The following is a 41,696-nucleotide window of genomic DNA, read 5'->3' on the forward strand; positions in this document are numbered from 1 at the left end:
TCCGGGCTCTGGCGCTGATACCGCTGCCCACCGAGCGCCGGGACGAAGGCCAGCGCGATGTGGCGGTGCTGATCCAGGGAGTGTGTGTGCGGCCGGGTGACTGGCTTTATGCCGATGCCGACGGCATCGTGGTCAGCGCGCAGGCACTCACGGCTTGAAAAAAGGGCCTGATGGCCCGGTCACTGCCAAATCCGGCCCCCGCCGGGGCGGTTCAGCGGGGGCGGTCACCCTGTCCCACACGCAGTGAAACGCGTGAGGGCAGAGTGGCCATCAGCACACTGGCCAGCGCGATCGCAAACGCGAGCAGTTGCATGTCTGTGAGCGACTCGCCCAGCACCAGCACGCCCACCAGCGCAGCACTGACCGGCAACAGCACCGAGAACACACCACCCTGTGCGGCGGGAACGACCTTGAGTCCTGTCATCCATAGCCACACGGTCCACATGCAGGCTGCCATGGCATAAAACAGCAGCAAGGCCCAGGTGCCCCAGCCGACGGCGCCGAAGTCGAAGCCCAGTGCCAAGTACAGCCCGAACGGCGTGGTCAGCACAAAGCCCCACAGGTTGATCAGGGCGGTGATGCGTTTGGGCCCCAGGCTACCCGTGAGCTTCTTTCCGATCACTGTGTAGGCCGCCTCGCAGACCACGGCCCCCACCAGCAGCAATTGCCCCAGCCAAGCCAGATTTTGAGTATTTTTGGCTGCCACCGCCTGACCAACATGGGTTGAGTGCTCTGATTTTGATAGTGAAAAAAGCGCAATGCCTGCTACGGCGCAGACGACAGCCAACCAGGTGCGTGGCGCTACCCGCTCGCGCAGGAAAGCCCAGCCCATCAGCGCGACTGCAGCCGGAATGGCAGCCAAGGTCACCCCGGCCGACACCGCATCGGTCAGGCTCACGCCGTAGATCATGCAGATAGTGAACAGGAAGTTGCCCAGGAACGACTCCAGGAACAGTAACCGTTTGGTCTGCGCGGTCAGTGGGGGCTCATCCGCCGGTTTCTTGAGCCAGTGCAGCATGGCCATGCCGCCGATGCCAAAACGCATCCAGGCCAGCAGGAACACCGGCAACACGGCCGCCAGTGGCTTGGACAGGGCTACGTAGCTGCCCACCAGCGCCATGCTGAGGGCCAGGCACAGATAGGCGAAGGGGCGGTTGGGCGTGTTCACTAGACTGGGGCGCTGTTCAAAAAAAGAGTGCGCATCATGCCCGACGAATCCGTGCCCGCCCGGCCACCCCGCTGCGTTTTTGTCTACGGCACGCTGCGTCGTACCGGCAGCAATGACATCACGCGGCTCACGCCCGCGCCCCGTTATGTAGGGCCCGCGCAAGTGGCCGGGTTGCTTTACCACCTGGGGGCCTACCCGGGCATGTTGCTGGGAGGTGACCGGTGCGTGGTGGGCGAGGTCTATGCCATCACGCCCGCGCTGGAGGCGGTGCTTGACGGTATCGAGGGCGTGCGGGGCGAACCTGGCGACGAGTACGTCCGGCGGGAGGTGGTCGTGCAGGTGGCGGGGCGATCGCTGGAGTGTCTGGTGTACGAGATCAACCCGCAGCATGTGCTGGCAGCCCCGGAGATCCCGCACGGCGACTGGCTCCGCGCAGTGGCTGGTGAAAGCGATTGAAATTCCCGTAATGTGAAAGCAATTTTTCTTGATGCGGAATGCGATAGATGTTGCATTGCCGCAATTTTTCTCGATATGAGAAATCAATTTCTGTATTGAGAAATACCATGGTTAAGTTGTTGTTTTAAAAGGAGAAAATTTATCTCTTCTATAAGACATAAGAGCTTGCGCAAGTCTTATAGAAGACTTAAAGTTGTCTTCAAGGGCGGCACACAGCAGCCCGGCGTTTTCAACCAACCCCTGGAGTGATCTCATGCCCCAATCCCTCAACGAACAACTGAGCCGCGAACAGCAAATTGCCGCCCTGGAAAAAGACTGGGCGACCAACCCCCGCTGGAAGGGTGTGAAGCGCGGTTACTCCGCTGCCGACGTGGTGCGTCTGCGTGGCTCGCTGCCCATTGAGCACACTCTGGCCAAGCGCGGTGCTGAAAAGCTGTGGGACAAGATCAACGGCGGTGCCAAGAAGGGCTACGTGAATGCCTTCGGCGCCATCTCTGCTGGTCAAGCCATGCAGCAAGCCAAGGCAGGCCTCGAAGCCGTGTACCTGTCGGGCTGGCAAGTGGCTGCTGACGGCAACACGTCGGAAACCATGTACCCCGACCAGTCGCTGTACGCGTATGACTCGGTGCCCACCATGGTCCGCCGCATCAACAACACCTTCAAGCGCGCCGACGAAATCCAGTGGGGCCGTGGCATCAACCCTGGCGACAAGGAGTTCATCGACTACTTCCTGCCCATCGTGGCTGACGCTGAAGCTGGTTTCGGCGGCGTGCTGAACGCCTTCGAACTGATGAAGAACATGATTCAAAGCGGCGCCGCTGGCGTTCACTTCGAAGACCAGCTGGCTGCCGTGAAGAAGTGCGGTCACATGGGCGGCAAGGTGCTGGTGCCTACGCAAGAAGCCTGCGAAAAGCTGATCTCTGCACGTTTTGCTGCTGACGTGATGGGCGTGTCCACCATCGTGCTGGCCCGCACCGACGCAGAAGCCGCCAACCTGATCACGTCCGACCACGATGCCAACGACAAGCCTTTCCTGACCGGCGAGCGTACGCAAGAAGGCTTCTACCGCGTCAAGAACGGCCTGGAGCAAGCCATCAGCCGTGGCGTGGCCTACGCCCCCTACGCCGACCTGGTGTGGTGCGAAACCGGCGTGCCAGACATCGGCTTCGCCCGTGAATTTGCACAAGCCGTGCATGCCGCTTGCCCCGGCAAGCTGCTGTCGTACAACTGCTCGCCTTCGTTCAACTGGAAGAAGAACCTCAACGACAAGCAGATCGCTTCCTTCCAGGACGACCTGTCGGCTCTGGGTTACAAGTACCAGTTCATCACGCTGGCCGGCATCCACATCAACTGGTTCAACACTTTCCAGTTCGCCCATGCATACGCTCGCGGCGAAGGCATGAAGCACTACACCGAAATGGTTCAAGAGCCAGAATTCGCAGCACGCGAAAAGGGCTACACCTTCGTGTCGCACCAGCAGGAAGTGGGCGCAGGCTACTTCGACGACGTGACCACGGTGATCCAGGGCGGCTCGTCCAGCGTGAAGGCCCTGACGGGTTCGACCGAAGAAGAGCAGTTCCACTGATCTGAGGGGTTGATGCGCCGCTTGGGTGTGGCGCAAAATGCACCGGATGAAGGCCCGAAGCACCTGCTTCGGGCTTTTTTGTTGGCGGCAAGGTTAAAATGCCAGCAAATTCACTGCACAAGAGCGAGAAAGGCAATCTGGTTATGACACCGCGAACTACATCGGAGACGTTGACCGGCCGTTAAGGTTGGCTGTTCGCGCCTGCACGAGATTGCACACACCTCCAAAAAGCGCGGACCTGTTCCGCGCTTTTTTGTTTTCTGGGCCTGGCGCGTGCCCGCACCCATTGCACTGATTGAAAAGAAAGAGTTACTCCCATGATTCACATCACGCTTCCTGATGGCTCGCAGCGCGAATTCCCGGGCCCTGTCACGGTGGCCGAAGTGGCGGCCTCTATCGGCACCGGTCTGGCCAAGGCGGCCCTGGCCGGCAAGATTGACGGCAAAGTGGTGGACACCAGCTACCAGATCACGGCCGACAGCCCGCTGTCCATCATCACAGCGAAGGACGCCGATGGCCTGGAGGTCATTCGCCATTCCACAGCCCACTTGCTGGCCTATGCTGTCAAGGAACTGTTTCCTGAAGCCCAGGTGACCATCGGCCCGGTGATCGAAAACGGCTTCTTCTACGACTTCTCGTACAAGCGCCCCTTCACGCCCGAGGACTTGGTTGCCATCGAAAAGCGCATGACCGAGCTGGCCGCCAAGGACGAGCCTGTAGTGCGCCGCGTGTTGCCGCGCGACGAGGCTGTGGCCTATTTCAATGGCCTGGGCGAGCACTACAAGGCCGAGATCATCGCCAGCATCCCCAGCAATGAGGATGTGAGTCTGTACCGCGAAGGCAACTTCGAGGATCTGTGCCGTGGCCCGCATGTGCCCAGCACGGGCAAGCTCAAGTTCTTCAAGCTCATGAAGGTGGCGGGCGCCTATTGGCGCGGCGATCACCGCAACGAAATGTTGCAGCGCATCTATGGGACGGCGTGGTCCACGAAAGATGAGCTTCAGCAGTACCTCACGATGCTGGAGGAGGCTGAAAAGCGCGACCACCGCAAGCTCGGCCGTGAACTCGACCTGTTTCATATGGACGAGCACTCGCCCGGCACCGTTTTCTGGCACCCCAAGGGCTGGGCGTTGTGGCAAGAGGTGGAGCAGTACATGCGCCGCGTGTACCGCAACAACGGCTACCAGGAAGTCAAGGGTCCGCAGATCCTGGACAAGAGCCTGTGGGAGAAAACGGGCCACTGGGACAAGTACCGCGACAACATGTTCACGACCGAATCGGAAAAGCGCGAGTACGCGCTCAAGCCGATGAACTGCCCTGGCCACATCCTCATCTACAAGCAGGGGATCAAGAGCTACCGCGACCTGCCATTGCGGTACGGCGAGTTCGGTGCCTGCCACCGCAATGAGCCCACGGGCGGCCTGCACGGCATCATGCGCGTGCGCGGCTTCACGCAGGATGACGGCCACATCTTCTGCACCGAAGAGCAAGTGCAGGAGGAGTGCGCCAACTACACGGCATTGGTGCAGAAGGTCTACAAGGACTTCGGATTCACGGACATCATCTACAAGGTGGCCACGCGCCCTGAGGCGCGCATTGGCACTGAAGAGGCTTGGGATCGTGCCGAAAAGGCGCTGATGGATGGCCTGCGCTATTCGGGCTGTGAATTCGAGATCGCTGAAGGCGAGGGGGCCTTCTATGGTCCCAAGATCGAATACACGCTGAAAGACGCGCTGGGTCGCCAGTGGCAGTGCGGCACGATGCAGATCGACCCCAATCTGCCTGAGCGGCTGGATGCCGAGTACGTAGCTGAAGATGGCAGTCGAAAGCGCCCGCTAATGCTGCACCGTGCAACCGTTGGCAGCATGGAGCGGTTCATCGGCATGCTGATTGAGCACTACGCCGGCGCGTTCCCTGTCTGGCTCGCTCCCGTGCAGGTTGCGGTGCTCAACATTACGGATGCCCAAGCTGATTACTGTCGCGAAATTGCCGAAAAATTGCAAAAAGCGCTGCCGAATCAAGACCTTAGGGTTGCGGTCGATCTGCGCAACGAGAAGATTACGTATAAAATACGTGAGCATTCGTTGCAAAAGCTGCCGTACATCCTTGTCGCGGGCGACAAGGAGAAGGCTGCAGGAGCCGTCGCAGTGCGCGGCCGGGGCAATCGTGACCTCGGCGTGATGTCCGTTGAAGCGTTCGCTGAGCTGATCGCCCAAGACATCGCCACCAAAGCCTGATTCTTGCATGAAAAAGTGCTTTGGCGCCTGCCAGTTGTGCGGTTGTTGCTACAAAAATTGTAGTGTTTTGATTCAAGGAAGATAGCCATCGCTACTGAATTTCGTGATCGTCGCCACCGTGAAGAGCGCAAGCACCGCCTGAACCGTGAAATCATGGCCCCGGAAGTGCGTCTCTCCGGCCCTGATAACGAGCCTTTGGGTGTTGTCAGCCTGATGGAAGCCCTGCGCATGGCTGGCGAGCTGGATGTGGATTTGGTGGAAATTGCTGCCACTGCAAATCCACCGGTGTGCCGCCTCATGGACTACGGCAAGTTCAAGTACCAAGAGCAAAAGCGTGCGGCGGAAGCCAAAGCCAAGCAGACGGTCATTGAGATCAAGGAAGTCAAGTTCCGCCCCGGGACGGACGATGGCGACTACAACATCAAGATGCGCAACATCCGCCGTTTTCTGGCGGATGGCGACAAGTGCAAGATCACGCTGCGCTTCCGTGGCCGCGAGATCACGCACCAGGAATTGGGCCTTGCACTGCTCAACCGCATTCGCGACGAGCTGGCAGACACCATCATCATCGAGCAGTTTCCGAAGCTGGAAGGCCGCCAGATGATCATGATGATTGCACCAGGCCGCAAGAAGCCTGCTGCCAAGCCTGCTGCAGAAGCTGCTCCGGCGCCGGGTGCGGCTGCCTGAATGGTGGTGGGTTGACTGTCAAGATTTGAGCGCTGCGCTTGAATGGGCGTGGTGCTTGAAGGTGGTGCGCAAGCACTGCCAAACGAGAGGCGAAAGTCTTTCGAAAAAGTGGCTCGGGGCCAACAAGTTTGCAGATCGGTTTGCAAACGCCTCACGAGCACAATGAAAAAGGAGCATTCACATGCCCAAAATGAAGACCAAGAGCAGCGCGAAAAAACGTTTCCGCGTTCGTCCCGGTGGCACCGTCAAGCGCGGTCAAGCCTTCAAGCGTCACATCTTGACCAAGAAGACCACCAAGAACAAGCGCCATCTGCGTGGTGCAGTTGCTGTGCATGAGACCAACATGGGCTCGATCGCACAAATGCTGCCAAGCGCTGGCCTTTAATAACTGACGAACAAGGAGTACATACATGCCTCGCGTCAAACGTGGTGTAACGGCCCGTGCCCGTCACAAGAAAGTTCTCGCCCTTGCCAAGGGCTTCCGTGGTCGCCGCGGTAACGTTTTCCGTATCGCCAAACAGGCGGTAATGAAGGCTGGGCAATATGCCTACCGTGACCGCCGCACCAAGAAGCGCGTGTTCCGCCAGTTGTGGATCGCCCGTATCAACGCCGCTGCCCGTGAGCTGGGTCTGACCTACAGCCAGTTCGCCAACGGCCTGAAGAAGGCATCCATCGAGATCGACCGCAAGATGCTGGCCGACCTCGCAGTGCACGACAAGGCTGCCTTTGGCAGCATCGTGGAGCAAGTCAAGGCCAAGCTGGCTGCTTGAGTTCACGATGAGCGGCTATCGTTCTGATAGCTGCTTGCGCAATAACAGCAAGGGCTAGGGCTTGAAAAGGCACTAGCCCTTGTTCATTTTCAAGAGTCGATATGAACGAGTTGGATTCCCTGGTTGAAAGCGCGACGCAACTGTTTGCCCAAAGCGCCACTCCCGCAGATCTGGAAAACGCCAAGGCGCAGTTTCTTGGCAAGTCGGGCCGTGTGACGGAGCTCATGAAGGGCATGGCGCAGCTTTCCGTCGAGGAAAAAAAATCTCGTGGTGCCGCCATCAACGTGGCCAAGCAGGCCATTGAAGCCGCGCTGACGGCACGCCGCCAGGCGCTGGCCGACGCAGAGCTGCAGGTCCAGCTCAAGGCCGAAGCGTTGGATGTGAGCCTGCCGGGCCGCCAGTGCGGGCAGGGCGGCTTGCACCCGGTGTCGCTTACGCTTGAGCGCATCGAGGGTATCTTTGGCTCCATGGGTTTTGATGTGGCCCAAGGCCCCGAGATCGAAACCGACTGGTTCAACTTCACCGCACTGAACACGCCGGAAGACCACCCCGCGCGTTCCATGCACGACACCTTCTACGTGGAAGGTGGCACCCCCGAGGCGCCCAACCTGCTGCGCACCCACACCAGCCCCATGCAGATCCGCCACGCGGTGCAGCATGTGAAGAAGCACCGCGCGCTGCTCGACGCCGGCCAGCCCATGCCCGAGATCCGCGTGATCGCGCCGGGCCGCACCTACCGCGTGGACAGCGACGCCACGCACTCGCCCATGTTCCACCAGTGCGAAGGCCTGTGGATCGGCGAGAACGTGAGCTTCAAGGACTTGAAGGTCATATTCACGGCGTTTTGCCGCACCTTCTTCGAGAGCGACGACCTGGTGCTGCGGTTCCGCCCGAGCTTTTTCCCCTTCACGGAGCCCAGCGCCGAGATTGACATCCAGTTCCAGACCGGTCCGCTGGCGGGGCGCTGGCTGGAGGTGGCTGGCTCCGGTCAGGTGCACCCCAACGTGGTGCGCAACATGGGGTTGGACCCTGAAAAATACATCGGCTTTGCCTTTGGCATGGGCCCCGACCGCCTGACGATGCTGCGCTATGGCGTGAACGACCTGCGTCTGTTCTTTGACGGCGACATCCGTTTCCTCTCGCAGTTTCAGTAACACCAGCCGATTTCGTTCGCTGCGTGGCGGGCCTGCTGGCCTCACGCGGCACCTTCCGAACAAGAGTGTCCGACTATGCAATTTCCTGAATCCTGGTTGCGCGAGTTCTGCAACCCCCCTTTGACGACGGCTGAGTTGGCCGAAACGCTGACCATGGCTGGCCTGGAGGTGGAAGAGCTGCGCCCGGTGGCGCCCCCTTTCACCAAGATCGTGGTGGGCGAGATCAAGGAGGCCGTCCAGCACCCTGACGCCGACCGCTTGCGCGTGTGCCAGGTGGATGTGGGGCAGGGCGCCCTGCTCAACATCGTCTGCGGTGCGCCCAATGCGCGCGTGGGTATCAAGGTGCCTTGCGCCCTGGTGGGTGCCGAGTTGCCAACCGGTGATGATGGCAAGCCCTTTCTCATCAAGGTCGGCAAGCTGCGTGGCGTGGAAAGCCAGGGCATGCTGTGCTCGGCGCGCGAACTCAAACTGTCGGAAGACCATGGCGGTCTGCTGGAGCTGGATGCCTCCGCGACCGTGGGCCAGGACATCCGCGAGCACCTGAACCTGGACGACACGCTGTTCACCCTCAAGCTCACGCCCAATCTGGCGCATTGCTTGAGCGTTTACGGTATTGCGCGCGAAGTGTCGGCACTCACCGGTGTGCCGCTGCAGCAGCCGTCGTTCCCCGCAGTGGCTGCAAAGCTGTCCGACAAGCTGGCCGTGAGGGTGAGCGCCCCTGACCTGTGCGGCCGCTTCTCCGGTCGCATCGTGCGCAACGTGAACACGCGGGCTGCCACGCCCCAGTGGATGCTCGACCGCTTGGCGCGTTGTGGCCAGCGCGGCGTGTCGCCCCTGGTGGATATCTCCAACTATGTGATGTTCGAGCTGGGTCGTCCCTCGCATATTTTTGACCTGGACAAGATCCACGGTGGTCTGGATGTGCGTTGGGGTAAGGCTGGCGAGCAGCTCAAGCTGCTCAATGGAAACACGATCACGGTGGACGACAAAGTGGGTGTCATCGCAGATGACCACCAGGTGGAATCGCTGGCTGGCATCATGGGTGGCGATGCCACGGCGGTGTCTGACGACACGAAGCACATCTACATCGAGGCCGCTTTCTGGTGGCCCAAGGCGGTGGCAGGCCGTTCCCGTCGTTTCAACTTCTCGACCGATGCAGGCCATCGCTTTGAGCGCGGTGTGGACCCGAGTCTGACGGTGGAGCACATCGAGCGCATTACCCAGCTGGTCATCGACATCTGTGGCACGCCCGAAACAGTGTGCGGCCCCATGGACGACCAGTCGCTGAACCTGCCGGTGCCGCAGCCCGTCACGTTGCGGGTGGCGCGCGCAGCCAAGGTCATCGGCATGCCCTTGACCCAGGCGCAATGCGCTGACGTTTTGGTGCGCCTGGGCCTGTCGGTGGTGCAGGGCGACGGCACGCTCACCGTCACGCCGCCTGCGTATCGCTTTGACATCACCATCGAAGAAGACCTGATCGAAGAAGTGGCGCGCATGGTGGGCTACAACAACCTGCCCACAACGCCGCCGCTGGCGCCTATCACGCCCAAGTTGCCAGCTGAGGCCACGCGTAGCCCGTTTGCGGTGCGTCGGTCGCTGGCTGGACTGGGCTACCAGGAGACCATCAATTTCAGCTTTGTGGAAGAGCGTTGGGAGCACGAGCTGGCCGCGAACGCGCAGCCCATCAAGCTGCTCAACCCGATCGCCAGCCAAATGAGCGTGATGCGCTCGACCCTGCTGGGTTCGCTGTTGCAGGTGTTGAAATTCAACCTGGACCGCAAGGCGCAGCGGGTGCGCGTGTTCGAACTGGGCCGCGTGTTCCTGCGTGATGCCGCTGTGCGCAACACCGACACCACCGTGGAAGGGTTCGACCAGCCCATGCGGGTGTCGGGATTGGCATATGGCCAGAACGATGCCCTGCAGTGGGGGCGTGAAAAGCAGGCCATCGATTTCTTCGATGTGAAGGGGGATGTGGAGGCTTTGCTGGCCCCCTTGCAGGCGAGCTTCGAGCCTGCGACCCATCCTGCCATGCACCCCGGGCGCTGCGCTCGGGTGCTGGTTGATGGTCGCGCCATCGGTTTCGTGGGCGAGCTGCATCCGCAGTGGCGCCAGTCCTGGGACTTGCCCTTGGCGCCTGTGATGTTCGAGCTAGAGCTCGACGCGGTGCTGCAGCGTGTGGTGCCGCAGTTCAAGTCGGTAGCCAAGCATCAGGCTGTTGAGCGTGACATCGCTGTGGTCGTCGCTGAGCGCGTGACGCACGCCGAGATCGTGTCGGTCATTCAGCAGGCGGCGCCTGGTGGTTTGCTGCGCTCTGCAGTTCTGTTCGACGTGTACCGTCCCAAGTCGCTGCGTGCTGGCGAAGAGGCTCCGGCCGGCGCTCTGGCGCAAGGCGAGAAGAGCCTGGCCGTCCGTCTGACCCTGGCCCGCGACGAGGCCACGCTGACCGAAGCCGAGATCGAGGGCGCTGTGCAGGCCATCGTCGATCAACTGGTGCAGCGCACCGGTGCGCGACTGCGTGTTTGATGACAATGATGACATTGACCGAGAGAGGGAGTGACACCATGATCGAGTTCGCCGTCGAAAGCCTGGAGACCCCGGCATTGACCAAGGCACAGCTGGCCGATCTCCTGTTCGATCAGATTGGTTTGAACAAGCGTGAGTCCAAAGACATGATCGATGCGTTCTTCGACCTGATTGCGCAGAGCCTGGTCGAGGGCAAGGACGTCAAGCTTTCGGGCTTTGGCAACTTTCAGATCCGCACCAAGGCACCTCGCCCGGGGCGCAATCCGCGTACCGGAGAGGCTATTCCCATCAAGGCACGCCGGGTGGTGACTTTCCATGCCAGCAGCAAGCTCAAGGAGCAGATTCAGACCGCGGCTGCAGTGTGAGCTTGTACCGTTTTTGTTCTCAAGAAGAGATTGGTAGCTGGCAGTCTTGGCGCGTCTGCAGTACGCTTATCAGCTTTCCGGTTTGAACCCGCATTCCATGGGCACCACCCTTCCTTCCATTCCTGCCAAGCGATACTTCACGATTGGTGAGGTTGCGGAGTTGTGCGGCGTCAAGCCCCATGTGCTGCGGTACTGGGAGCAGGAGTTCACACAGCTGCGCCCCATGAAGCGGCGTGGCAATCGGCGCTACTACCAGCACCACGAGGTGCTCATGATCCGCCGTATCCGGGATCTGCTGTATGACCAGGGCTTCACCATCAGCGGGGCCCGCAATCGCCTTCAGGAGCTGACCCACCCGGCGCGTGAAGAGACTGCGGTGGGCGGTGCGATGGAGCCGCTGGATAGCGAGTCGCCGAGCATGCTGATTGACAGCGCTGCCGATCTGTCGATCCCTTCGGGAGGCTTTGCATTGGACTCCAATGCCGTGCGCAAAGAGTTATTTGAGATTCGTGCGCTACTTTCTCTGAGCTGATGTTTTTTGTGTATATAATCTAAGTCTTGTCGGCGTGTAGCGCAGCCTGGTAGCGCACTTGCATGGGGTGCAAGGGGTCGCGAGTTCGAATCCCGCCACGCCGACCATTGATAGCAAAAGCCCAGAACCAAAAGGTTCTGGGCTTTTTTGCTTTTGCGCCTCAGCACCGACTTTGCGCAGGCTATTGGATCGCAGTCCTTTTCATTGGCGCTGTGGCTAAAGCAGCGGCAGCGGAACAAAGAAACGCCCGCAGAGGGCTAAGGATCCTCATGATCGATGGACTGGTGGCCGGAAGGCTGTATGGCGAGACCGAGCAGCGCACGGACAAGGCGGGCAAGACCTTCATCTTGGCCAAGGTGCGTGCCAGCACTGCCGATGGGGAACTGCTGTTTGTCAATGTGATCGCGTTTGATGCAGCGGTCTGTACCGCAATGCACGCAATGCAAGACGGCGACTCCGTGGCGCTGTCGGGCAGCCTTTCTCCGCGTTTGTGGACCGACAAGCAGGGCAACGCTCGGCCCGCGCTGGATATGGTGGCGCACCGCGTGATCACGCTGCCTGGGATCGGCGGCTGAGTGGCCTGTGCGGGCAAAGGTGTCAACGCCCGCGTGACGAGGGCGCCACACGGTGCTTTCTGATGCCCACTTTGCCCTGGCTGGCGGATGGCCGCTCACCCGGATTCAGGTGGCGTGGCGTCGTGTGTTGATCGTGCTGCGGTGACGCTCGCGCAGCCGCCATCGCAGAGGTGGCATCTGAATTACGATTTTTGAGGGGCGGATTTCCTTGGCGCAAACCCTAGTGCTTCAAGTTCATCGTCGCTTAGGTGCAACTCTGTCAGTTCGGGTTGTCGTGCTTCGACATTGCGCCGCTGTTCAAAGTTGGTCGGGGGGCCTGCTTCCGTCTCTCTTCGGTCCTTGCCGTTGCGCCGGTCTGTGACAGCTCTGCGTTCAGCGTTCATGGTCGTGATCTGTTGTTGGAGGTGGGTATAGGGTGCTTTGCACTAACGCGGGCCTGCGAGGAAGGGTGAAGTGCTTTGTTTGAGCGCAGTCTGCCCGAGTTGATGCTATTTGCAAATCAGAAAGAGACCATCTGCAATGCGCTGCACCGGATACCGAACTTCAGCAGGTTTCCCATGTTTGAGGTGCCTGGCGCGTTGAATCGATGCATCTCCACTCCGAAAGATGAGAAAACGCCCAGGTGGGTGGCGCCAGTTTGTGGTCTGGAAGGGCGTGCGGATTTTTTTGCCCAAGGGTGAGGCACCGACATGAGTATGGCCGAAGCCCCATTTTGGGAGAACCACAGCCTTCTGCTGACGCGGTGGTCGGAAGTACGGCGTCGGCTAGGGCTCGGGAATGTGAGCCATGCTGGTGGGCGCTTGTCTGCTTGGTCGTGGCGGCTGCGATCAGGTCATGCTTTCGCGATAAGAATCGTCAGGACATCTGGCGCTTATGACTTGGGCGGGTCGGAAAAATGGATCAAGGAGTCTGTAAACAGTCTGTAAAACGCCCTAAAAAACAAAAAGCCCCTGACTCTAGCGAATCAGGGGCTTTCATTTGGTGCCGGAGAGATGAATCGAACACCCGACCTTCTCATTACGAATGAGCTGCTCTACCGACTGAGCTACACCGGCTTAGCCTCAGATTATAGCGTGGAATGGTAGCTGGTCACCCGTTCGACCTCATTTTTTGAGCCGAGTATCACGCTGACGCGCTCATGGAGCTGGTTGGGCTGGATGTCCAGGATGCGTTGCTTGCCATTGGTGGCTGCGCCTCCGGCCTGTTCGACCAGCCAGCCCATGGGGTTGGCTTCGTACATCAGGCGCAGCTTGCCAGGCTTGTTGGGCTCGCGTTTGTCCCAGGGGTACATGAAGACGCCGCCCCGGGTCAGGATGCGGTGCACGTCGGCCACCATGCTGGCAATCCAGCGCATGTTGAAGTCCTTGCCGCGCGGACCTTCCTTGCCTTGCAGGCATTCGTCGATGTAGCGCTTCACGGGTTCGTCCCAGTGACGCATGTTGCTCATGTTGATCGCGAATTCCTTGGTGTCCTCTGGAATGCGGATGTTTTCTTCGGTCAGCACGAAGGAGCCCTGTTCGCGGTCCAGCGTGAACATGGCCACGCCGTCACCCACGGTGAGCACCAGGGTGGTTTGTGGGCCGTAGATGCAGTAGCCGGCGGCCACTTGCTGCGTGCCAGGCTGCAGGAAGTCGCCTTCCTCCACGCCCCGGTCGCCATCGGGCTTTTTCAACACGCTGAAGATGGTGCCGATGCTCACGTTCACATCGATGTTGCTGGAGCCATCGAGGGGGTCGAACAGCAGCAGGTATTCGCCTTGCGGATAGCGGTTGGGCACCAGGTAGATGCCGTCCATTTCTTCGGACGCCATGGCGGCCAGGTGGCCGCCCCATTCGTTGGCTTCGATCAGCACCTCGTTGGCGATGATGTCGAGCTTTTTCTGGATTTCTCCCTGCACGTTTTCGCTGCTGGCCGTGCCCAGCACGCCGCCCAGCGCACCTTTGTTCACGGCGTGGCTGATGCTTTTGCAGGCGCGAGCCACCACTTCGAGCAGCAGGCGCAGTTGCGAGGGGATGAGGCCGTCCACCCGTTGCTGTTCAACGAGGTAGCGGGTCAGGCTGATGCTTTTTGCCATGGGTCTCTGCTTTCAGAAGGATTAGTCGGCCAGTGCGCGGGTGACGACCTCGCGCACGTCGTTGGACAGTTCAGGCTTGGCGGCAACGCGGGCAATGGCTTCGCGGGCGGCGCTGCGCCAGGGGTCTGCCAGCTTCTTCCAGCGGTCGAGTGCACGTGCCAGGCGGGCTGCGACCTGCGGGTTGATGGCATCCAGCTCGATCACGCGGTCGCTCCAGAACACGTAGCCCGCTGCATCTGCACGGTGGAAAGCGCCTGGGTTGGCGCTGCAATAGCTGAAGATCACGCTGCGTGCGCGGTTGGGGTTCTTCAAGCTGAAGTCCGGGTGTTGCATGAGTTGGCGCACGGCGGGCAGCACGTTTCCGCCACGGTCTGGGCTACCAGCCTGCAGCGCAAACCACTTGTCGATGACCAGGGGCTCGTCCTTGAACAGGGCGTGAAAGCGCGCGAGGGCGGGTGCCGCGAGTTCGCTGCCGCTGGCAACCAGGGCGGTGAGTGCGTTGAACCGGTCCGTCATGTTGCCCGCCACCTTGAAGCGCTGATAGGCCTTGCCCGGCCAGATGGCATCACCGGTGCGCTGGGCGGCAATGCACAGCATGTGCAGCGCCAGGCCGCTGAGTGCACGGCGGCCACAGGAGACGGGGTCGGGGCGGTAGCCGCCGGTGTCCTGGTTCTGTTCCCAGGCCCATTCCCAGTCGGCCTGCAGCGAGACGGCCAGTTGCTCGCGCATGGCTTCGCGCACGGCGTGGATGCGCTGGGGGTCCACCACGTCCTGCTGCTCGGCGATGTAGGTTTCAGACGGCAGGGTGAGCACCAGTTCCTTGAACGCCGCATCCAGCGAGGGGTTGCGCAGCACGGCACGCATGGCTTCTACAAACTCTGCGGGCAAGATTTGATGCTCAAATCGGCCGTTTCCGCCTGTCTGTAAAGCGCTGTTTGCTATCGAATTGGTAGCGATTCGCAGCGCCAGGCGCTGGCCCGCTTCCCAGCGATTGAAGGCGTCGGTGTCGTGTGCGAGCAGGGCCAGCAATTGCGCGTCGGTGTAGTCGATGTCCAGCACCACCGGGGCACTGAAACCGCGCAGCAGCGAAGGGACGGGCTCTGCATCCACGTTGGTGAAGGTCAGTGTCTGCGATGCCTCGGTGAGCACGACCACGCGTGATGTGTTGCCCGACGACTCTTCGCCCGACACATGAAGGGGCAGAGCAGCGCCTGTGCGGGCGTCGATCAGGCCCAGGTCCACCGGGATGACAAAGGGCAGCTTCTCGCTCTGGCCGGGCGTGGGGGCGCAGCTTTGCGACAGCGTGAGGGCGTAGCAGCGCGTGGCGGCGTCGTAGCGGCCCGTGGCGCGCACGCGGGGCGTGCCCGCTTGGCTGTACCAGCGCTTGAACTGGGCCAGGTGCTGCGTGAGCGGGCTTGCAGGATTGGCATCTGCGATGGCCTGCACGAAATCGTCGCAGGTCACGGCCTGGCCGTCGTGGCGTTCGAAGTACAGCTTCATGCCTTTGGCGAAGCCGTCCCGGCCCACCAGGTTGTGCTGCATGCGCACGACCTCTGCACCCTTTTCGTAGATGGTGACGGTGTAGAAGTTGTTGATCTCGACGTAGCTGTCGGGCCGCACCGGGTGGGCCATGGGCCCCGCATCTTCAGGGAATTGGGCGGTGCGCAGCACACGCACGTCTTCGATGCGCTTGACGGCGCGGGCCGAGGGGCTGCTGGCCAGGTCCATGCTGAACTCTTGGTCGCGGAAGACGGTGAGGCCTTCCTTCAGGCTCAGTTGGAACCAGTCGCGGCAGGTCACACGGTTGCCTGTCCAGTTGTGGAAGTACTCGTGGCCCACCACGCTCTCGATGTTGGCGAAGTCGGTGTCGGTGGCTGTGGATTCGCTCGCCAGAACGTACTTCGTGTTGAAGATGTTCAGGCCCTTGTTCTCCATCGCGCCCATGTTGAAGTCGCTGGTCGCGACGATCATGAAGCGCTCCAGGTCCAGCGGCAGGCCGAAGCGGGCTTCGTCCCAGGCCACGCTGTACATCAGCGAGTTCATCGCGTGTTCGGTCTTGCCCAGGTCGCCAGGGCGCACATACACCTGCAGCAGGTGATTGGTGCCCGAGCGACTCTTGATGTGCTGCTCTCGCGCCACCAGCTTGCCCGCCACCAGTGCGAACAGGTAGCAGGGCTTCTTGTGCGGGTCCACCCACTTGGCGAAATGCCGGGCGCCATGGGGGCCGTCTTCCAGGTCGCCGCTGTCCATCAGGTTGCCGTTGGAGAGTAGCACCGGGTACTGGGCCTTGTCGGCGCGCAGCGTGACGGTGTAGCTGGCCATCACATCAGGGCGGTCCAGGAAGTAGGTGATGCGGCGAAAGCCCTCGGCCTCGCACTGCGTGAAGAATGTGCCCTGGCTCACATACAGGCCCATGAGCTGCGTGTTCTTGGCCGGGCAGCAGGTGGTGAATATCTCCAGCGCGAAGGGCTCGCTGCCCTCGGGCAGGTTCTCCAGCACCAGCCGGGCGCCTTCCATCTTGAACGAGGTGCCCTGGCCGTTGACCAGCACGCGAGCCAGGTTCAGCTCATCGCCGTCCAACTTGAGCGGCTCCGCTGCCACGTCGGGGTTGCGGCGCAAGGTCATGCGGTTGAGCACGCGGGTCTTGTTCGGGTCCAGGTCGAAGGTGAGTTCGACGCTATCGATCCAGTAGGCGGGGGCGGTGTAGTCCTCGCGGCGGATGGCGATGGTCTGGCCTGCTCCGTCTCCACTTCCGTCTGCGCTATGCAGTTGCAACATGGATGCTCTCCAGAAAGTCGGTGTTCATGAGTTCGGTGTAGTCGCGCACGGCCGCCAGCACATGCGGCCCGGCCAGTTGCTCGGGCGTATGGGTGCTGCAGATGGCCACGGCGCGCATGCCGGCGCGGCGGGCGGCCTCGATGCCAAAAGGCGCGTCTTCAAAGACGATGCAGTGTTCGGGCGCTGCCGCGATGCGGCGTGCGGCCTCCAGAAAGATGGCGGGCTGCGGCTTGCCGGGCAGGCCTTCGTCGCCGCGCACGATGGCTTGCGGAGCAGGTGTGAGCCCCAAGTGGCCCAGGGCGAACTCCACGTTGCCTCTGTCGCCTGCCGTGCCCACCGCCACCTTCAGCCCGCGCCCGCGCACCTGGGCTGCAAACTGGCGAAAGCCCGCCACCTCAGTGAAGCGGGGGGCAAATAGCTCGCGGTAGATGGTTTCCTTCTCGTGGGTTAGTGCGTCGGCCTCGTCCTGCGACACGGGGCGGCCCAGCAGCTCCACGATGCATTCGGTGCCGTTCTTGCCCGTGGTGCGGGCCATGAGGTCGGGCACGTCAATGTCCATGCCCCGGCGGCGTGCAAACTCGACCCACGCCTGGGCGTGCCAGGGCATGGAGTCGATCATGGTGCCATCCATGTCGAAGATGACGGCGTCGGTGCGCATCCGCATCGCTCAGACGCCTTGCTTCAACGAAGCTTCGATGAAGGCATCGAGGTCGCCATCCAGCACCTTCTGTGTGGCAGAGATTTCAACGTTGGTGCGCAGGTCCTTGATGCGGCTGTTGTCCAGCACGTAGCTGCGGATCTGGTGGCCCCAGCCCACGTCGGTCTTGGTGTCTTCCAGCTTCTGCTGCTCTTCCATGCGCTTGCGCATTTCGAAGTCGTACAGGCGGCTGCGCAGGCGCTGCCAGGCCACGTCGCGGTTGCTGTGCTGGCTGCGGCCGTCCTGGCACTGCACCACGATGCCCGTGGGGATGTGCGTGAGGCGCACGGCCGAGTCGGTCTTGTTGATGTGCTGGCCGCCCGCGCCCGATGCGCGGAAGGTGTCGGTGCGCACGTCGGCGGGGTTGATGTTGATCTCGATGGAGTCGTCGATTTCAGGGTAGACGAACAGCGACGCGAACGAGGTGTGGCGGCCGCCCGAGCTGTCGAACGGGCTCTTGCGCACCAGGCGGTGCACGCCGGTTTCTGTGCGCAGCAGGCCGAAGGCGTATTCGCCCTCGATCTTGATCGTGGCGCTCTTGATGCCCGCCACGTCGCCCGGAGTTTCGTCTTCGACCGTGGCCTTGAAGCCCTTGCGTTCGGCGTATTTGAGGTACTGGCGCAGCAGCATGCTGGCCCAGTCGCAGGCCTCGGTGCCACCTGCGCCTGCCTGGATGTCCACAAAGCAGTTCAGCGGGTCGGCCTCGTTGCGGAACATGCGGCGGAACTCCAGCTCTTCCACCGCCGCGCGCATCGTGGCGGCTTCCGATTCGATGGTCAAAAGGCCGGCTTCGTCGTCTTCCTCTTTGCTCATCTCATACAGCTCGGCGTTGTCGGCCAGATCGCGGGTGAGTTTGTCCAGCGTGACCACCACGCTGGAGAGCGATTTTTGTTCCTTGCCCAGCTCCTGGGCCTTCTTCGGATCGTTCCAGACCGAAGGGTCTTCCAGCGATGCGTTTACGGTGCGCAGGCGTTCGAATTTGGCATCGAAGTCAAAGATACCTCCGTAACTCTGCCGTGCGCAGAGCCAGGTCGCTGAGGGTGGTGCCGATGAGGTTGATGCGTTCTGCGTCCATGGTTCTTGTCCTGCGTGTTCTGTTGAATAACCCGCGATTTTCTCATGGGACAAGCAAAGTGCTCCGCCAAAGCCCTGCGATGGGCGTTGCTGCGCAAAGGCCCGGGCCCGCCGGGCCGATTTGAATGCGTTGATAAATCAAAAATGATAGCTAAAAAAGCTTATCCATCGCGCGGTGGGGCCTGTTTTTGTTTGAATTTTTGCTAGGCCTGCTCCAGAAACTCCTCGATCAGGCGGGCCACCTGCGCAGGCTGGTCGTGGTGCAGCATGTGCGCGGCGTCGTGCACCACGGCCGTGCGGCAGTTGCGCACATGGGTCAGGCGCTGGTGGTATTCGTCCAGCGTGTAGCGGCCCTTCCACCACTGGCCCAGGCTGTCGTCGCTGGCCTCCACGGACAGCACGGGGGCGGTGATGCTCTTGTACAGCTCCATCGCTTCGTCCAGCCGGTAGAGCTGGGCGCTGGTGATCTTGTGGGCCGGGTCGCCCAGAATTTCCCACTGGCCTTGTGCGTTGGGTCGTGCCCAGTGTCCCGCCAGCCATTGGGCCTTGTCCTCGGACAGGCGCGGGTTGGTCTTCATCAGCCTGTGTGCCACGCCGTCCTGGCTGTCGTAGCTCTTGAGGGCCATGTCGCCGGTGTGCAGTTGTTTGATTTCGTCGATCCACTGCCTGTAGCGTTTGGGCGCCTGGTCGGGCCGCGTGGCGGGCATGCCAAAACCTTCCAGGTTCACCAGGCGGCGGATGCGCTCGGGCCGCACACCCGCATACATCATGGCGACGTTGCCGCCCATGCTGTGGCCTACCAGGTCGATGGTTTCGCCGGGGGCGTAGTGGTCCAGCAGCAGGTCCAGGTCGGCCAGGTAGTCGGCAAACACATAGTGGTCCACCGGTGCGCCGGTGGTCAGGCCAAAGCCGCGCCAGTCGGGGGCGATGATGCGGCGCTCATGCTGCAGCGCATCCACCGTGAACTGGTACGAGGCGCCTACATCCATCCAGCCGTGCAGCAGCACCAGCGTGGGCAGCGGGCTGGTGTCGGGGCCCCAGTGGCGGACGTGGTAGCTCAGGTGGCGCATGGGCAGCGTGCTGCTGCGCGAGGGTTTGAGAACTTGGTACATGTTCTGCAAATGGTAAGGCGATGGTATGCCCCCGCCTGTGCCGCGCTGTCACCAAGGAGTCCGGCGCCCGGCACGCTTTGGCGTTCGCTTGTACCATCGCCAGCCACGGCCGCCGCAGGCCCTGTTTATCCCGATCATCTGGAGCTTTCACCGCATGAACACAGTCCGCTTGGGTCAGAGTGACCTGCTTGTCACCCCCATTTGCCTGGGCACCATGACCTTTGGCGAGCAGGTCAATGAAGCCGAGTCCCACGCCATCCTGAGCCAGTCGCTCGCGCGCGGCGTGAACTTCATCGACACGGCCGAGATGTACTCGGTGCCCGCCAAGGCCGAAACCTTTGGCGCCACCGAAACCATCATCGGCAACTGGTTTGCCAAGAACCCCGGCGCGCGCCAGAAGCTGGTGGTGGCGACCAAGGTGGCAGGCCCATCGCGCGGCATGCCCTGGGTGCGCGAGGGCAAGGGCATGACCCCGACCGACATCGTCGCGTCGTGCGAGGCCAGCCTGCGCCGCCTGCAGACCGATGTGATCGACCTCTACCAGATCCACTGGCCCGAGCGCCATGTGCCCGCCTTCGGCAACCTGTATTACGACCCTGCCAAGGAAACGTCGCAAACCCCCATCCGCGAGCAGTTGGAAGCGCTGGCCGGGCTGGTGAAGGCGGGCAAGGTGCGCGCCATCGGCCTGTCGAACGAAACCCCTTACGGCGTGCACGAATTTGTACGCCTGGCCGAGCAGCATGGCCTGCCGCGCGTGGCCACGGTGCAGAACCCGTATTGCCTGATCAACCGCACCTGGGAAAACGGCATGGACGAAACCTGCCACCGCCTCAACGTGTCGCTGCTGGCCTATTCGCCCCTGGGCTTTGGCCTGCTGACGGGCAAGTACGACGAGAGCGGCACCACCGGCCCGAGCGCCCCCCAAGGCGCGCGCATTGCCACCTATGAGTCGGTGCGCAAGCAGCGCTGGGGTCGCCCCGAGGCGCTGGCTGCCTCGCGCCGTTACAACGCGCTGGCCCGCGCCAACGGCATGACCCCCACGCAGATGGCGCTGGCGTTCTGCTACACCAAGTGGCAGGTGGCCAGCACCATCATCGGCGTGACGTCGGTGGCGCAGCTGGAGGAAGATCTGAATGCCTGGGGCACCACGCTGTCGCCCGAAGTGCTGAAGGACATTGATGCGATCCGCTGGGAGCTGCGCGACCCCGCTCTTTGAGCGGCGGCGGCAAAAACAAAAGGGGCTGAAAAGCCCCTTTTTGCTGGGTACAACCAAGGGTTTTTCAAGCCGCAACGGCGACGCGGCCTTCTCGCCACGGCGTGCCTTGCGGTTCCCCTAGATCCCAGAACAGACCGGCCATCACCGCCAGCCCTTCGCGCGCCACGGGCGCCAGCAAATGCTCGTTGGGCGCATGCTGGGCACAGGCGGGGTATGAGTGCGGCACCCACAGCGTGGGCAGGCCCAACTGGTCGGCAAAAATGTCGTTGGGCAGCGAGCCAGCCAGGTTGGGCAGCAGCGTGGCAGGTTGGCCCGCGCTGGCCTCTAGCGAGGCCATCGCCCAGTCCACCCAGGGGTTGTGCAGATCGAGCCGTGTGGCACCGCAGTGCATGCCCATGGTGATCTCGACCTGGCCGAAGCCATGTGCGTCCAGGTGCTCGCGCAGCGTGGCTTGCACGTTTTGCCAATCGGTGCCCACCACAAAGCGCAGCTGGCAATGCGCCACAGCCTGAGAGGGGATTGCGTTGATGGGCCGTTGCGCGTTGCCCGCGCCCAGCGCCAGCACCTCCAGCGTGTTCCAGCCCACCAGCTGTTCGGCTGGTGTCAGGCCAGGCTCGCCCCAGCCGGGCGTGAGCGCCGGGGCATCGGAATCGGCGCCGATCACCACGTCTTTGAGCGCCGTGCGCAGCTTGTCGGGCACCGCAGGCGGCAGCAGGCCTTTGACCAGGATGCGGCCCTTAGCGTCCACCAGCGTGGCCAATGCGTGTGTGAGTACCGTGGCTGGGTTGGCCAGCACGCCGCCCCAATTGCCGGAGTGGTAGGCCTTGTCGCGGCTGTGCACGGTGAGCGCAAAGTTGATAGCCCCGCGTGAACCCAGGAAGAGGGTGGGGTGGCCTGCGTTCACGCGGGGGCCGTCGCTGGCGACGAACAGGTCGGCCTTGAGCGCACCGCGGTGCTGCTCGCAGAATGCGCCCAGGCCCGGCGAACCCGCCTCTTCACCCATCTCCATGAGCAGCGTCACGTTGTAGCCCAGGCGACCACCCCGGGCCTCGATGGTGTGGGCGAGTGCGGCCAGGCTTACGGTGTGCTGGCCCTTGTTGTCGGCGGTGCCCCGGCCGTACCAGCGCTCGCCTTCGATGGTCAGCGCCCAGGGCGAGAGGCCCTCGCGCCATTGCGCGTCCTGCCCGTTGACCACATCGCCATGGCCGTAGGTGAGCACGGTGGGCAGGGCAGAGTCTTCCACGCGGCGTGCCACCAAAAAGGGGCCGCCTTGTGGCGAGGGATTGTCGAGCACCTGGCACTCGAAACCCAGGGGCTTGAGCCAGGGCACCATTTCGTCGGTGAGGTAGGCGCGCAGTTCGGGCGGCACCTTGCCGGTGTCGCTTTCGGTGCGCCAAGCCACGCGGCGGCGCAGGTCGGTGGCAAATTGGCCGTTGTCGAAGTAGCGTTGGACGTCTTGAATCAATTGTTGTCGGTTCATCTGCGGGTCCTTGTCGTGTATTCGTCAATCCACCACGATCTTGGCGCGGTGGGCCAGCGCGCGGTAGCGGCCAATCTCGTTGTCCATGGCCGCGTGCATGGCTTTGGGGCCCACAAACACGGGCTCCATGCCCTGGGCGCGGATCTGCTCCTGCAACTGGGGGTCGCGCATCGCGGCTTCCACTTCCTTGATCAGCTTGTCCATGACGGGCGCGGGCGTGCGTGCGGGGGCAGCCACGGCATACCAGCCGTCAAAGGCCGCGTCGGGCAGTTTCTGCTCTATCACCGTGGGTACCGAGGGCAGGGCGCGGGCGCGCTCGTTGCCCGCAATCGCCAGCGCCCGCAGCTTGCCCGAGCGTACATGCGGCGCGGCACTGGCCACGGTGTCGATGGCCATCTGGATTTCGCCGCCGATCAGTCCCATCATGGCCTGCGCGCTGCCCCGGTAAGGTACGTCCTGCAGGCGCACGTCGGCCGCCTGCTCCAGCAGCGCACCCACCAGGTGTGGCGCCGAGCCCGAGCCGAACGTTGCGTAGTTGATGGTTTTGGGCGCCGCCTTGGCGGCCGCCAGCAGCGCGGCAAGGTCCTTGTATGGCGCGTTGGCATTGACCACGATCACCAGCGGTGCGCGGGCCACGATGGCCACGGGGGCGAGGTCCTTGAGCGGGTCGTACGGCAGCTTGGGGCGCAGCGCGGCATTCACGGTGTAGCTGGTGGAGCCCGACACCAGCAGCGTGTAGCCATCGGGCTCGGCCTTCACCACGGTTTCGGTGCCGATGATGGTGGAAGCACCGGGCTTGTTGTCGGTGACCACCGGCTGGCCCAGGCGCGCAGACAGCTTCTGGCCCAGGGCGCGGGCCACGGCATCTGTGCCCCCGCCGGGCGGGAAGGGCACCACCACACGCACGGGGCGCTGGGGCCAGGCATCCGATGGCGCGGTGGTCTGGGCAGAAGACAGGCTGCTGGCGCAGGCGAGGGCGGACAGGGCAGCGGACAACAGCGAGGCTCGAACAAGGTGTTTCATGCGGATTCCAGTGGTAAGCGCCCTGCCACCAACAGGTGTGATCGGGCATGGGTGAATTGGAGCCTTAAGACATGCAAGATGAATGCTGGTTTACCATTGCCTTGAATAGAGATTTGGCAAATGACCATTGCCTTTTTGTGATTTAATACACCGTGGCTATTTCATTGCTCAGCTTGCCTCTGCGCTATTTTCTGGAAGTGGCGCGTACCGGTTCTGTCAACCAGGCTGCTCAGCGCCTGCATGTGGCGGCGTCGGCGGTGAGCCGCCAGCTGGGCAAGCTGGAAGACAGCCTGGGCGTGGTCCTGTTCGAGCGCCAGGCCCGGGGCATGACACTGACCGAGGCGGGAACCCGGCTGCTGGCCCATGCCAGTGCGCACGATGCGCAGGCGCTGGAGCTGGTGGATCAGCTGCAGGATTTGTCGGCCCAAGGTGCCTTGCGGGTGCGGCTGGCCTGCACCGAAGGGTTCGCGGCTGCTTTCATGCCGCAGGTCATGGCAGGCTTTCGGCGGGCACACCCGCAGGTGCAGCTGCATTTGCAGGTGGCGGTGCCGCAGGATGTCTCGGCCCTGGTGCTGCGGGGCGAGGTCGATCTGGCGCTGAAGTACAGCATGGCGCCTGAGAAGGGTCTGCAGGTGCTGCATTCGGCCATCGCTCCCATCTACGCCGTCATGCCCGCGCAACACCCGCTGGCCCGCCAGCGCAGCGTCCGCGTGGCCGACGTGGTGCGTTACCCGCTGCTGCTGGGCGCCAGCAACACCACGGGGCGGCAGTTGTTCGACCTGAGCTGCACTGTGCAGGGGCTGCGCTATGTGCCTGCGGTGGAAAGCAATTTTTCATCGGCGCTGCTGCCGCTGCTCAGCGGGCACGACGTGGTGCTGGCCAGCTACCTCACTGCGGCGCGCTGGGTGGAGGCAGGCCTGCTGGCTGCCCGACCGTTTGATGAGGCTCAGTTGCAGCAGCGGCGCCTGCAGGTGCTGGCCGCCGAGGGCCGGGTGCCATCCGCCTTGGTGGAGCAGTTCACCAAAGCGCTGGTGGTGGCCATCGAGGAATACGGCAAGCGCAAGGTGGGGCGGCGCCGCAGGGCGGCAGTAGCGCCCGGCGCGGTGTTCTGAATCATCGGGTGTTATCCGAACATTCACATTTGGATACGGATACCATCGGTGCCCTATCCGCACCACACCATGGCCAAGAAAGAACGCGTTTCCGAGACCCAAGCCACCCAGTTGCTCAAGGCGAACAAGGTGGCTTTCACCGAACACCCGTATGAGTACCTGGAGCACGGCGGTGCCATGCACAGCGCCGAGGTGCTGGGCCTGGATCCCTTTAACGTGGTCAAGACCCTTGTCATGCAGGACCAGGACGCCAAGCCGCTTTTGATGCTGATGCATGGTGACCGCAAGGTGTCCACCAAGAACCTCGCGCGGCAGATTGGCGCCAAGTCGGTCGAGCCCTGCGCGCCCGAGGTAGCCAACCGGCACAGCGGCTACCTGGTGGGCGGTACGTCGCCGTTTGGCACGCGGCGCACCATGCCGGTCTATATCGAGGAAACCATCCTCGCGCTGCCCCGCATTGCCATCAACGGCGGGCGCCGGGGTTTTCTGGTGCAGCTGGACCCGCAGGTGTGTGTGCAACTGCTGGGCGCCAAACCCGTGCAATGTGCGCTGGCAGAATAGGCCGGCCCACCTATTTGATTACCGAGGAAATGCTTTGACCGCCGTTTACCCCCTTCTTGCCGCCGTGGCCGCTTATTTGCTGGGCTCGCTGTCGTTTGCCGTCATCGTGACGCGCGTCATGGGCCTCTCCGACCCGCGCACCTATGGCAGCAAGAACCCGGGCGCCACCAATGTGCTGCGCTCGGGTAGCAAGGCAGCGGCCATCGTGACCCTGTTGCTGGACGCGATGAAGGGCTGGCTGCCCGTGGCGCTGGTGATGTGGTTCGGCCACCCCTATGGGCTGGAAGACGGCACCGTGGCTCTGGTGGGGCTGGCGGCTTTCCTGGGGCACCTCTGGCCGGTGTTTTTCCGCTTCGAGGGCGGCAAGGGTGTGGCCACGGCGTTGGGCGTGCTGGTGGGCGTCAGCGGCTGGCTGGGCCTGGCCACGGCACTCACCTGGATCATCATCGCCTTTTTCTTTCGCTATTCGTCGCTGGCTTCGCTGGTGGCCGCTGTGTTTGCGCCGGTGTACTACCTGCTGGTGGACGGCGTTGTCTGGTATGCCGAAGGCACGATTGCCGCTTCGATGGTGGTGATGGCGCTGCTGCTGGCCTGGAGGCACAAGGAGAATATCCAGCGGCTGATGGCTGGCAAGGAGTCGCGCCTGGGAAGCAAGAAAGACAAACAGGGTCCCGAGGCGAGTTCGTCGTCAGGCAAGGCGCACAAGTAGAACGAACGGGTGCTCTGATCGCCCTACAGGCCTGGCGATTGGCGGGCCTCAGAGCGCCCCAGGCCCTGTGACCAGCCCCCGCAGCCCGGCGCTGTGCTGGGCTGCATACAAACCCAGCCGCACCATGGTGCGGTGGTTGAGCTCCAGGCTTACCGCTGAGCGCGCCAGGGCCGACTGGATGCGCGGTTTGCCGGAGGCCGTTTGGTACAGGGTGGGTTGGACGTGGTGGCTGCCGCTGCGGTCGAGCAGGCTTGCCACCAGGGGGTGATTGGCTTTTTCGCTCCGGCGCAACACGATGGCCGTGTCGCCGTTTTCCAGTTTCACAAAAGTGCCCGGAGGGCACAGACCGATGGAGCGGACCAGGGTGTAGCTCACCTCGTCACGCTGGTCCACTTCCTGCCCAACGATGGCGCGCACCGAGTCCGTGGCGCTGCGGCCCGCACGCGACTTGCGTGGGCTGATCATGGCCGCATAGCGGTCGATGGTACCCAGGATGCGCGTGAGCCGGTCTTCCGGGTCCTGTCCCGCCAGGGGCACGCGCTCGGTGATGCTGGCATGGTGTTGTCCCACCACATCCAGCCAGAGCGCATCGCTGATGAACAGGCGCTCCAGCAGTAGCATGCTTTCTTCGGGGTGGCTTTTGATGGCCTCCTGCTGCGCGGCAGTGGGGCGCTCGCGCTGCTCGGCCAGTTCGTCCTGCAGCGCGGTCATGCCGATGTTCATGGTCAGCGCCGCGCGCACCAGGCTGTCGCGCTCACGCTGGGGCAGCCTCAGTTCAAGCGCCATGATGTGGCACAGCGTGCCGCACACCAGCGCGTGGGATGCGCTATAGCCCACGGTGGACGTGGACGCATGCTGGAACATCAGGTACAGCGCCGCATCGATGTCGTGCGCCACCAAGTCCTGCAGCCAGGTGTCGAATTGCCGCACCTTGCCGGGGAAATCCTGTACCTGCAGTGGCCGCGCCAGCAACACCGACAGCGCCGATTCCAGGTCGGACCAAAGGCTCAGAAGATCCTCGTACTCCCCCTCGGAATGCGGGTGATGGATGGCAGGGTGGGCGGACATGGGAGGTCAGTTGCGTTTTTCAAGCACCATCTGGTCGTTACTGCGGGTCATCTGGAATTCGTTCAGAAAACTATTGCCCAGCAGTACGTAGGGCATGGGCTGGGATGTGACGATGGCCTCCACGCCAAACACCTCCACATCGCCAACGCGCACAGAGTCAAGCTTCATGCGCCAGCCTTGCCCAACGCCATTGGCAGTGCCCATGCGCACAGGCTGGCCGCTTTGGTAGTTCAGCCCCATCCGGTCTGCATCAGAGCGGCCAATGGCGACGGTGGAGGCGCCGGTATCGACCATGTACTGCATCACCTTGCCATTGATGGTGCCGCTGTTCACAAAATGCCCCCGGCTGTCGGCGGTCAGCACAAGGCGCCTGCCGCTGGCGCCGCTGCGGCCCCCCACGCGCACCGGGGCTTCGCCCAGACGCAGGATGCGCCGCTCGCCCTTGACTTCGACGGTGGCTTCTTCCTTGAGCACTGCGATGACCTTGACCCCCTGGAATTCATCCCCGGCGCCCACGGCGCGCGGCGGGTGGGCATCCACCACCAGCAGAGCCTTGCTGCCCAGCATGCCGGCCAGCGCCACCGACTGCGCATGCACCGCTCCGGCGGTGGCCAGCAGGAGCCCGCCAAGGGCCACCATGGAGGCTGGCAGCAGGTGTAGATGCTTGGTCATGGTGCGGGGGATGAAAAAGTGAGTGGATCTTGCCGGGCGCCAGGCTCAGTCGCGGAAGTTGTCGAACGACAGCGGCACGTCGGTCACGTCCTTGCGGATCAGTGCCATGGCGGCCTGCAGGTCGTCGCGCTTGGCGCCGGTCACGCGCACCTTGTCTTCCTGGATGGCGCCTTGCACCTTGAGCTTGCTTTCCTTGAGCAGCTTCTGGATCTTCTTGGCCAGCTCACTCTCGATGCCATTGCGCACCTTGATGACCTGCTTGACCTTGTCGCCGCCCATTTTCTGCACATCGCCCATGTCCAGGAAGCGTACGTCCACGCTGCGCTTGGTGAGCTTGTTGCGCAGCACGTCCTCGATCTGGGTGAGCTGGAAGTCGGCATCGCCGATCAGGGTGATGTCCTTGTCCTTGATCTCGATGCTGGCCGAGGTGCCCTTGAAGTCGAAGCGGGTGGCGATTTCCTTGGCGGTGTTCTCCACGGCGTTTTTCACTTCAACCAGGTTGGCTTCGCAGACGGTGTCAAAAGATGGCATGGTGGTTCTCAATCTCGGGGAAACAGGGGGCAAATCGCAGCCCTTCCAAAGGGCGAATGCGACAATCGGGCCAATGGTAGTCGAGAAAAACGTCCCTTTGCAGCCCTGCAACACCTTCGGCATTGCTGCACGCGCGCAGACTCTGGTGCGTGTGCACTCCTCAGCCGATGTGCTGGCCGTGCTGGCCGACCCGGAGCTGGCGGCGGCGCCCAAGTTTGTGCTGGGTGGAGGAAGCAACATCATCCTCACCGGCGATGTGAAGCCCGTGGTGCTCAAGATGGAGATCAAGGGCCTGCGCCTGGTGGAGGAAACCCCCAAGGCCTGGATCGTGGAGGCGGGTGCGGGCGAGGTCTGGCACGACTGCGTGGCCTGGACGCTGGGGCAGGGCTTTGCGGGGCTGGAGAACCTGGCCCTGATCCCCGGCACCGTGGGGGCATCGCCCGTGCAGAACATCGGCGCCTATGGCGTGGAGCTGCAGGACAGGTTTGATTCCCTGGACGCTATCGACCTGGCCACGGGCCGTACCTTCACGCTGGACGCCGCGCAGTGCGGATTTGGCTACCGGGATTCGGTGTTCAAACACTCCGCGCCGTCAGATGCACTGGATGCGAATGGCCTGCCGCGTGGCTTGGGGCTGGAGGGCCGTGCTGTGATCACCCATGTGCGCTTTCACCTGCCCAAGCCCTGGAAGCCAGTGCTGGGCTATCTGGACCTTGAGCGTCGCATGGCAGAGGAGGGCGTATTGCAGCCCACGGCCCAGCAGATCTTCGAATGGATCTGCGACATCCGCCGCGCCAAGCTGCCTGATCCGGCCGTGGTTGGCAACGCGGGCAGCTTCTTCAAGAACCCCACGGTCTCGCCCGAGCAGTGCGCCGACATCATTGCGCGCGAGCCGCGGATCGTGCACTACCCCATGCCGGACGGCAGCATCAAGCTGGCGGCGGGTTGGCTGATTGATGCCTGCGGCTGGAAGGGCAAATCCATCGGCAAGGCGGGTGTATATGAAAAGCAGGCCCTGGTGCTGGTGAATCGGGGGCAGGGCGCCGACAGCGTGACCGGCGGCGAGGTGATGACACTGGCCAAGGCCATCCAGACCAGCGTGTACGAGCGTTTTGGTATCCGGCTTGAACCAGAGCCTGTGGTGGTTTGAACGGCCCGTCAGCTTTGCGCCGGTGGCCCTTGTGCGAAAGCTCAGTGGCAGTGATTCACCGCGCAGCCGCCTCCGCGTTGTGCCGTTCCAGTACCGATTCGACATCGGTCAATCCCATGCGCAAACACAGTGCGTGGGCCATTGCCCAGGCGTCTAGCAGCCCAGCCCGGGCTGCGGGTACCTCTGCAGGCGTGATGCGGCTCTTTTCAAGTTGCAGGGCCAGCGCAGCCAGCTTGTGAAAGCCCAGGTTGGCTGCGGCGCCCTTGAATGCGTGGGCGGGGTCACGCAGGCCATTGGGGCGCTCTTCCTTGACCTCCTGCAAGGCCTGTAGTAACGCATCCAGCGCCCCGGACTCATCGCTGAAGAAGCTGCGCAAAAGCGACCGGTAGCCTTGTGCCGACACGCCAATGCATACGTCACCCACCATCGCCATGTCGAGGTGGGTTGACACGTCGCCAGGCCTGAAGCGTTTTCGTGTGCGCGGTAAGGCGCTGGGTACAGAGGTCCCGACAGGCGAGACTCCCGCCTGCGCCGATGCAGGCGCTGCGCGGCGCATCACCTGTTCGGCGTCGCTTTCGGCCACGGTATCAGCGTCAAAAACAGGCGAGGCAGGCGCGCCACGCAGGCCAAAAAACTCCATCATTGTGGCCTGCAGCGTGGCGGCATTGACTGGTTTGCTGACGAAACCATTCATGCCACACGCAGCAGCCTTGTCGCGCGCTTGAGCGAACACGTCTGCCGTGAGAGCGATGATGGGAAGCTGCTCCGGGGCCATCCATTCCCGGATCCTTCGTGCGGCACCAAATCCGTCCAGAGTGGGCATGTGCAGGTCCATCAATACGAGGTCTGGGTGTTGGCTTTGCACGGCGGCGCAAGCCTGTTCTCCGTTGTCGGCAAACACAACGGTGTGGCCCATGTCTTCCAGCAGGGCGCCCATGTATTTGCGGTTCACCAGCTGGTCGTCTGCTACCAGCACCGTCAGGCCTCGAACGTCGGTCGGGCGCAAGGTTGGGGTTTGGGCTGTGGCCTGCGCTAACGCTTTTTCGGGCGCTGCGGCAATGGGTAGCGGCAGTTCAACGGTAAAGGTGCTGCCTTTGCCAGGGATGCTGGTTACCGAGATCTCACCGCCCATACGCTGCGCGAGGTTGCGTGATATCTCCAGTCCCAGGCCGGTTCCGCCAAACCGGCGGGATGTGCTGTCGTCCCCTTGTGTGAAACGTTTGAATAGTTTGGACAGTGTCTGGGCGTCCATTCCAATCCCCTCGTCGCTGACTTCCAGGCGTAGTGGGTAAGCCGCGAGCGAATCGGCCGGGCGAGGTGCCGACGCGTCACGCAGTAGACGCAATCTCACTGTGCCACTCTCGCTGAACTTGATGGCGTTAGTGATCAGGTTCAAAACGATCTGCTTGAGCCGGGTGCTGTCGGCCTGCACCCACTGCGGCAAGTCTGCAGCGCAATGGGAGTAAAAGCCTAGTCCCTTCTGCGCAGCTACGGGCTGCATCAGCTGTTCGACGTTGGCTATCAGGGCATGAAGATCCGTCACATGCGGGTGAATCGCCATCTTGCCCGTCTCTATGGCGGACACATCCAGGATGTCGTTCAGCAATGAGAGCAGGTGGTCTGCGGATCCTCTGGCCGTGCCCACGTATTCCCTCTGTCGGGCGGTAAGAGCAGTCCGCTCCAGCAGGTTCAGCATGCCCAGCACTCCGTTGAAGGGCGTGCGCAGTTCGTGGCTCATGTTGGCCAGGAATTGGCTCTTGCCGCGGTTGGCCGCTTCGGCTGCCAGATTGGCTTCCTGGAGGTTCTGGGTGAGTTGTTGCATCGCGCGGTGCTCGTCTTCCACCCTGCGATGTCGCCTTGCCAGCGCGGTTGCGGCCGCAAGCAGCAGCACGAGCTGCGCCAGGATGAGTGCCATGATCTGTCGGCCCTGGTCGAGCATGGTCGATTCCTGCTGTTCCAGCAGCACCGCTGTGTGGCGCGTAGCCGCCATGGTCAGCTCCTGCACCTGAGGACCCATGGCGTTGAAGTAGTGCAGCAACTGGCCGAGTTGGGCATGCGTGGGCTCTGCCGGAGGCTGCAGCAGGGCGTCGACCTTGCCCATCAACGTTGCAAGCTGGGGCATGGTATTTTGGTACTCTGCGCGCTCTTGCAGCGCTATGGTGCTGGGCGTGTCCTGCATCAGCTGGATACGGCTGGCAAACACATCGCTGCGCAGCCTGAGCGCGTCCAGGTCCAGAGGGGCGTGGCTGTGGGCGCTGACGTCAATGGCCTGCCGCAAGCGTAAAAACTCCCGCTCCAGCTGGAACGACAGTGCTGTGATGGAGTCACTGCGCAGATTCGCGCTTTGTTGTATCGAGCGCTGTTGCGCGACCTGCATTACCAACAGCACAGCCATCGCGGCCGCCATGATGACGGTGCCGAGGGCCAGCCATAGCAGGTAGCGCTGGCTATCGCGGTAAGCAGGCATTGTGAGGTCAGTCCACCTTCAGTGATTTGAGCTGCCATGCAGATCGGCCATAGTACTTGGAGGCCTTCAGCTCAAGCGTTGTGTCAAAGGGGTAGATGATGAACAGTGGCCCCTTTGTTCGTACCGAGATGGGCTTGTCATTGATGCGGTGCGCCACGATCACATCAAACTGCCGTGCATCGTCCACTGGGATGCTGGTTTTGTAGTCGTTGAGGGCTGTGGCCTCCAGTGTGACGCCCTGTGCCTTGGCCGCCGACAGCACGTCGCGTAGCAGCGGGCCGGTGAATTTGGTGGGCTCCTTGTACCACGGCGTGCTGGTCACAAAACTCCGCTGGGGCAGTGCTTCCAACATGGCCAGGTCGAACACGGCGGCTCCGGCCTGATTCGTCTCGCCTACCTTCCCTGAAATGGTCAGTATCACGGCCCCAGTGGGGGGCTGCAATGCCCAGGCCGGGGGCAGCAGGAACAGGGCCGCGCTCAGCACAAGCATGGGGCGTACGCCGGACTTCGGGGGCAGAAATGGAATGGGCATGAAATGCTCCTTCAGCGAAGTGTTGGAAGTGATAATTGTAGTGTAAATATGATTTAAATGATATTTTTAATGATCGGTACTGAATCTGTACACGGGCGCCAGCGAGTGCTGCATAAAAAAAGCCACCGTTTCCGGTGGCTTTGCTCATTTTTTGATAGCTTCTAGCGCATGATGGTCGCGCGCAGAAGCCATTTTTTGTCACTATTTTGAGTGACAAACCCCGCCAAAATCACTTGCGGTCGTTTTCCAGCTGCGCCAGGGCGGCATTGCCCCCCAGCGACAGCAGGCCCGCACGTGCATACACGCCGAGCTTGTCGCGTGTGTCCGAGATGTCCAGGTTGCGCATGGTCAGTTGGCCGATGCGGTCCAGCGGGCTGAACGGCGCGTCTTCCACCTTTTCCATCGACAGGCGCTCGGGCGCGTAGGTCAGGTTGGGCGACTCGGTGTTCAGCAGCGAGTAGTCGTTGCCACGGCGCAGTTCCAGCGTCACGGTGCCGGTCACGGCGCGCGCCACCCAGCGCTGGGCGGTTTCGCGCAGCATGATGGCCTGGGGGTCGAACCAGCGGCCCTGGTAGAGCAGGCGTCCGAGCTTGAGGCCGTTCAGGCGGTACTGCTCGATGGTGTCCTCGTTGTGGATGCCGGTGACCAGGCGCTCGTAGGCAATGTGCAGCAGCGCCAGGCCCGGGGCTTCGTAGATGCCACGGCTCTTGGCCTCGATGATGCGGTTTTCGATCTGGTCGCTCATGCCCAGGCCATGGCGGCCGCCGATGCGGTTGGCTTCGAGGATCAGCTCGACCGGGTCGTTGATTTCCACGCCGTTCAGCGCGACAGGCTGGCCTTCTTCAAAGCGCACCGAGACTTCCTCGGCCTTGACTTCGACCTCGGGCTTCCAGAACGCCACGCCCATGATGGGGTTGACGATGCGGATGCCACTGTTCAGGAACTCCAGGTCCTTGGCTTCGTGTGTGGCGCCCAGCATGTTGCTGTCGGTGCTGTAGGCCTTCTCGGCGCTCATCTTGTAGCCAAAGCCCGCCTGGGTCATGAAGGCCGACATCTCGGCGCGGCCGCCCAGCTCGTCGATGAACAGCTGGTCCAGCCAGGGCTTGTAGATCTTGAGCGAGGGGTTGGTGAGCAGGCCGTAGCGGTAGAAGCGCTCGATGTCGTTGCCTTTGAAGGTCGAGCCGTCGCCCCAGATGTTGACGTCGTCTTCCTTCATTGCTGCCACGAGCATGGTGCCGGTCACGGCACGGCCCAGGGGCGTTGTGTTGAAGTAGGTCAGACCGCCGGTGGAGATGTGGAAGGCACCGGCTTGCAGCGCAGCAATGCCTTCATGGGCCAGCTGCGTACGGCAGTCCACCAGGCGGGCCTTTTCGGCGCCGTATTCCATCGCCTTACGGGGGATGGCGTCGTAGTCAGGCTCGTCGGGCTGGCCCAGGTTGGCGGTGTAGGCGTAGGGCACGGCGCCCTTGAGCTTCATCCAGTGCAGCGCGGCGCTGGTATCGAGGCCGCCGGAGAAGGCGATGCCGACTTTTTGCCCAAGGGGCAGGCTTTGGAGAATGGTGGCCATTTGCGGGTTCCGTTGCGGTGTGGGGTGCGATCAGCCAAAGTGGCAGATGTAGTGGTAGGCCTCGGTCACGCGAATGTCGAATTTCGAGTTGCCGGGCACGCTGAACTTGTCGCCTGCGGATGACTTCACCCAGGCATCGGTGCCTGCCAGCTTGTATTCGCAGGAGCCCGCGACGCATTCCATGATCTCGGGCGCACCGGTGTTGAAGGTGAGCGTTGCGGGCAGCACCACGCCCACCGACTTCTTCGTGCCATCAGGGAAGGTGATGCCGTGGCTCACGCATTTGCCGTCAAAGTACACATTGGCCTGGGTCGTGACGGACACGCCGTCGATTTTTTCGGTGGTCATGGATGCGCAGGATTGGGTTAGAGGAAACCCGCGATTTTAGGGCAGGGGTGGCGGTGCACCGGTGGCTGGGCCCAACGAAACCAGCGCCCAGTGCCGGGACGCCGAAAAAAAGAGCCCCGAAGGGCTCCATCGTGATAGCAGATCCTCAGGGCTTGGGGTGTTTGGGGCCCCAAGCGTTGGCTCAGCGCCAGTAAGGATTGCGGTGGTGCGGGTAGTACGGCCTGTCGTAGCCATACTCAATCACCGTCACCGGCGGCGTCACGTAAGTGGGCTGCTGGTAGACCGGCTGTACCGGGTAGGTGGATGTCACCACACCAGGCTGGCTGTACACGCCTTGATGCGCGTACGGGTCAGGCTGGGTGGAATAGGTCTGGCCCGTGGGCTGCACGCTCAGCGGAATCCAGCGGCCGGGATCGTTCTGGGTGCGCGTGGTGTATTGCCTGCCTGCGTACTCGTACACCACGTTGTAGCCCACGGTGCGGTTTTCGTAGTAAGTCTCGGTGGTGCAGCGCTGCACGTTCTGGTACTGCGGCTGACCACCTTCGATCTGGTTGCCCAGTACGGCCCCGCCGATCACGCCGATGGCCGTGGCGGCTGCGCGACCGCTGCCCTTGCCGATGGCATTGCCAGCGGCACCGCCCGCAATGGCGCCCATTACGGCGCCAGCGCCGCTGGTGCGGTTGCCGCTGTACACGGTTTCATTGCCGCACACCTGCTGAGGGATGCCCACCTGCTGCACGATGGGCGTTGCGGACAGCACGCGGCCTTGTTCCTGGGCGGTCGCCAGGGTTGCGGCGGCTGCCATGGCGGAAAAAATCACGATCTTTTTCATGGAGAAACTCCTTTCGGGTCGGTACATAACGCACCGAACACATGAAAAGTTTAGGCCCATGGTGTCAATTCAGGCCTTGGGAGCCGTAAATCTGCGTAAAGATTTGTGCGAATTTCCCGCGTTGGCGGGTAAATGTCAGCCGGTCAGCCGGTCCGGTCTGCTGGGTTGGTCAGTTTTGGGGCGCTGCGTCGCGCCAGGCTTGCCATTGATCTGGCGCAAAGCCCACAGACACCTGGGTATGGCCTGCATGGTGCCATTCGACCACGGGGCGTTTGATCACACTGGGCTGGTCTTGCATCAGGGCGCTGGCGCTGGCGTCGTCCGTGACCGCCGCCTGGGTGTTGGCATCCAGCTTGCGCCAGGTGGTGCCCTGGCGGTTGACCAGCTTCTGCCAGCCCACGGCGCTCAGCCAGCCAGGCAACTGGGCGGTTGGCACGCCTTGTTTCTTGAAGTCGTGGAACTGGTAGTCCAGCCCTTGTTCGGTGAACCAGGCGCGGGATTTTTTGACGGTATCGCAGTTGGGAATGCCGTAGAGGGTGATGCGGGCGTTAGTCATGCCGCGCATCATCCTCGAAAACGCCGTGGGGAATGGGGCTCGGCGACAATCCCGGGCAGTATGCAAACGAAACCCCACACTCTGGAAGGCTGGCTGCGCCATTGCGAGCAGCTGCACCCCCACAACATCGACATGGGCCTGGACCGGGTCAGCGTGGTGGCACGCCGCATGGCGCTGCGTTTTGAATGCCCGGTGATCACGGTGGCGGGCACCAACGGCAAGGGCTCCACCTGCGCCATGCTGGAGGCCGTGGCCCAGCAGGCGGGCTACCGCACGGGGGTGTACACATCGCCCCACCTGGTGCATTTCGAGGAACGCTGCCGTGTGCATGGCGAAAGTGTGTCTGCTTCTGATTTGGTAGCGCACTTCGAAGCTGTGGAGCGCGCAAGGGTCCAAAATGGCGAAGAAATTTCGCTAACCTACTTCGAATTCACCACCCTGGCCATCCTGCGGCTCATGAGCCATGCGCGGCTAGATGTCGCGATTCTTGAAGTGGGGCTGGGTGGGCGGCTGGATGCGACCAATATCATCGATGCCGACTGCGCCGTGATCACCAGCATTGACATTGATCACATCGAGTTTCTAGGGCCTGACCGCGAAAGCATCGGCCGCGAGAAGGCGGGCATCATGCGCACCGGCCGTCCGGTGATCGTGAGCGACCCCATGGCCCCGCAGAGCGTTGTGGACCATGCGCGCGAGATCGGTGCGGACCTGTGGAGCTTCGGGCGCGATTTCAATTTTTCGGGGGACAAGCAGCAGTGGAGCTGGGCGGGGCGGGGGCGGCGTTATGCCGGGCTGGCCTATCCCTCCCTGCGCGGCGCAAACCAGCTGGTCAACGCCTCGGGCGTGCTGGCGGCGCTGGAATCTCTGCGGGACCGCTTGCCGGTGACCGCCCAGGCGGTGCGCAATGGCTTGGCCCTGGTGGAGTTGCCCGGCCGGTTCCAGATCGTGCCCGGCCAACCCACTCTGGTGTTGGACGTGGCGCACAACCCCCATTCGGTGGCAGCCCTCACGGCCAATCTGGATGCGATGGGTTTCTTCCCCACCACGCACGCCGTTTTTGGTGCCATGGCCGACAAGGATCTGGGTCCCATGCTGGCCAAGGTGAGCCCCCTGGTGGACCGCTGGTACTTCACCAGCCTGCCCACCCCGCGCGCCGAGACTGCCGCCACGCTGCAGCAGAAGTGGAATGCCGTGCAGATGGTGGCGGGTGGACGACGGGATGTGACATCGAGCGTGCACGCAGACCCCATGCAGGCCCTGACGGCTGCGGTGGCTGCGGCAGACCCCGCTGATAGAATCGTGGTCTTTGGCTCGTTTTATACGGTAGGCGGTGTGCTAATCAACGGAACACCTCGCCTGCAAGCCAAACATCTGGGCCAATAGGGCAGGTTTTGAGGTCCGCACGAGTCGTTACTCCATGGCATTTTTCAAGTTTCGGTGGCCCGGGCAGGGTGAGCAGCAACAGGCCGAAAAACCGTCCAAGCGCGGCGCGCGTACGCCGCAGGCCGAGAGTATCGAGGTGATGCGCCGCCGGGCCCGCCATCGGCTCATTGGCGCTGCCGTGCTGGTCCTGGTCGGGGTGATCGGGTTCCCCCTGCTGTTCGATACCCAGCCCCGGCCTGTGCCCGTCGATATCCCCATCGAGATTCCTGACCGCAACAAAGTGGCGCCGCTGGTCGTGCCCGCGCCTGTGGCCGAGGCCCCCGTTGCCAAGCCTGCAACGCCTGCTGCGCCCCAGGTTGCTGCCCCTGCGGCGCAACGTGCATCGGCGCCGCGCAGCGCGGCCACCAACGGGCTGACGGAAGGGGAAGAGCTGGTGCAGAGCGCGCGTCCATCTGCTGCCAAGCCTGCGCCCGCAGCGCCCACCGTGGCCGCTGCCGCCCCTGCGGCTGCACCCAAGCCCGACACCAAACCGCCTGCGGCACCTGTGCCTGCGCCGGAGCCAAAACCGGCGCAACGCCCCGATGATTCGGCGCGCGCCCGTGCCCTGCTGGAAGGCCGCAGCGCCGAACCAGCGGCCAGCGCAAATGCCGAAGAAAGCCGTTTTATCGTGCAGGTGGGGGCGTTTGCCGATGCCGAAAAGGCACGTGAAGCACGCACCAAGGTGGAGCGTGCCGGCCTCAAGACCTATACCCAGGTGGTGGACACCAAAGATGGAAAACGCACGCGGGTGCGTGTGGGTCCCTTCACCAACCGGGTGGAGGCTGACAAGGCGGCTGCGCGCATCAAGGCGCTGGAGCTGTCGGCCTCGGTGCTGACGCTGTAAGCCGGGCGGCCCGGCGGTTTCTGTTTTTTGTGTCCATGGCTGCGCTGGATTGGATTTTTGTCGCGGTGCTGCTGGCTTCGATGCTGGTCGGTGCCTGGCGTGGCCTAGTGTTCGAAGTGTTGTCGCTGCTGGGCTGGGTGGTGTCTTTTTTTGTAGCCCAGTGGTTTGCGGCGGACATGGCGGCGCTGCTGCCTCTGGGCGAGTCGGCGGGATCGTTGCGGTATGCGGCGGGTTTTGTCGTGGTGTTCGTGGCGTCGGTGTTTGCCTGCGGGTTTGTGAGCTGGCTGGCCAAGAAGCTGATTGAGGCCATTGGCCTGCGGCCCGCTGACCGCACCCTGGGGGCTGTGTTTGGCGTGCTGCGGGGCATGGTGCTGCTGCTGGCGGTGGCTGTGGTGGTGGGGCTGACCTCGCTGCACGAAGCGCCCTGGTGGCAGGAGTCACAAGCTGCCCCGGTGCTCGCCGAAGTGCTCAGGGGCTTGAAACCGGCGTTGCCGGAAGAATTTGGTAGGCATCTGCCTTCTTGATATCGATGGGGTGGCGGTCACAAGCTGCTGCCATGGGGTTGCCGCGGGGCTGTTCCCGCAAACGGATGGAATACAACTATGTGTGGAATCGTCGGCGTTGTCAGCACAGCGCCCGTCAATCAGCTGATCTATGACGCCCTGCTGCTGCTGCAGCATCGCGGCCAGGACGCAGCGGGCATCGTGACCCAGCAGGGCCGCAAGTTCTTCATGCACAAGGCCAAGGGCATGGTGCGCGACGTGTTCCGCACGCGCAACATGCGCGCCCTGCCGGGCAACGTGGGCCTGGGGCAGGTGCGCTACCCCACGGCGGGCAATGCCTACAGCGAGGAAGAGGCGCAGCCTTTTTATGTAAATGCGCCTTTTGGTCTTGTGCTGGTGCACAACGGCAACCTGACCAATGCGCGCGAACTGCGCAACGAACTGTTCCAGACCGATCACCGCCACACCAACACCGAGAGCGACTCGGAGGTGCTGCTGAATGTTCTGGCGCACGAGCTGGAGCGCTCCACCCGTGGCGTGCCACTGCAGGTCGAGGATGTGTTCGCTGCCGTGCGTGCCGTGCACAAGCGGGTCAAGGGCTCATACGCCGTGATCGCCCTGATCGCAGGTCATGGTCTGCTCGCGTTTCGTGACCCTCACGGAATTCGCCCGCTGGCACTGGGTCGCAGTCAGGATGGCACGGTGATGGTGGGCAGTGAGTCGGTGGCACTGGAGGGCACGTCCCATGTGTTCGAGCGCAACATCGACCCCGGTGAGGCCGTGTTCATCACGCTGGACGGCCAAGTCCATGCCAGCCAGTGCGCCGAGAAGCCGCAGCTCAACCCCTGCATTTTCGAGTTCGTCTACCTCGCGCGCCCCGATTCGGTGCTCGATGGCATTTCGGTGTATCAGGCGCGCCTGAACCTGGGGGAGGCTCTGGCCAAGCGCGTGGTGTCCACTGTGCCGCCCAACGAGATTGATGTGATCATCCCGATCCCTGAGTCCAGTCGCCCAAGCGCCACGCAGCTGGCGCATCTTCTGGGGATTCCGTACCGAGAAGGCTTCGTCAAGAACCGCTATGTGGGCCGCACCTTCATCATGCCGGGCCAGGGCGTGCGCAAGAAGTCCGTGCGCCAGAAACTCAATGTGATCGGCAGCGAATTCAAGGGCCGCAACGTGCTTCTGGTGGACGATTCCATCGTGCGCGGCACCACCAGCCGCGAAATCGTTCAGATGGCGCGCGACGCGGGCGCCCGCAAGGTGTACTTGGCCAGCGCTGCACCGCCAGTGCGTTACCCCAATGTGTACGGCATCGATATGCCCACCAGCAGTGAACTGGTAGCTCATGGGCGGTCGGTGGAGGAGATTCGCCAGGCGATTGGCTGCGATGCGCTGATCTATCAGGACGTGGATGGCATGAAGAAGGCTGTTGGCTCGCTCAACAGCGCTATCGCAGGTTTCGACGCGTCGTGTTTTGACGGCGTGTATGTTACCGGCGACATCACTGCAGAGGGCATCGCCAGCCTGAACGAAGGGCGTGTGGGCGTGGAAGAGGGCGAAGAAGACACCTCCCGTCTTGCGCTGCCGAATGCACAAGAGGCCTGAGCGCCAAGGCCGCATGGCTTCGATGGGCGGCGCGGCGGTTGTCCGCCGGCCACCTAACGTTCGATAGGCCGACTGATTGACCGAATCTTGACACTGGCCCCGAAAGGGGCCAGACCTTATTGATATGACTGAAACCACAGCTTCCAGCGCGGGCCGCGTGCGCACCCGGTTCGCCCCATCCCCCACGGGCTTTATCCACCTGGGCAACATCCGCTCGGCACTCTACCCTTGGGCGTTTGCACGCGCCACGGGCGGTGACTTCATCCTGCGCATTGAAGACACCGACCTCGAGCGCTCCAGCCAGGCTGCGGTGGACGTGATCATCGAAGGCATGGCCTGGCTTGGTCTGGATCATGATGAGGGCCCGTTCTACCAGATGCAGCGCATGGACCGCTACAAGGCGGTGCTGGCCGACCTGCAGGCAGCAGGCCATGTGTACCCCTGCTACATGAGTGTGGCCGAGCTGGATGCCCTGCGTGAAAAGCAGATGGCCGCCAAGGAAAAGCCCCGCTACGACGGTACCTGGCGCCCCGAGGACGGCAAGACCTTGCCTCCGGTGCCCGCAGGTGTGTTGCCCGTGCTGCGCTTCAAGAACCCGCAAGGCGGTGTGGTGGCGTGGGACGACAAGGTCAAGGGCCGCATCGAGATCCGCAACGATGAGCTGGACGACCTGGTGATCGCTCGCCCCGATGGCACGCCCACCTACAACTTCTGTGTGGTGGTGGACGACATCGACATGGCAATCACCCATGTGATCCGTGGCGATGACCATGTGAACAACACGCCGCGCCAGATCAACATCTTCCGCGCCTTGGGCAAGGAGCCACCGGTGTATGCCCACCTGCCCACCGTGCTGAACGAGCAGGGCGAGAAGATGAGCAAGCGCAACGGTGCCAAGCCCGTCACGCAGTACCGCGACGAAGGCTACCTGCCTGACGCCATGGTGAACTATCTGGCGCGCCTGGGGTGGAGCCATGGCGATGACGAGATCTTCAGCCGTGAGCAGTTCTTGCAATGGTTCAACCTCGACCACCTGGGCCGCAGCGCCGCCCAGTTCGACGAAGCCAAGCTGCGCTGGGTGAACGCCCAGCACCTCAAGGCCATGCCCGACGACGCGCTTGCCGCGCTGGTGGCGCCCCAGCTGCAACAGCGGGGTGTGCCGGAGCAGGCACTGGCCGATGGCCGTCTGGTGCGCATCTGCGCATTGTTCAAGGACCGTTGCGATACCACGGTGGCCCTTGCCCAGTGGGCGCAAGTGTTCTATGGCGATGTGACGCCTGTGGAGGCAGAGCGTGCACAGCATGTCACCGAAGCCATCGCACCAGCCCTGGATGCGCTGGCCGATGCACTGTCTGCCTGCGAGTGGGACAAGGCCTCTATCAGCGCCGCCTTCAAGCAGGTGCTGACTAGCCAGGGCTTGAAGATGCCGCAACTGGCCATGCCAGCGCGGGTTTTGACCGTGGGTACGGCCCACACGCCATCGGTTGATGCAGTGCTGGAATTGGTCGGACGTGAAAAAGTTGTAGCGCGTTTGCGAAACCGCTGAAAATCTGTCTATAATTCAAGGCTCAGATGATGACAACAAATACTAAGTGTTTGAAGTCATTAAGTGGGGGTATAGCTCAGCTGGGAGAGCGCTTGCATGGCATGCAAGAGGTCATCGGTTCGATCCCGTTTACCTCCACCAAAATTTGTTAATGGTTAGTTC

At 62.6% G+C, this 41,696-nt stretch carries 38 protein-coding genes, 3 tRNA genes and 1 pseudogene; 24 read left to right on the forward strand and 18 right to left on the reverse strand.

All coding sequences use genetic code 11. The annotated features are described in order from the left end of the window. Nucleotides 1-158: pseudogene (locus DBR12_RS09355) on the forward strand (ribonuclease); the annotation flags it as partial. Between the two features lie 53 nt (nucleotides 159-211). On the opposite strand, the gene DBR12_RS09360 reads toward DBR12_RS09355, so the two are convergent. Next, nucleotides 212-1,168, reverse strand: a complete 957-nt coding sequence (locus DBR12_RS09360; RefSeq protein WP_108616994.1) for a DMT family transporter — start codon at nucleotides 1,166-1,168, stop codon at nucleotides 212-214. A 36-nt stretch (nucleotides 1,169-1,204) separates the two neighbouring features. Here DBR12_RS09360 and DBR12_RS09365 point away from each other — a divergent pair, with 36 nt between their 5' ends. From DBR12_RS09365 to DBR12_RS09420, 12 genes are all read left to right on the forward strand, one after another. Further along, nucleotides 1,205-1,624 carry a gamma-glutamylcyclotransferase gene (locus DBR12_RS09365; RefSeq protein WP_108617023.1) on the forward strand — a complete coding sequence of 140 codons (420 nt, stop codon included), beginning with the start codon at nucleotides 1,205-1,207 and terminating at the stop codon, nucleotides 1,622-1,624. Between the two features lie 253 nt (nucleotides 1,625-1,877). Then, nucleotides 1,878-3,209, forward strand: coding sequence for an isocitrate lyase (gene aceA / locus DBR12_RS09370; RefSeq protein ID WP_108616995.1), 1,332 nt, complete (start codon nucleotides 1,878-1,880; stop codon nucleotides 3,207-3,209). A gap of 317 nt (nucleotides 3,210-3,526) precedes the next feature. Then, nucleotides 3,527-5,446: a threonine--tRNA ligase gene (thrS, locus tag DBR12_RS09375; RefSeq protein WP_108616996.1), complete on the forward strand. Its 1,920-nt coding sequence runs from the start codon at nucleotides 3,527-3,529 to the stop codon at nucleotides 5,444-5,446. An 81-nt stretch (nucleotides 5,447-5,527) separates the two neighbouring features. Beyond that, nucleotides 5,528-6,133, forward strand: a complete 606-nt coding sequence (gene infC, locus DBR12_RS09380) for a translation initiation factor IF-3 (protein WP_108616997.1) — start codon at nucleotides 5,528-5,530, stop codon at nucleotides 6,131-6,133. Nucleotides 6,134-6,314: 181 nt separating this feature from the next. Then, nucleotides 6,315-6,518, forward strand: coding sequence for a 50S ribosomal protein L35 (gene rpmI / locus DBR12_RS09385; RefSeq protein WP_055402683.1), 204 nt, complete (start codon nucleotides 6,315-6,317; stop codon nucleotides 6,516-6,518). 25 nt (nucleotides 6,519-6,543) lie between these two features. Next, entirely contained in the window at nucleotides 6,544-6,903 is a 360-nt protein-coding gene (gene rplT / locus DBR12_RS09390; protein WP_005795139.1) for a 50S ribosomal protein L20, read from the forward strand. Between the two features lie 101 nt (nucleotides 6,904-7,004). Next, nucleotides 7,005-8,057, forward strand: a complete 1,053-nt coding sequence (pheS, locus tag DBR12_RS09395) for a phenylalanine--tRNA ligase subunit alpha (protein ID WP_108616998.1) — start codon at nucleotides 7,005-7,007, stop codon at nucleotides 8,055-8,057. Nucleotides 8,058-8,132: 75 nt separating this feature from the next. Continuing rightward, the gene (pheT, locus tag DBR12_RS09400; protein WP_108616999.1) at nucleotides 8,133-10,580 is read left to right on the forward strand and encodes a phenylalanine--tRNA ligase subunit beta; all 2,448 of its coding nucleotides are present in this window, start codon (nucleotides 8,133-8,135) and stop codon (nucleotides 10,578-10,580) included. Nucleotides 10,581-10,618: 38 nt separating this feature from the next. Then, entirely contained in the window at nucleotides 10,619-10,945 is a 327-nt protein-coding gene (locus DBR12_RS09405; protein WP_108617000.1) for an integration host factor subunit alpha, read from the forward strand. Between the two features lie 97 nt (nucleotides 10,946-11,042). After that, the gene (locus DBR12_RS09410; RefSeq protein ID WP_108617001.1) at nucleotides 11,043-11,477 is read left to right on the forward strand and encodes a MerR family transcriptional regulator; all 435 of its coding nucleotides are present in this window, start codon (nucleotides 11,043-11,045) and stop codon (nucleotides 11,475-11,477) included. Nucleotides 11,478-11,507: 30 nt separating this feature from the next. After that, nucleotides 11,508-11,584 (forward strand) — tRNA-Pro (locus DBR12_RS09415). 162 nt (nucleotides 11,585-11,746) lie between these two features. After that, a complete protein-coding gene (locus tag DBR12_RS09420; RefSeq protein WP_108617002.1) occupies nucleotides 11,747-12,052 on the forward strand; it encodes a single-stranded DNA-binding protein in 306 nt (101 codons plus the stop codon). Nucleotides 12,053-13,031: 979 nt separating this feature from the next. Here DBR12_RS09420 and DBR12_RS09430 read toward each other — a convergent pair. The 6 genes from DBR12_RS09430 to DBR12_RS09455 all read right to left on the reverse strand — a co-directional run bounded on the left by DBR12_RS09430 (nucleotide 13,032) and on the right by DBR12_RS09455 (nucleotide 19,787). Beyond that, nucleotides 13,032-13,107, reverse strand: a tRNA-Thr gene (locus tag DBR12_RS09430). Nucleotides 13,108-13,118: 11 nt separating this feature from the next. After that, nucleotides 13,119-14,126, reverse strand: a complete 1,008-nt coding sequence (locus DBR12_RS09435; protein WP_108617004.1) for a class 1 fructose-bisphosphatase — start codon at nucleotides 14,124-14,126, stop codon at nucleotides 13,119-13,121. A gap of 21 nt (nucleotides 14,127-14,147) precedes the next feature. Continuing rightward, nucleotides 14,148-16,904, reverse strand: a complete 2,757-nt coding sequence (gene pepN, locus DBR12_RS09440) for an aminopeptidase N (RefSeq protein ID WP_108617005.1) — start codon at nucleotides 16,902-16,904, stop codon at nucleotides 14,148-14,150. After that, nucleotides 16,888-17,562, reverse strand: coding sequence for an HAD family phosphatase (locus tag DBR12_RS09445; protein WP_108617006.1), 675 nt, complete (start codon nucleotides 17,560-17,562; stop codon nucleotides 16,888-16,890). Before DBR12_RS09445 ends, pepN begins: the two co-directional genes overlap by 17 nt. A 9-nt stretch (nucleotides 17,563-17,571) precedes the next feature. After that, nucleotides 17,572-18,676 (reverse strand): peptide chain release factor 2 gene (gene prfB / locus DBR12_RS09450; RefSeq protein WP_108617007.1). Its coding sequence is split into 2 segments (ribosomal slippage): nucleotides 17,572-18,594 and nucleotides 18,596-18,676, totalling 1,104 coding nucleotides; the frame shifts between segments, so codons are not numbered across the junction. Nucleotides 18,677-18,878: 202 nt separating this feature from the next. Further along, a complete protein-coding gene (locus tag DBR12_RS09455; RefSeq protein ID WP_108617008.1) occupies nucleotides 18,879-19,787 on the reverse strand; it encodes an alpha/beta fold hydrolase in 909 nt (302 codons plus the stop codon). A 154-nt stretch (nucleotides 19,788-19,941) separates the two neighbouring features. Between DBR12_RS09455 and DBR12_RS09460 the strand changes: the two genes are divergently transcribed. Next, nucleotides 19,942-21,003 (forward strand): aldo/keto reductase, encoded by a 1,062-nt coding sequence (locus DBR12_RS09460; protein WP_108617024.1) that lies wholly within the window; start codon nucleotides 19,942-19,944, stop codon nucleotides 21,001-21,003. A 64-nt stretch (nucleotides 21,004-21,067) separates the two neighbouring features. On the opposite strand, the gene DBR12_RS09465 is transcribed toward DBR12_RS09460, so the two are convergent. Both DBR12_RS09465 and DBR12_RS09470 read right to left on the reverse strand, forming a co-directional pair. Continuing rightward, nucleotides 21,068-22,483, reverse strand: a complete 1,416-nt coding sequence (locus DBR12_RS09465) for a M20 family metallopeptidase (protein ID WP_108617009.1) — start codon at nucleotides 22,481-22,483, stop codon at nucleotides 21,068-21,070. 24 nt (nucleotides 22,484-22,507) lie between these two features. After that, a complete protein-coding gene (locus DBR12_RS09470) occupies nucleotides 22,508-23,506 on the reverse strand; it encodes a tripartite tricarboxylate transporter substrate binding protein (protein WP_108617010.1) in 999 nt (332 codons plus the stop codon). A 152-nt stretch (nucleotides 23,507-23,658) separates the two neighbouring features. On the opposite strand from DBR12_RS09470, the gene DBR12_RS09475 reads away from it, so the two are divergent. From DBR12_RS09475 to plsY, 3 genes are all read left to right on the forward strand, one after another. Next, a complete protein-coding gene (locus tag DBR12_RS09475) occupies nucleotides 23,659-24,618 on the forward strand; it encodes a LysR family transcriptional regulator (RefSeq protein ID WP_108617011.1) in 960 nt (319 codons plus the stop codon). A 69-nt stretch (nucleotides 24,619-24,687) separates the two neighbouring features. Then, nucleotides 24,688-25,179 (forward strand): aminoacyl-tRNA deacylase, encoded by a 492-nt coding sequence (locus DBR12_RS09480; RefSeq protein WP_108617025.1) that lies wholly within the window; start codon nucleotides 24,688-24,690, stop codon nucleotides 25,177-25,179. A gap of 34 nt (nucleotides 25,180-25,213) precedes the next feature. Then, nucleotides 25,214-25,888 (forward strand): glycerol-3-phosphate 1-O-acyltransferase PlsY, encoded by a 675-nt coding sequence (gene plsY / locus DBR12_RS09485; RefSeq protein ID WP_108617012.1) that lies wholly within the window; start codon nucleotides 25,214-25,216, stop codon nucleotides 25,886-25,888. A 48-nt stretch (nucleotides 25,889-25,936) separates the two neighbouring features. Here plsY and DBR12_RS09490 read toward each other — a convergent pair whose 3' ends face one another. The 3 genes from DBR12_RS09490 to DBR12_RS09500 are packed head-to-tail and all read right to left on the reverse strand — an operon-like array spanning nucleotide 25,937 to nucleotide 28,159. Next, the gene (locus DBR12_RS09490; RefSeq protein WP_108617013.1) at nucleotides 25,937-26,956 is read right to left on the reverse strand and encodes an HD-GYP domain-containing protein; all 1,020 of its coding nucleotides are present in this window, start codon (nucleotides 26,954-26,956) and stop codon (nucleotides 25,937-25,939) included. 6 nt (nucleotides 26,957-26,962) lie between these two features. Further along, nucleotides 26,963-27,628, reverse strand: coding sequence for a retropepsin-like aspartic protease (locus DBR12_RS09495; RefSeq protein ID WP_199226665.1), 666 nt, complete (start codon nucleotides 27,626-27,628; stop codon nucleotides 26,963-26,965). Nucleotides 27,629-27,673: 45 nt separating this feature from the next. Further along, the gene (locus DBR12_RS09500; protein WP_056063745.1) at nucleotides 27,674-28,159 is read right to left on the reverse strand and encodes a YajQ family cyclic di-GMP-binding protein; all 486 of its coding nucleotides are present in this window, start codon (nucleotides 28,157-28,159) and stop codon (nucleotides 27,674-27,676) included. Nucleotides 28,160-28,232: 73 nt separating this feature from the next. Between DBR12_RS09500 and murB the strand changes: the two genes are divergently transcribed. Then, on the forward strand, nucleotides 28,233-29,309 hold the full coding sequence (murB, locus tag DBR12_RS09505) for a UDP-N-acetylmuramate dehydrogenase (protein WP_108617014.1): 1,077 nt from the start codon (nucleotides 28,233-28,235) through the stop codon (nucleotides 29,307-29,309). Between the two features lie 55 nt (nucleotides 29,310-29,364). Here murB and DBR12_RS09510 read toward each other — a convergent pair whose 3' ends face one another. The 6 genes from DBR12_RS09510 to DBR12_RS09535 form a co-directional block, all read right to left on the reverse strand. Then, on the reverse strand, nucleotides 29,365-31,776 hold the full coding sequence (locus DBR12_RS09510) for an ATP-binding protein (RefSeq protein ID WP_108617015.1): 2,412 nt from the start codon (nucleotides 31,774-31,776) through the stop codon (nucleotides 29,365-29,367). Nucleotides 31,777-31,783: 7 nt separating this feature from the next. Continuing rightward, nucleotides 31,784-32,308 carry a molybdopterin-dependent oxidoreductase gene (locus DBR12_RS09515; RefSeq protein WP_233244379.1) on the reverse strand — a complete coding sequence of 175 codons (525 nt, stop codon included), beginning with the start codon at nucleotides 32,306-32,308 and terminating at the stop codon, nucleotides 31,784-31,786. Between the two features lie 229 nt (nucleotides 32,309-32,537). After that, nucleotides 32,538-33,875, reverse strand: coding sequence for an argininosuccinate synthase (gene argG / locus DBR12_RS09520; RefSeq protein WP_108617017.1), 1,338 nt, complete (start codon nucleotides 33,873-33,875; stop codon nucleotides 32,538-32,540). Nucleotides 33,876-33,905: 30 nt separating this feature from the next. After that, complete coding sequence (locus DBR12_RS09525) at nucleotides 33,906-34,223, reverse strand: pyrimidine/purine nucleoside phosphorylase (RefSeq protein ID WP_063460592.1); 318 nt, start codon at nucleotides 34,221-34,223, stop codon at nucleotides 33,906-33,908. Between the two features lie 181 nt (nucleotides 34,224-34,404). After that, nucleotides 34,405-35,055, reverse strand: a complete 651-nt coding sequence (locus DBR12_RS09530) for a glycine zipper 2TM domain-containing protein (protein ID WP_108617018.1) — start codon at nucleotides 35,053-35,055, stop codon at nucleotides 34,405-34,407. A 169-nt stretch (nucleotides 35,056-35,224) separates the two neighbouring features. After that, entirely contained in the window at nucleotides 35,225-35,611 is a 387-nt protein-coding gene (locus tag DBR12_RS09535) for an ArsC family reductase (protein ID WP_108617027.1), read from the reverse strand. Nucleotides 35,612-35,671: 60 nt separating this feature from the next. Here DBR12_RS09535 and folC point away from each other — a divergent pair, with 60 nt between their 5' ends. From folC to DBR12_RS09565, 6 genes are all read left to right on the forward strand, one after another. Continuing rightward, a complete protein-coding gene (folC, locus tag DBR12_RS09540; protein ID WP_108617019.1) occupies nucleotides 35,672-36,997 on the forward strand; it encodes a bifunctional tetrahydrofolate synthase/dihydrofolate synthase in 1,326 nt (441 codons plus the stop codon). Nucleotides 36,998-37,031: 34 nt separating this feature from the next. Then, a complete protein-coding gene (locus DBR12_RS09545) occupies nucleotides 37,032-37,880 on the forward strand; it encodes an SPOR domain-containing protein (protein ID WP_108617020.1) in 849 nt (282 codons plus the stop codon). A 35-nt stretch (nucleotides 37,881-37,915) separates the two neighbouring features. Continuing rightward, nucleotides 37,916-38,404 (forward strand): CvpA family protein, encoded by a 489-nt coding sequence (locus DBR12_RS09550; RefSeq protein WP_094290903.1) that lies wholly within the window; start codon nucleotides 37,916-37,918, stop codon nucleotides 38,402-38,404. Between the two features lie 78 nt (nucleotides 38,405-38,482). Continuing rightward, nucleotides 38,483-39,988, forward strand: a complete 1,506-nt coding sequence (gene purF, locus DBR12_RS09555) for an amidophosphoribosyltransferase (RefSeq protein WP_108617021.1) — start codon at nucleotides 38,483-38,485, stop codon at nucleotides 39,986-39,988. 124 nt (nucleotides 39,989-40,112) lie between these two features. Continuing rightward, nucleotides 40,113-41,534, forward strand: a complete 1,422-nt coding sequence (gltX, locus tag DBR12_RS09560; protein ID WP_108617022.1) for a glutamate--tRNA ligase — start codon at nucleotides 40,113-40,115, stop codon at nucleotides 41,532-41,534. A gap of 65 nt (nucleotides 41,535-41,599) precedes the next feature. Then, nucleotides 41,600-41,675 (forward strand) — tRNA-Ala (locus DBR12_RS09565). The last annotated feature ends 21 nt before the right edge of the window (nucleotides 41,676-41,696 follow it).

The organism is Acidovorax sp. HMWF029 (assembly GCF_003060895.1).
Classification (GTDB): Bacteria; Pseudomonadota; Gammaproteobacteria; order Burkholderiales; family Burkholderiaceae_C; genus Acidovorax.

Coding starts and splice junctions, on each gene's coding strand:
- DBR12_RS09480 (WP_108617025.1), top strand. CDS start 24,688: ATGGCCAAGAAAGAACGCGTTTCCGAGACCCAAGCCACCCAGTTGCTC.
- DBR12_RS09550 (WP_094290903.1), top strand. CDS start 37,916: ATGGCTGCGCTGGATTGGATTTTTGTCGCGGTGCTGCTGGCTTCGATG.
- DBR12_RS09530 (WP_108617018.1), bottom strand. CDS start 35,055: ATGAAAAAGATCGTGATTTTTTCCGCCATGGCAGCCGCCGCAACCCTG.
- DBR12_RS09515 (WP_233244379.1), bottom strand. CDS start 32,308: ATGCCCATTCCATTTCTGCCCCCGAAGTCCGGCGTACGCCCCATGCTT.
- murB (WP_108617014.1), top strand. CDS start 28,233: ATGGTAGTCGAGAAAAACGTCCCTTTGCAGCCCTGCAACACCTTCGGC.
- DBR12_RS09510 (WP_108617015.1), bottom strand. CDS start 31,776: ATGCCTGCTTACCGCGATAGCCAGCGCTACCTGCTATGGCTGGCCCTC.
- gltX (WP_108617022.1), top strand. CDS start 40,113: ATGACTGAAACCACAGCTTCCAGCGCGGGCCGCGTGCGCACCCGGTTC.
- rpmI (WP_055402683.1), top strand. CDS start 6,315: ATGCCCAAAATGAAGACCAAGAGCAGCGCGAAAAAACGTTTCCGCGTT.
- DBR12_RS09525 (WP_063460592.1), bottom strand. CDS start 34,223: ATGACCACCGAAAAAATCGACGGCGTGTCCGTCACGACCCAGGCCAAT.
- DBR12_RS09365 (WP_108617023.1), top strand. CDS start 1,205: ATGCCCGACGAATCCGTGCCCGCCCGGCCACCCCGCTGCGTTTTTGTC.
- argG (WP_108617017.1), bottom strand. CDS start 33,875: ATGGCCACCATTCTCCAAAGCCTGCCCCTTGGGCAAAAAGTCGGCATC.
- aceA (WP_108616995.1), top strand. CDS start 1,878: ATGCCCCAATCCCTCAACGAACAACTGAGCCGCGAACAGCAAATTGCC.
- DBR12_RS09470 (WP_108617010.1), bottom strand. CDS start 23,506: ATGAAACACCTTGTTCGAGCCTCGCTGTTGTCCGCTGCCCTGTCCGCC.
- DBR12_RS09410 (WP_108617001.1), top strand. CDS start 11,043: ATGGGCACCACCCTTCCTTCCATTCCTGCCAAGCGATACTTCACGATT.
- DBR12_RS09460 (WP_108617024.1), top strand. CDS start 19,942: ATGAACACAGTCCGCTTGGGTCAGAGTGACCTGCTTGTCACCCCCATT.
- DBR12_RS09420 (WP_108617002.1), top strand. CDS start 11,747: ATGATCGATGGACTGGTGGCCGGAAGGCTGTATGGCGAGACCGAGCAG.
- DBR12_RS09490 (WP_108617013.1), bottom strand. CDS start 26,956: ATGTCCGCCCACCCTGCCATCCATCACCCGCATTCCGAGGGGGAGTAC.
- thrS (WP_108616996.1), top strand. CDS start 3,527: ATGATTCACATCACGCTTCCTGATGGCTCGCAGCGCGAATTCCCGGGC.
- purF (WP_108617021.1), top strand. CDS start 38,483: ATGTGTGGAATCGTCGGCGTTGTCAGCACAGCGCCCGTCAATCAGCTG.
- folC (WP_108617019.1), top strand. CDS start 35,672: ATGCAAACGAAACCCCACACTCTGGAAGGCTGGCTGCGCCATTGCGAG.
- DBR12_RS09445 (WP_108617006.1), bottom strand. CDS start 17,562: ATGCGCACCGACGCCGTCATCTTCGACATGGATGGCACCATGATCGAC.
- pheT (WP_108616999.1), top strand. CDS start 8,133: ATGCAATTTCCTGAATCCTGGTTGCGCGAGTTCTGCAACCCCCCTTTG.
- DBR12_RS09455 (WP_108617008.1), bottom strand. CDS start 19,787: ATGTACCAAGTTCTCAAACCCTCGCGCAGCAGCACGCTGCCCATGCGC.
- DBR12_RS09435 (WP_108617004.1), bottom strand. CDS start 14,126: ATGGCAAAAAGCATCAGCCTGACCCGCTACCTCGTTGAACAGCAACGG.
- DBR12_RS09500 (WP_056063745.1), bottom strand. CDS start 28,159: ATGCCATCTTTTGACACCGTCTGCGAAGCCAACCTGGTTGAAGTGAAA.
- DBR12_RS09535 (WP_108617027.1), bottom strand. CDS start 35,611: ATGACTAACGCCCGCATCACCCTCTACGGCATTCCCAACTGCGATACC.
- DBR12_RS09465 (WP_108617009.1), bottom strand. CDS start 22,483: ATGAACCGACAACAATTGATTCAAGACGTCCAACGCTACTTCGACAAC.
- pepN (WP_108617005.1), bottom strand. CDS start 16,904: ATGTTGCAACTGCATAGCGCAGACGGAAGTGGAGACGGAGCAGGCCAG.
- DBR12_RS09405 (WP_108617000.1), top strand. CDS start 10,619: ATGATCGAGTTCGCCGTCGAAAGCCTGGAGACCCCGGCATTGACCAAG.
- DBR12_RS09495 (WP_199226665.1), bottom strand. CDS start 27,628: ATGACCAAGCATCTACACCTGCTGCCAGCCTCCATGGTGGCCCTTGGC.
- pheS (WP_108616998.1), top strand. CDS start 7,005: ATGAACGAGTTGGATTCCCTGGTTGAAAGCGCGACGCAACTGTTTGCC.
- rplT (WP_005795139.1), top strand. CDS start 6,544: ATGCCTCGCGTCAAACGTGGTGTAACGGCCCGTGCCCGTCACAAGAAA.
- DBR12_RS09545 (WP_108617020.1), top strand. CDS start 37,032: ATGGCATTTTTCAAGTTTCGGTGGCCCGGGCAGGGTGAGCAGCAACAG.